Here is a 57,671-nt window from a genome sequence, read left to right as displayed (position 1 = left end):
AAAAGTTGAAATTGTAGAATTCAGAAATCTTAAGAAAGGTGACAAAGTTGTTGTTGGAAGAACCGAAGATGCAAGCGAAGGAATCTATATGTACACACACGGATTTGCTCAAGCGGGTGCATCCGGAGACACATTCGCTTTCAGAACCGGTCGTTCACGTGAAACAGCTTTCTCAAAAGACTACGACGAACTCTATGAAATAATGAAATATGTTAAGAGTGTCGGCGAAAAAATCACATGGGTAATCGGACCGAGTCTCGTTACAGACCCTGAAGCAAAAAGAGCTTTTGCAAGTCTCGTAAGAAAAGGATATGTCGACGCTATTTTGGTAGGTGATTCATTTGCATCAATTGATATGGCAATGGACGCATTTGACGAAACAAGCGAAAGATCGTTTGACATGCAAAAATACGATTTGATTTCAAAAATCAGAGAAGCCGGCTCAATAAAAGAAGCTGTTGAACAAGGCATTGTTAAAGAAGGCGGCATAATGCACGCACTCGTAAAAGAAAACAAAGACTATGTTCTCGCAGGTTCAATTAGAGACCCATACACACTTCCTGACACAGTCGACAATGTCTATGAAGCACAAGACAGAATGCGTAAACACACGAGAAAAACGGGAATGCTTATTTGCCTTTCAACCGTTCTCCACACAATCGCATCCGGAAATATGACTCCTTCATACAACGAATTTGACGGAGAAATCAGACCTGTATTTATCTACTCAATCGACCTTCAAGAGTTCAGCGTAAACAAACTCTCGGACAGAGGAACTCTCGAAGTAAAAACGATGGTCACAAATATACAGGACTTCGTAAACCACTTAAATAACAATCTATAAATTTCTCGATTAGTCGAGAGCGATTATAGAACAACAAAGTCGTAGCTTTTTGCTACGACTCTAATTTTAAAAGAGGAATAAAATGAAAAAGTTTTTAAAATATTTCCTAATAACAATATGTATTTTTGTCGTCGGTTGCTCAAACAACACAGATCAAAAATCGACAGACAAAAGCCTTTTGAAAAATCTGAACCTCAAAGTGCTGAATATGGCGGGGAAAAAAGATGCCTTTAAAGAACTCGAGCCGGACACAATACAACCGAACGACTTCTACAACGGCAAATTCGACTCCAGCAAATACAATGTCATATCTCTCGACCAAACCACGATTGACAGATTTAAAAAGGACAACAAAACAAAGCTTCTGTTCGACAAAAACTTCGTGTACATCGTAAAAAATAACACTTCAAACATCAAGGAAATGTACAACGAACTTCAAGGCATCGAAGCCAACAAACAAACGAGTGCCGCTCTCACGCTCTACAGAGTTTACGAAAACGAAATCAAAATCATCGAGCTTAAAGAAAACGAAAGCTCCGACACCGACTCAATTTTGTTTATCTTAAACCAACTGTATCATACAAAATCAAGAGCTGAATTTGACGAGTGGTATCTCTCATTTTTGAAATAAAAAATTTTAAATAAAAAGTCTAACACTGTGTTAGACTTTTTTGTTTTCTTGGGTTATCATATTGGGTATAGAATATATAGATGAAAGTAAAAACCATACTTATAAAAACAAAGGAGAAAACCATGGAACAAAATTACAAAATCGAAGAACCCGAACTCATAAAAAAAGAAACCGTTAAAAAAGTCATCTTTTATATATACATCTTTTTTTCATGCATTTCGATCTACAAGCGCTATACATACGACGTTCCGTCGAGAAATGTTGTAAACACAATCGGAAGAACCGAATACATCGTAAATCGTGAGACGAACGAAAGATATGACAAGCCGTTCTCATCTCTTTCCTGTTATAAAACATCATATGAAGATCTTGAAATCGGTGACAAAATCGGCGACTTCGAATTTTTTGATAAAGACGGAAAAAGTTTAAAAATCTACAAAATCTATAAATCAAAATATGGCGTGGGCATAAAAAAAGCACGAAGTTTCACCGTGTTTAATAAGGAGCTCAAATAAATATGCATTCAAAAAAAGTCTAACATTATACGTTAGACTTTTTGTTTTGGATAAATTTTATTTTTAAAATTTTCTCTTAATTTTACATCCCACCGTCAAAAAAATCCCTACAATAAATTCCCTATCATTATCTATAAGGAATCCATTTGCAGATTTTTTCAAATATATGTTTCCATTCGGTACTCCTATATGTTCACATTTGGGAAGATTTGTCAAGGTCATAATCTAAATTTCTTCAAAATTTTTCTCTTGCTCATTCTCAATATCTTGTTCCATTAACCGAAACACCTTGTCTTTATAGGTTTCCTTACCACTTTCTTTTAATATTAAATTTACTGTATAACAAGTCCTGCCAATTTCCAATACCATTTGTTTTTTTCTTTCTCCATAAATGCTCCTTTTTGGGTGTTCTGTTTCGTTACTCCCACATAGATATTATAGAGCCTCAAAATTTTAGTTTAAGTAAAAATGAAGGAAAAGAATCTTACTTTTTATATTCAAATCGTTCTCTGTCATATTTTACTTCTTGCTTGTACATTTCTACATATTTGCCTAAGGTCTCCTCTTTTACTTCTTTTGAAGATAATTTAGACTCATCAATTATTTCGGATAAATTCGGTCCCGAAATCAACAAAGAACCATCCGGCTGTACACATGCCGCAAAAATATATGTCGAGTTTTCAACCAAGAGTTGATCATTCTCGTAAAGAATCATTTGCCCATCTTTTGACCTTCCTCCACACTTAATTAAAAGTATATTCTCCTCAGTTGGCAACTCTCCTTTTATATTTTTGATAACACGAATAGTGTAATGAGTATACGGCGTACTAACTTCCTTCGTTCCGTTTTTAGTTTCCACAACTACTGGATCTCTATACTCAACCTTTTCTTCTTTAACCACCTGAGCTATAAAATAATGATCTGAAAAACCGATGACCTCATTTGGATTATTCATATCTATAGCAAAGTCGGCATGTAAATAACTTATTGAATCTTGATTTTTGGCGTTCTCATTAGACTTTCCACATCCAGCAAAAATGATAACACAGCCCAACATGCACAGAATTGCACAAATCGTGGATTTCTTTAATATTCTATTCATCCCTACATCTCCTTTCTAATAGTTGTTATAAGCTTCGTCATACGAGGATTTATCAGTTGATGATAAGCTTGTTATGCTTAACTTTCCTTGTTTCATAATATCATTTGTACCATTAGTATGGTCTAATCCGAGTGCATGACCCAATTCGTGAGTAGCAGTTTTTATTCGCTGAGCAGATGTCATGTCTTCAAAATGATAATCATTGAGTTTTATTGTACCATTAGAACTTGTGTAACCCATAGTAGTTGATACTTCATAATAATCACTAATAAAAACATCCTCTACAACGAAAATTGAGTCAGGTCTAATTACTCCTGAACGATGACCTTCCCAGAGATTAACTCCTGATTGAACACTACTTAGGTATTTGGTGTCACTATCCCAATCCAAATGTTTCCCATCATCGACTAAATCCCAATCTCTCTTTACAATAATCCCCACAAAAAATTCCCTATCATTATCGATAAGGAATCAATTTGCAGATTTTTCAAATATATGTTCACATTCGATACTGCACTATTCAACTAAAATCAACCGGAGTCTACTTGTTACAAGTTTTTATACATATATATGTCTGTTTTAAATTCAATGTGCGAGATATATGTAACCCGGAAAATCCGGGCGTTTTTTATAGTCTTTCCAAATCACTCATAAGTTTATCGAGATTTATTCCGTGCACCATGCAAGCTTCTTCAATTGTTTCCATTTGGCTTGCCGGGCATCCGATGCATCCCATTCCATAGCTCATTAATAGATATGCTGCTTCCGGTTTTAACTCCATGAGTTCACCTAGATACATATCCTTGTTGATTTTAATATCTTCCATTAGAGTCCCAATGCCTTTTCTAATTTTTCTTGATCAAAGCCGTAGATTGTTTCATCTCCGACGATGATGAGTGGTACGCCTGTGAAACCTTTTTGTCTGAGTTCCATCATAGCTTCTTTGTCTTTACTGATGTTCTTTTCTGTGAACTTAATATTGTGTTTTTCAAAAAATTCTTTTGCCAAATGACAGAAATGGCAAGTCTCGCTTGTGTAAATTGTTACGTCTTTCATTATATTTCCTCCATGAATTAATTATTATATATATAAAAAGTTACTTATCTTTTTTGCAACTTTTTTTATCTTTGTCGTCTACTTCTTCACCGTAAACGCCTTTACCAAGACACATGTCATCTTCACCTGTTTTAACTTTTGCTTGTTTTTCTACAGAAAGAGCATCCTTTTTATTGTCTCTTTCATCAACGGTGTCTTCGTATTTCTTTTGTGTCTCACAATAGCCTTTTGAGCCTTCGCACTTCTTATCTTTTTTATCAGTCATATCTTAACCTCCCTATAAAATATCAACAAATTTTCATGTTTTTACTCACACTTCTAATATACCCATAAATTTGTGATTTTAACCAATAAATTTTATTTTTCATTAAAAATAGAATATAAATTAAGAAATTCGTTAAGATTTAAATTTTCTGCACGAACATTTGTATCAATTCCCGCTTTTTCAATTTTTTCCTGCACTTCTGACTTTTCCATATCAAGACCCATCGAGAGCGAGTTTAAAAGTGTTTTTCTTCTCATTCCGAAAGCTGTGTGAACAAAATCCATAAACTTGTCAGGTCTTCCCTCCCGTTCGATGGTTTCTAAAAGAACCACCGAACTTTTAACCTTCGGTCTAGGAATAAACGAACCTTCGCTCACGTCAAACAAAATTTTTGCATTTGAAAAAAATGAAACAAATACCGACAGGCTGCCGTATGTTTTACTACCCGGTTTCGCAGTCATTCTCTCCGCGACTTCTTTTTGCACCATAACCACAATTTTGTCGAATTTGTTCTCATTTTTAAAAATCTTTTCCAAAATCGGAGTCGTGATTACATAAGGAAGATTTCCTATAAACACATTCGGCGTCGGATTTTCATTTGCACTTTTCCAAATCTCATCATCGAGTGCATCGCCGTGCACGAGTTTGAAATTGTCCATCCCTTCAAAGTTCTCGTGAAGTATGTCAATAAATCTGTCGTCAATCTCAATCGACGTGAGTTTGTTTCCACGAAGAAGAATTTCTTCGGAGAGCGAGCCTATGCCCGGCCCCACTTCAAGCACAACGTCATTTTCTTTTAAATCCGCACTGTCGACAATTTTTCGAAGTATGTTTCCGTCAATCAAAAAGTTTTGCCCGAGACTTTTTTTCATTGTAATATCGTGCATCTCCATGATTTTTCGGGTGTTTTTTATATTATATATTCTGCCCTTCACTATACTCCTCCAGAATTTTTAGAACTTCATTTTTGTCTATATCAAAGTTGTTGAGTCTTTTTAAAAGTGTCTTTGCGTTCGGGTTTCCAAGATTTAATTTGTCGCTCAAATATTCCCGTCTTTTCTTTGAATCATCGAAACCGGTGAGTCTGTGTTCGAACAAAAACTCCGCCGAAAAATTTTCCGTCTTTGAAACATAAGTCGGTCTCGCTTTATTTATCGCTTCGATGATATCTTCTTTGTTTGCATTTTCAATCCCGATGTCCCCGTCTTTTATAGCGAGGCTTTGTTTGAAATATGCAATTTTTACCGGACATTTTAAATTTGCAAGAAGTTTTTTTCTAATAACATTGCCCGCATGGTCCGGGTCTGTCAAAATAATCGCTCCGCGGTCTTTTGTGATTTCCACAATTTCATCGAGTTTTTTTCGATTTATATGAATGCCGCCCGTTGCGATTATAGTTGCATCGAGGGCTTCCGAAACTCTCGTGATGTCGTCCTTGCCCTCGACAACTATAACTTCTTTAATTCTCTTAGATTCCATAGAAAAACCTTGCATTCTTTGTGGTTATTTCAGCGACTTCTTCGGGCGTCACATTTTTTATTTCAGCAATTTTATTTATGACATTTTCAATATAAACAGAGAGATTTCTCTTGCCTCTATAAGGAACCGGCGTCATATATGGTGCATCGGTTTCCAGAAGAAGTCTGTCGAGCGGTGCATATTCAACCGATTCGACAACATGTCTCGCATTTTTAAAAGTGACGGCGCCGCCGATTGATAGAAAATATCCGAGATTCAAATATTCTCTCGCAACTTCTTTCGCACCCGTGAAACAATGAATCAACGTTTTCTCGCCGTGTCTTAGCGAACGGAGCATTGTGAGCGTGTCTTCGACCGCATCTCTCGAGTGAATGACAAGTGGCTCATTATTTTCATCTGCAAATTCAATCATTCTATGAAAAACTCGTTTTTGCACATCTCTTTCCGACAAATCGTAGTGGTAGTCGAGTCCGCACTCGCCCACTCCGACAACTTTATCATTTTTAAGCATTTCCTTATAGACTTCGATGTCATCTTCTGAAAAACCGTCAGCTTCGTGTGGATGACAACCCACAACCGCATAAATTTTGTCGTATTTTTGTGCAAGTTCAAACGATGCTTTCGAGCTTGCAAGATCACTTGAAGCATTTACAATTGCAAGCACGCCGTTTTGAAACTGCGAATTTATAATCTCATCCCTGTCCTCATCATATTTTTCGTCATCATAGTGTGCATGTGCGTCAATAAATGAATACATTATCTGAGCCCCGCTCCTGTAAATCCTTCGCTCCACGGTTTCATAAGTGTGAGCTTGCCGTCTTTTTCAGCTGCAAGAATCATGCCTTCGCTCTTTACACCACGTAAATTTACAGGTTTGATGTTTAGAATGAACACAGCTTCCTTGCCCAAAAGTTCTTCCGGTTTAAAATGGTCCTTTATTCCCGAAACGACAGTTCTTTCTTCGCCTCCGACATCGACTGTCAGAACATAGAGTCTGTCTGCGTTTTTGTGCGGCTTAACGTCGATAATTTTTCCGACTCTTAAATCGCATTTTTCAAAATCTTCAAATTCAATTTCCGATTTATTTTCCACAAGTTTTTCGGAAAGTTCTTTTTTATTTCCGATTTTTTTCTGTCTTTCATCAAAAAGTTCTGTATTTTTCTTTGTGATTTTTTCGGCGGTATCGTCGTCGGCACGATCAAACAAGTTTTCGCCCTTTGTAACTTTAAGACCTGCTTTGATTTCTCCATCGATTCCTTCAATGCCGAATTTTTCAAAAATCTTTTCGGTTGTAGATGGCATAATCGGCGTGAGCATCTTTGCAGATTCGACAATTGAAATTGAAAGATTGTAAAGAACCGTTTTTAATCTTTCGACATCTTCTTTTGCAAGTTTCCATGGCTCGGTTTCGTCGATATATCTGTTTGCACGACGAATGAGTTTGAAAACATCTTCGAGAGCAAAGTTGAACTTAAGATCGTTCATTTCTTTATAGAATGCGTCCTTTGCTCTTTCGATTTCTTCGAAAATTTCTCCGTCGATTTCTTCTTTTGTTCCCGGCTCCGGAATTACTCCGTCAAAATATTTTTCAATCATCGCAAGCGTTCTTGAAACGAGATTTCCAAGGTCATTTACGAGATCCGAATTGTATCTTTGAACAATTTTATCAATTGTAAAGTTTCCGTCGCTGCCGAAACTGAATTCTCTCAAAATGAAATATCTCAATGTGTCCGCACCGAGCGTTTCGACAATCGGTTCCGGATAATAGACATTGCCCTTTGATTTACTCATCTTGTCGTTGTCAAACAAAATCCATCCGTGTGCGAAAACTTTTTTCGGAAGCGGAAGCCCAAGTGCCATCAAAATTGCCGGCCAAATTACAATGTGGAATCTTACAATTTCACGTCCAACAAGGTGTAAGTCGCATGGCCAGAACTTATTAAAGAGCTCGTCGTTTTCCATATAACCGATGCCCGAAAGATAGCAAAGAAGTGCGTCAACCCAAACATAGACGACGTGTTTTTCGTCAAACGGAACTTTTACGCCCCAATCGATTGCAGTTCTAGAAGCGGACAAATCTTCGAGTCCGTCTTTCATAAAACCGTTTAAAATTTCATCTTTTATATATTCCGGCTCAATGTCCGCATTTTTTATATATTCGGCAACTTGGTCCTTATACTTTGAAAGTCTGAAGAAATAGCTTTCTTCGTCTCTCTTTGTGAGTTCTCTTCCGCAGTCCGGACAAATGTGTCCGTCGGTTGCCTGTGCTTCAGTGAAATATGCTTCACAAGGCACACAGTAAAGTCCGCTGTAGTTTGCCTTGTAGATGTCGCCTTGGTCGTATAACTTTTTAAATACCTTTTGTACGAGCGCTTCGTGCTTTTCAGACGTGGTTCTTTCAAAAACGTCGTAGTCGATGTTGAGCGATTTCCAAAGTTTTTTTGTAGTATCGACAATCGCGTCTGTAAATTCAAGCGGCGTTATTCCTGCCTTCTTTGCAGCTTCCGCAATTTTTTGTCCGTGCTCGTCGGTGCCCGTTACAAAGAAAACGTCATTACCCTCTAACTTTTTAAATCTCTTTATAACATCGGCGACGATGGTCGTATATGTGTGGCCGATGTGAAGATTTCCGTTCGGATAATATATAGGCGTTGTTACATAATAATTTTCAGACATAATTTCTCCTTTCTGAATTTTATCTCTTTTCTAAAATAGCGACACTCTCAATATTCAAAGTGCCGGCAAAATTGTTAAATCCTTTTACACTCAAAACTTTATAATTTTTCATTTCCATCAAATCATTTTTTAGTGTCACCGGATTGCAGCTTACATAAATAACTTGATTAACTCTGCTTTCATCAATTGCCTGAAGCACATCTTTGTGGATGCCGGCTCTTGGCGGATCTATAATAATTGTATCAGCTTTTGTCTCTGTAGTTTTTACGAATTCTTTGCAGTCGGCAAGAACCATCTTAACGTTTTTAATGCCGTTTTTCTCGATTGTATCCTCGCCGTCCTTCACATTTTCCGGATTGATTTCAACGCTTATGACCTCGCTTGCCATATCGCTCAATACTTGTCCGATGACCGCACTTCCCGCATACAAATCCCAAAGCACGCCGGTCTTTTTTAAGTGATCCTTTACATATGAATAAAGCTCTTCAGCTGCAGTTGAATTTGTTTGAAAAAACGAAAAAGGACCCACATTAAAGTCCAAATCAAAAAGTCTTTCCCTTAAAAATCCCGCTCCATATAAAAGTATGAGTTTTTCCGGCACAACCGCATCGCTCAGCGAATCGTTTATGGTGTGATAAATCGTCGTGATTTTGCCCTCGAGTTTATCGTTTAGTAAAAGCAAAAACTCCTTGAACTCTTCGTCAAGCGGATGAACGCTTGTCGTGACAAGATTTACCATATATTCATCATAAAAAACAGAGTGTCTCACAATTAAGTGTCTCAAAAAACCGTCTTTCGTCATCTTGTGGTAAAAAGTTTCGCCGCATTTAAGGAAAAAATCTTTCACCTCGCTCCTTATCGTGTCCATATCCTTTGGCACAATCAAGCAATCCGCACCTTCGACAATATTGTAGAACATGCTCTTTTCATGAAGTCCGAGTTTTAACGGTCCGTCCTTTTCTTCGTTGCCGAAGCTGTATTCCATTTTGTTTCTATATCTCAAAACTTTTTCCGGCGAATGAATTTCCAAAATCTCCGTGCCGTCTCTTTTTTCGAGTGGCGAGAAAAGTCTTTTCATTTCGTTGTTTTTTATTTTCAGTTCATCTTCATAAGGGATTTCTCGAAATCTGCAACCACCGCATCTGTCAACAACATCACAACTCGTATTTTTGACATACGGCGATTTCACAATTTCTAAAATATTCGCTTTTTTTCTTCGCTTATTTTTAAATAGGACAGTTTCCCCCGGGAAACCGCCCTTTGATTCATAAACTTTTCCTTCGGACTCAATCAGAACTTTTTTGTTGAATTGAAGTTCTTTAATTATGCCTTCCAAAAAATCACCTACTTATTTATCTTTGGAGCGAGCAAACTTTTGAAGAATTCTCCCCCCGTCAAATCGAGATATTTCTCAATTTCTTCTCTCGGAATGTCAACAAAATATTCCTTGTCACTTCTTAAAACCATTTTTAACTCATTTTCAAAAGAGAAGCACACAAGTTCCACATCGCCTTGCATATTTTCTTCAGTTTTCTTTTGATCTACAATAGATTTCATTGCCGCTTCGTCGATGAAAATATCCTTTGCATCAACGACTTCACTGGTGTATATGTCGACCATGAATGGGTAGTTCTTGTCGTGTGCCTTTAATGTCGCATACAAAATATCCCCTTCAAGTCTGTAGTCATAAGTCACATTTTTTTCGGTTGTAATTCTGTCGGCGATTGATTTTAAAGATGCGTTCAACTTTTCGTTCGTATCTTTCGAAACGATAAACAAATAATTTTTACCGTCTTTTTCATCAATCAACATTTTTACAGTTCCTACCGGATTAATCTTCGGACTTTTCTCGATAACATTTCCGTCTTGGTCAAAATATGTTATCTTACCGTAGTCGGATGTGATGATAAGATTTTCATCTTTCATAATCGAATCGATGTTTTCTCCAACAGTCTTCTTGAGATTTCCGTTTTTATCGAGAATTTCTCCGACTCCGTTCGAAACACCCGTAACAAATCCGCCGTTAACATCAAAAGATTCTGCACTCAAAAAGTCGTATTTAAAATCCGTAACTCTGCCGTCCTTTTCGCTGTATAGTGCAAAAAGTTCGCCGTTGTTTGCAGCAAAGAAACCGTTTCCAAGAAGTCTGACATCGGTAAACACTTCGTCTGAAACAGGTTCACCCTTCAAAGTATATACTTTTTTCACGAGTTCGCCGTTCTTTCTGTCGAAAACAGTGTACATGCCGCCGTAAACTTCGGTCAAATCGCCCTTCACTTCCGGATTCACAACTTCTCCGTTCAAATCGAGAAGAAGTTGTCTGTTGCCTTCTCTCGCAAGAATTGTTTCGTCGTTAATCTTGTAGCTTTCAGTATAATTTGTTTCCTTGACATTCATATCACCATCAATAATCACAGCCTTGCCGTCTTTAACAGCAACTCCCGCATTCTTTCCGAAAGGATATGCCTCTTCAAATTGCGGTGCAAGAGTTTTTTCGCCGTCAAGATTTCTGTATCCCCACTTATCGCCGTCAAGATATGAGAAAATCTTGTTTTCGCCGATCAAAATATAGTCGTATGTCATGAGCACATCTTTGGTTTTTAAATCAATAAGATCAGTCTTGTCCTTATTTTTTACTGTGACTAACCCGTCTTTTATTTGATAAACATTTTCAATGCCCGAAAGCACATCTTCTCCTTCACGGTTGATAATTGAAACTTTGCCATTTTCAATTACAACCGCATAATCGCCTTCAAATGCTTTCAAAACATCGTCATAGTGTTTGTCAATTTTTACTTCATTATCTTTGTTAATAAAAACATAGCTTGCATCGTTGTCCGTATATTTTAGAACAGGATAAAGCTTCTCGCTCTTTTTTTTCGTACATGAAGTGAAAATAAGAGCGAGAATGCAAATAATTAAAGGCAAAACCTTTTTCATTATTTATTGACCCTCTCTAAAATTTTATCCTTGCCCAAAAGGTAAAGCACGTGAACGAAATCAGGTCCCTTTGCCTTTCCGGAGAGAAGACATCTGACCGGCATAAACAAGTTTTTACCCTTAACTCCGGTTTCAGCCTTTAAAAGTTTCATAAACTCATCCGCATATTCCAAAGTCATTTCCTTGCCTTCGAGAAGTTTTCTGATGCCGTCTTTTAAAACAGGCATATCTTCGCTTTCGAGCCATTCTTTTGTGTCTTCGTCATAATGCACTTCACTTTCGGTGAACATCTTACATTTTTCAGCAACCACTTTGAGTGTGTCGCAGTCTTCCTTTACAGCTTCCATCATGATTTCGTAGTATTCACGATTGTTCATGATTTCTTCTTGGGAAATTTCTAAGATTTCTTCCATAAACGGTGCTGCAAGGTCAAGAAGTTCAGCATTTTCCTTGTTTCTGATATAGTGTGCATTCATCCAATTGAGTTTGTCGACGTCAAAAATTCCGCCCGTCTTTGAAACTCTTTCAAATGAAAATTCTTTAATCATTTCGTCCATCGACATAATTTCGTCTTCAGTGTCAGGACTCCATCCGATAAGAGCGAGGAAGTTTATTAGAGCATCCGGAAGATATCCCGCTTTTCTGAAGTCGCCTACCGCAACATCTCCTTCTCTTTTCGAAAGTTTCTTTCGCGATTTGTTCAAAACTGTCGGAAGGTGAACATAAGTCGGTTCTTCCCAACCGAGTGCACGATAAAGAAGAACGTGTTTCGGAGTTGAAGGAAGCCATTCTTCACCACGAACGATGTGTGTAACGCCCATCAAATGGTCGTCAACAACAACTGCCATGTGGTAGGTCGGGAAACCGTCGCTCTTTAAAAGAACTTGGTCGTCCATATCGTCGGTATTTATTGTAATTTTCCCACGAACCAAATCGTTAAAAGTTACGTCTTCATTTTTGTTTAATTTAAGTCTTACAACATAAGGTTCACCGTTTGCAACACGCTTCTTTGCTTCTTCAATAGGAATTGAACGACAGAAACCGTCATATCTCGGAATCAAACCCTTTGCTTCCCTTTCAGCTCTTATAGCATCAAGTCTTTCCTTGTCGCAGAAACAGTAATATGCGTAGCCCTTGTCGATTAGTTCATCTACATATTTTCTGTAGAGCGGAAGTCTGTTTGATTGAACATAAGGTCCATATTCTCCGACTTCTTTGAGTTCGCCGTCCACATATTTCGGACCTTCGTCATTTTCGATGCCGCTCCAATTGAGTGCATCCAAAAGATTTTCGACAGCCCCTTCGACATATCTTGTTCTGTCCGTATCCTCAATTCTCAAAATAAATTGTCCGCCCATTTTCTTTGCGTATAAATAGTTGAAAAGTGCGGTTCTTAGTCCCCCTATGTGAAGCCAACCTGTTGGTGATGGCGCAAAACGTAATCTTACCGACATAATTTTCCCCTTTCTTCTTCAATAACATTTTCTATATCTTCAATTTTTACATCAACTCTGTCTTTCGGAGTAATTCTCTTTGAAAATTCAACCATTCCGTCTGCGACACCCTTGCCGACTGTGATTCTTAAAGGAATTCCGATAAGGTCACGGTCGTTGAATTTAACTCCTGCTCTTTCGCTTCTGTCGTCGATCAAAACTGTATATTTTTTACTTAGATTTTTGTAAAGTTCTTCAGAAACTTTTACTTGTTCTTCGTCATTTACATTCATGACGCTTATAATAACTTCATATGGTGCAATATTTATCGGCCAAATGATTCCGAAATCGTCGTGATTTTGCTCGATGATTGCGGTGATTGTTCTTGATATTCCAACGCCGTAGCTTCCCATCCAGAAAGGCTTTTTAACGCCGTCTTCATCCAAAAATCCTGCACCTAAAGATTCAGAATATTTTGTTCCAAGTCCGAAAATTTGTCCGACTTCGATTCCACGTCGAACTTTGAGCTCTCCGCTTCCGTCAGGAGCCATATCCCCTTCTCTTGCCATCAAAAGATCTCCGCCGTCTTCTCCGTCGAAATCGCGTCCGAAGTTTACATTGACAAAATGCATGCCTTCTTCATTTGCACCGACGACCACATTCTTCATTTCCTTTATACGCTTATCCAAAATCACACGTCCGTCAAGATTAAACGGTCCCATATATCCCGGCACACTTCCGGCAGAAACGATGTCTTCATCGGACATCATTTCGATGTCGTAATCATTTACACCTGCAAAATTTTGGAACTTCGTCATATTGAGTTCCCTATCGCCCGGAATGAAAACAAAAAACTTCTCATCTTTAACTTTTATTGCGATTGCTTTGACACAATCTTCCGGAGTTTTATTTAAATATTTTGCGACGTCCTCAATTGTTTTACAGCCCGGTGTCTCCTTCTTTTCTTTCGGAAGTTCCGCATCATTTTTAGACTTTACTTCGTAATTTACTTCGCACTTTTCATCCGTTGCTGCGAATTTATAATTTTCGGTGTAGAAAAGTTCGCCTTCTCCCGTTTCCGAAAGAGCTTGGAACTCAATAGTCATATTTCCGCCCATTTGTCCCGAGTCGGAGTCAACTTTTACATATTCAAGACCGAGCTCAGTGAAAATGCTGTCATAGCAATTTTCCATATTGTGATAACTTTTTGCCATTCCTTCCGGATCTCTGTCAAATGTATAAGCGTCCTTCATCAAAAATTCACGTGAACGATTCAAACCGAATCTCGGTCTCTTTTCGTCTCTGTATTTGAGTTGAATTTGATAAATATTTAAAGGCAGCGACTTGTAGCTCGTGAGTTCGTCTTTTACAAGAGTTGTAAAATATTCTTCAGCTGTAGGTCCAAGACAAAAATCACGTCCGTTTCTGTCCTTAACTTTAAACATTTCCGGTCCATATTTTTCCCAACGACCTGACTCTTGCCAAATTTCAGCAGGTTGAACAACACTCATTATGATTTCTTGTCCACCGAACTCGTCCATGTTTCGTCTTACAATTTCTTCAATATTTCTAAGCACTCTAAAGCCAAGCGGCAAATAAGAATAAACCCCCGAACATGACTTTCTGATCATGCCCGAACGGAGCATTAGCTTGTGACTTATAATTTCCGCATCTGCCGGAGCTTCTCTTAGAGTCGGCATATAAAGCTGTGATAATCTCATAGTTTCCTCCCAAAAAATAATATAAAAAAACACCCCAACGAATTGAGGCGAATAAATCGCGGTACCACTCAAAATTAATACTCGAAAAACTATAACGCGTCAAACCGTGTATAAATACAAAATAAAAAGACCGGTTCAACATCTTCCGCCATATCCTTTCACCGACCGGATACTCTCTGCAGGCTAAAAAAATGTCTACTATTCTTTCACAAACATTATAACACGAAAATAACACATTTGTCAAAGTAGAATACACATTTTTTGTGAATTTATATATTTTATTTTTTTGTTCGGTATTAAGTTTTAATATCTTTTTTATAATAAGATAAACATGCCTTTATGTAAAATAAAAGCGGCAATTCGCTTTTATTTCTAAATACTATTTTTGTTTTACTCTTATTTTCTTTGAAATCCAAAAAGCCAGCATTCCCAAAAGTGCAGCAACAATAATTGCCCCGCCCGGTTTTATGTCAAAATAATAAGATGCGGCAATCCCCGACATCATATATATAATTCCGAGAACCGTCGTTATTATAAGTGTACTTTTGTAAGATCTCGATGAAATAAGTGTGGTTGCAACCGGAAGAACAATAAGCGAAGTCACCATAAGTGCTCCTACAAGTTTTACAGCCATTGCAATTGTAACCGCACTCAAAAGTGTGAACACTGCGTTTACACGTTTTACTTTTACACCCGACAATCTTGCAGTGTTCGGGTCAATCGCTATTGCAAGTAAACCGGCATACTCTTTTATGCTTGCAAACACTACAAGCACAAAAACAATGAACGCATTTATAACGTCGTTCATCGTAACGGATGCAATGCTTCCGAATAGATAAGACTGAAGCGACGTTCCGCCCGGTGCGAAGTCCGAAAGTATCGATGCTGCACCAAGCCCCACACTCATAATTATTGCTGTTGCCATATCTCCGTATTGCGGAAAGCGATGTCTTATAAATTCAATCAAATATGCTGCAACTATGCAAATAATAATCATTCCTATAAGCGGATCAAATCCAAGTATGAGTCCCATTCCTACGCCGGCAAGTGCCCCGTGGGAAAGTGCGTCTCCGATCATTGAGGTTTTTCTATTTACCATTACAACACCGATGGCTGGAACCATTACAGAAAGAAATAATCCAACCAGAAGTGCTTTTCTCATAAATGCATATTCTAACATATTTTATCCCCCTCTTTGTTCAAACATACCTCCATCAGTTTTCCGTCTTTGATTTCATATGTTCGATTGATTTTTGTAAACTCCATAACCTCATCGAGTTCGTGGGTAACCAATATAATCGTTATGTTTTTATCGTCATTCAACTTTTGAATGGATTTCAAAAATGTTCGCCTGCTTGTTTCATCAACTCCTGCCGTCGGTTCATCAAGAATCAAAATTTTCGGATCATTAATCATCGCCCTTGCAATCATTGTCCTTTGTTGAAGTCCACCCGAAAGCTCATTTACCGGTCTATTTTTGTATGAATCAATATCGAGATAATTCAAAATTTCATCTGCTTTTTTATAATGCTTTTTCTTCGGAAATTTAAAAAATCCGAAATCTTCATACAAATTCAAAACAACCATTTCCCTCACAGTTATAGGAAATGCTATTTTTCCGACAACGCTCATTTGAGGCACATAACCAATTTCTTTATAAGATTTAATGTTTTGAATTTTTTCACCTGAAATTTCAACTGAGCCTACATTAGGCTTCAATTCGCCGAGCAGATTTTTTATAAAAGTGGACTTCCCGCTACCGTTGTTTCCAATAATTACTATAAATTCTCCCGCTTCGACCTCAAGATTTATATCCTTCAAAACTTGATGACTGCCATAGCTGAAATTCAAATTTTTTATACTTATGCTATTCATTTTGCCGTTTCATCTCCTCATATAAATTTTCAAGATTCATTCTCATAAGCTCTAAATAATCCATCGAGTCTACAGTTTGTCCGGGAATAATATATTCCATACTTGCAAGCGGCTTAATGTCCCCGCCGTCAATTTCTTCGGCAATAACATTTGCCACCGACTTCGGTGCCCCGTATTCGTAAAATATAGTCTTTATATTGGATTTTTTCGCATAGTCAATCGCTCTAACCATCGACCTTATACTTGGATCGTCCATAGATGTGAGCCCTTGAAGCGGATATTGAATCAACTTGAAATCCCTTGCAAGATATTGAAATGCATAGTGCATTACTATAAATTCCTTATTAGTTAGCTCTTTAAACTTATTTCTATACTCTCTTTGTAAAAGTGTGAGATTGTCCACTGCATTAAATCTTCTCGATTCAATCTCTGCGGACTTTTTCGGAACAAGATTTTCAATCTCTCTTGCAATTGTGTTTACATACGTCTTTGCATTGTTTATAGATAGCCACGAGTGCGGATCGTATGTTACTTTATCCACCTCTTGACTGCTTCCTCGCAAAATTTCTTCGCCCTTGATTTCATTTTCCCCTTCGTAAAATTCGAACGGAAGAACATCTTCAGGCAAACGGTCCGTATAAACTATCCATTTTCCTTCTTCCGGAAGAACATATTCCAGTTCACCCGACTCGTGACGCATCTTTATGCTGTAAACTTTTCCGTCTTCAACATGCAAAACGTGATCTTGACGAACTTCATCTCCCATCTCCTCCATAATCTTTCGTCCAATCTTTATAAGTTCATCATTTGTATGCTTTCCGTCATCTTTCTTAAATGCAACTCTTAAATATTCTTCGTGCGTATGCCCAAATACTATACTTTGTCTTTTTTCCTTGTAATCATATCTTGTCATGAGTTGAAAATCACCAAGCGATGCTGCCCCGGTGTAACTTATAAGGTCAACGTTATCTGATAATCTCAGAATTTTTAAATCCGGAAGACTTTCCTTTATATTGTCGGCCCATCTTTCTACGTTCGCACCGTTTATGATGAGAAGGTCTGCGTTTTTAAGTTTTTTCAAATCGCGTGCCGTCGGCTCCCACTCATGAACGGTTGCACTTGTCGGCATAAAACTTCTAAGTTCAACATCGTCTTTTGCAACCATTTTTGTCAGATTGTAAATCGGAAAAAAAGAAGCATAAACAAGAGGTTTTTCCTTGTCTACGCTTCTTTTATCGTCTTTTATACATGCGACCAACGTCAACATTACAAGGAAAAAAATTAAAAATTTTCCTTTTTTCAGCATATTATTCGGTCAACTCTTCAGCGATATCTTCAATGTCTGAAGATGTTCTTACAAATGTTGGGAACCAACCATTTTCTTCATCACTTACTTCCTTGAGATCATCTGTAAATCTTGCGTGGAAGTGAGCCAAATGTTCTTCTCCGTGAATTTGCATAAGTGCAATATATTTTGGAACATCTTTTGAATCCGTTTCGAAAACAAACCAGTTCAAAGTTTTATTTCCGTGTGGAACTTCAATCTTTTCTTTAAATGTGCAATTTATTTTTGCCATTTCTTTTCCTTCGCCGATTTTGCCGTCATAAAGAGTAATTCCATCTTTGTCAACGTGCATAGACTTATAAATTGTTCCTACAGTTTTGTCCAAATCTTTGATATATTCTTCAGATGTTTGGTTCTTTTCTTTTGCAGCTTTTTCGATTGCTTCTTTTACTTCAGGTTCATCATAATAACCGTCAATAGAATTCCAATCGCCTTCCCACATTTGAACTGAAGCTTCGTCGTTCTTTTCAGCTTCGCTGTTTTCGTTTGACTTGTCTTCTGTAGTTTGTTGCTCCGTAGTTGTTGCGGCAGCATCCTCTTTTTTACCTTCATTTTCATTTGTTTTTTTGCAGCCTACTATGAATGACATAGAAACAACAAGAACTGCAATCAAAAACATTCTTAAATTCTTCATATAAACCTCCAAAAAATTAAATAAATTTGGTTCGCATTGAAATATCTGAACCATCATCATAAGTTTAACACAAAAAGCTAGTCGCAGATAACTGAATTCTGTTCAGTATATTGAATTTTTATATAATTAATTGTTAGTGCTTTCATACAAAGTTTTTAATATGATAATGATTATCGATATCATTTTGTTTTGGTTCTCAAGCCATTTTCATTTTGCAAAAGTATAACAAGTATTAAATGTATTTAAATTGATATTTGTTTGAAACTATTATATAATAAAAATAATAAAATAACTCTACGAAAGGAGATATATGCCAAGTTTTTACACGCACTATCACTTCGGTCGCGACTTTATAAAAATTGCACCGGAGCGGATAAAGAGAATTATAAATCTCGACAAAGAACTTTTTTTATTCGGCAATCAAGGCCCGGATTTGTTCTTCTTCAATATAAATAATGCAATCAAGGGTAAAAATCCCGGAACTGATATTCACAACACAAAATTTTCAGACGTGCTTACAACAATAAAAAAGAATTTCAAACCCGAAGATCTCGAAACAAAAACAGGAAGCTATTTTTTGGGACTTGTGCTTCACTTCCTTTTGGACTGTTCACTTCACCCGACAGTTGAGTCGCTCAAACGAGAAGACTACGGTCACTTAAATATTGAAAGCGAACTCGACAGATACTATTTGAATCTTGACGGCGAAAGCGAGTTTAAATTTAAACAATCGGTTCTTATTCCCGATAAAAGTGCAGCAAAATATATTTTTCCAATCTACAAAGACTTTGACAAGGTGGATTATAAAAATGTTGAGACCTCAATTTCCAATATGGCATTTGTGAAAAACTTTTTTCATAACGATTCGCTCCTAAAGGAAAAATTTATACTGGGGGTTCTCACTTTGATAAATCAAAAATATAATTTCGGCGGACAACTCATTACTCGAAAACCATTTTCTTATGCTGAAAATTCAAACAAAATCTTATCCGAAATGTACGGCGACAATTTGAAAATCGCCCCTGAATTTTTGGATAAAACTTTGGAATATATGTTTGAAAACGGCAAAGAACTTGAAATTTACAGAAAGGATTTTAACGGTGTCTAAATTAAAATTAACAAAACTCGAAAAAAACTGGATAAAGTATGACGTTGGAAACAGTGCATATATCCTTCTTGCAACCACAATTATCCCGATACTTTTTAAATCAATCGGAGAAAATTCACTCTCAAGCTCGGACTATCTTGCAAGCTGGGGCTATGCTATGACAATCTCAACACTCGTGATTGCAATTTTAAGCCCGATACTCGGAGCAATAAGTGACGGCCGCGGAAAAAGAAAACCGATGTTTCAAATATTTCTCTTTATAGGAATAATTGGACTTCTCATACAACCACTCACAACAAATTGGATTGTATTTTTAGCAATTTTTATCATAACGAAAATAGGATTTAACGGCTCTCTCGTCTTTTACGACAGCATGCTCCCCGACATAACGACAAACGACAGAATGGACGAGGTGAGTTCATTCGGCTACGCTTGGGGTTACATCGGAAGCTGTGTTCCGTTTATTCTAAGCATCGTACTTGCGACAAAAGGCGGCGACCTTTTCGGTCTATCCCTTTCGACCTCGATGATAATAATATGTGCACTGAATGCAGCTTGGTGGCTGTTCTTCTCTATGCCTTTGATAAAAACATACGAACAAAAATACTACATTGAAAACCAAAACACAACACCGAAAGTTGTATTTAAGAGACTTTTAAAAACCGTAAAAGAAATTGGAGAAAATAAAAAAATAAGATACTTCCTCCTCTCATTCTTTTTCTACATCGACGGAGTCTACACAATAATCGGAATGGCAACCGCATACGGCGAAAGTTTGGGGCTAGATTCGGCAGGTCTTATCCTTGCCCTTCTTGCAACACAAATCGTTGCGTTCCCATGTGCAATTTACTTCGGGCGCATTTCAAAAAAATATAAAACCGAAACACTTTTAAAGATCACAATTGTCGCATATGGACTTATCACTCTCTATGCAACATTTTTAAACAACCTCACGCAATTTTGGATACTTGCGATTCTCGTCGGAATGTTCCAAGGAGCAATTCAAGCACTTTCTAGAAGCTACTTCGCAAAAATTATTCCGCCTGAAAAAAGTGGAGAATATTTCGGAGTATTCGACATATTCGGAAAAGGTGCAAGCATATTCGGCACACTCCTTATTGCAGTCGTAACCGACATAACCGAAAAACAACAATACGGCATAATGGCACTCGTAGCCCTGTTTATAATCGGATACTTCGTCTTCGACAGAGATGTAAAAGTTAAAGCATAATAACAAGAAGCTATGTTTTCTTAGCTTCTTTTTTTGTATGAATACTAATATCAACTTACATATTTTTTACATAAAAAATAAAGGACCGTGGCCAGTCCTTTATTTCAAAGGAGTTTAAGATTTCTTGAATATAAGAATATCTTGCTTTGAGCTTTCAAACATCAATCTCAAGCTCTATTATCAATCGCTCTTTTGAGCGTGATAAACAAATATACAAATCCCACCATGATAATAACGTGGCCTACACCGGCGATGCCCGAAATTGAAGCATCAAGTGCTTTATTTTTTGACCAATCCATTATTTCTGTGAGTCCGCGAAGTATAATCATCGAAGCTGTAATAACAAATCCGACATTATAACTTACAAAAAATGTTCTAAAAGTTTTCTCGTTTTCCAGTTTAAGATTCATTGAAAAGAGTCCTAGAATTAAAAATATAAGAGAACCGAGCACCAATATGTGCGTGTGAGCAACAGACAAAGTTGTTTTGCCCATAAATCCCAGGTATTTTGTGAATTCACGATAAAATGCCCCCGCAATGAGTCCAATTATCGCATAGATAAATGAGAGGTTAACCAATTTTTTTGTCATATGTTTTCTCCTTTCGTTTTATTTTAAAACATTTGTCTGTCTTTTCGGCAAATGGTTCTAAATGGTTTCATCCGTTTGAACAATGTTCAATAGCTGTTCAAATAAAATCTCACTCAATGTGAGATTCTAGTATAATATTTTCTTTATCATATTTATCAGCGTCATCGTGTCGTAATTCTTTTGAATTACAAGCGACACAAGCCCTGATATAATAAATTGCACAAGTTTGTCTTTTGTAAAGTCCGCATCAAATGCATCTTGATTTACATTTGCATCCCTATCGATTGAAATCTTGAGATTGGCTTTAAATTTTTCGAGATATTTTCGCATCGAGCCCTTTGCTTTGTTCATATTTTGTGCTTTGAAGCTGAGCGAATGAATCGTAAAAAAGTTCGGATATTTTTTTATGCCTTCTGCGGTATGATTGAAAATTCTTTCTATATATTCAACAAACGAATTCTCTTCGCAACCCGCATAATCCAACTTAAAAATATCTTCCCATACGCCTTCAATAACATCGATCAGTAGATCGTCTTTAGACGGAAAGTAGTAGTAAACCGAACCAATGGCAATGCCGCTTTCTCTTGCAACTTTTCTTATGTTTAAAGCGTTCAGTCCCTCTGTTGAAACAATTTCTTTTGCGACTTTTAAAATCGATTCTTTTGAAATGATCGGGCTTGCCATTTTTTCTCCTCTCAAAACTTTACAATTATATTATAACATGTTTTTTTTAATTTGTCACCTTTTATTTAAAAAAATAAAAAGCCGCCACATGTGTGACGGCATAGTCTCTAATAATCTTCGAGTAAAACTTTGAAGAATCCTTGTGGGTGATCACATGCCGGACATTTCTTAGGAGCTTTTTTGCCCTTGTGTACATATCCGCAGTTTAGACAAATCCAATAAACTTCTTCATCTCTTTCAAAGAGTTTATCTTTTTCGAGTCTATCTGCAAGTGCTGTGTATCTCTTGTCGTGATGTTCTTCAACTTCACCGATTTCTTTCAATGTTGCAGCAATTGCTGTGAATCCTTCTTCTTTTGCAATTTTTGCAAATGTAGGATACATGTCTTCGTGTTCATATTCTTCACCTTCAGCAGCTGCTCTCAAATTTGTGAGAGTGTCTCCCAAGTGAACAGGATATTCAGCGTTGATTGTGATACCTTCATCATTTAATTCTTCTTTCAAGTATTTGTAGAGTCTGTTTGCGTGAGCTCTTTCATTTTCTGCTGTTTCTTCAAATACTGCTTGAATTACTTCCAATCCTTCTTTTTTTGCTTGACTAGCGTACATCTTGTATCTCATAACTGCTTGGCATTCGCCTGCAAATGCAGTCATAAGGTTTGTAGCTGTCTTTGAACCTTTTAATTCCATATTAATACCTCCCCAAGTATATTTTTATCACGTACTATATATACCCATTAAATCTGTTTTAAACACATATTTACTTATTTCTTTCCCAAGAATTTTGTTTTTCATTTGCTTATCAATTTCTTGACAACGAAATCGAAAAACTCTATAATGAAAATGATAATAGATTTCATATTAAGGAGGTGATTCTATGAACAAAAAATTTATTGTGGCATTCACGCTTATTTTTCTCGTGCTAACGATTGTTTTTACATGTGCGGCACTTTTCTGTACAAATCATATTTGCACACACCACAAATGTTCGGTTTGCAGCTACATAGAAGCTGTGAATGTAAATGAAAGAAATAGAATCGCCGTTTCGATTATATTCTTCGCTCTGTTTTTCAAAATTTTTATATTAATAGAAAGAAAATATAATTTTGAAAAAGTTTTAAAGGAAACCCCTATCGATCTGAAGGTTAGAATAAATGATTAGATTATAAATCGCATCAACAAAAAAATTTATTCTAATATTTGGAGGTTATATAATATGAAAGGTAAAATTAAATTAATTATTATTGCACTTTTAACAGTGCTATTGGTTAGCGGCTGCGCAAAGAAAGACGGTGCAGTTAAAGAAGAAAAAGAAGACACAAAAACTGTTGCAGAAAACACAGAAACTTCAGAAAAAGACGAAAATAAAGCTGATGATGAAATAAGCGTCGTAACAAATATTTATCCATCATACGATTGGGTTAACGAAATTTCAAAGGATACAAATGTAACTGTGAAGAATTTGACCGACAAAGGTGTAAATCTTCACAACTACGAACCTACAGCAGAAGATATTACTAGCATAAAAAATGCAAATCTCTTTGTTTATGTCGGTGGAGAATCCGACGAATGGGCACCGGACGCAATCAAAGAAAGTCCAAATGTCACTGCAATAAATATGATGGAAGTTTTAAAGGACAACATCAAACCGGAAGAAGTTATTGAAGGCATGGAAGACGAAGACGAAGATCACGACCATGACCATGATGAAAAAGACGACCATGACGAGGATGATCACGATGAAAAGGACGACCATGACGAAAAGGACGATCACGATGAAGATGAAGACGAACATCATCATCACCACCACGATGACGAAGTCGAAATGGATGAACATGTTTGGCTTTCTTTAAAGAATGCAAAACTCGTTTGCAACACTATCTGTGAAAATCTAAAGAAACTCAGTCCAAAATACGCCGATAAGTTCGATGAAAATTTAAAAGCTTATGTTGAAAAATTGGATGCTTTGGATAAAAAATATTCAGAAGAACTCACAAATCAAAAATTCGGCACCGTTCTTTTCGGTGACAGATTCCCGTTCAGATATTTGGTTGATGATTACAATTTGAAGTACTATGCCGCATTTGTAGGCTGTTCACAAGAATCTGAAGCAAGCTTTGAAACTATTGTTTTCTTGGCAAATAAAGTTGATGAACTCGGCTTAAAATCAATTTTCACTCTTTCCGACTCAGACCACAAAATTGCTGAAACGGTTAAAGAAAATACAAAAGATAAAACTCAAGAAATTCGCGTTTTAAATTCTCTTGAATCCGTCACTTCAAACGACAACACAAGCTATCTCGAAGTTATGGAAGAAAATCTCGAATCACTCAAGGCGGGTTTAAATTAATGTACTCGATTAATGTTAAGGATTTGGCGTTCGGTTATAAACGTCAAATCCTTTCCAATTCTTTAAACATACAAATTAATTCAGGCGATTATCTTGTTGTTTTGGGGGAAAACGGAACCGGTAAATCCACTCTCATAAAAACAATTTTGGGACTTTTAAAGCCGATCGGCGGTGAAATTGTGTTTGACGGTCTTAGTAAGGAGGACATAGGCTATCTTCCACAACTTTTCTCGATGGCTCCCGACTTTCCGGCAACCGTTTATGAGGTTGTAATCTCCGGAAATCGACCTAATTTTTTGTGTTTCTACACAAAATCTGAAAAGAAAAAATGTTATGAGGCTCTGAATAATTTCGGCATTCTCGACTTAAAGAACAGACCTTTTTCAAAACTTTCCGGAGGACAACAGGAAAAAGTTTTACTTGCTCGTGCTTTCGTTAGCAATAAAAAAGTTCTGATTTTAGACGAACCGGTCACCGGGCTCGACGTCGGTGCACGTGAAAATATGTATCGACTTATAAATGATTTAAATAAATCCGGCACAACAATAATAATGATCAGTCATGACACGACTGATGCACTGAAATATGCAAGTCACGTTTTGAAACTCGGAACTAACTTCTTCTTCGGCAAAAAGGATGACTACAAAAATGGAACTCTTTAATAAATTTTTGATGTATATGGATTACCCGTTTGTGAGATATGCTCTTGTAACCGGTGTTTTAATCGCACTCGCTTCTTCAATTTTAGGAGTTGTGCTTGTGCTTAAAAGATACAGCTATATTGGAAACAGCCTCTCAAATGTTGCTTTCGGCTCAATGAGCGTTGCGACAGTTGTCGGGCTCACCAACAAAATGTACTTGATTCTTCCCGTAACAATTTTAACGGCAATACTTCTATTAAACTCGGGAAAGAAAATGAGCCTTACATCCGACGCGGCAATTGCAATGATTGCAGTATCCGCTCTTGCACTCGGCTATCTTGTCATGAACGTGTTTAAAACAGGACCTAACGTCGCAGTTGATGTCTGCACCACACTTTTCGGCTCAACCTCGATTTTAACACTTAAACTCTCAGACGTTTACAGCTGTGTACTGCTCTCAATTTTGGTTTTAATATTTTTTATAACCAACTACAAAAACATCTTCTCCGTAACATTTGACGGCGAATATGCAAAAGCAACCGGTGTAAACACAGAACTTACAAATCTCTTGTTGTCAATAATAATCGCAATTGTAATCTCTCTTGCAATGACACTTGTGGGCTCGCTTCTCGTTTCAGCTCTAATTGTTTTTCCGACAATTTCATCAATGAAAGTTTCCCACTCATTTAAAGGCGTTTGCATATTATCCGTTGTGTTCTCGGTATTTTGTGCAGTCTTTGGAATCGTATTTGCAATTCTTGTCGGCACTCCTGTCGGCTCCACAATCGTTGGTGCAAATGTTGTGCTCTTTGTATTATGTAAAATTTATAACATCGTGCGAGGTGAATAAATGAAAAATAGATTTATAAAATTCTTTATTATATTTATAATTTTTATCGCAATTGCAGGCTGTGGAAAAAAACGCGAAACCGGAAATCAACTTTTTTCCACATCGAAAAGCGTCAAAGATACAATTGAAGCTGAAATGAAAAAAGAAGAACAAAAAAAGGAAAAAAGTGAGAGCGATAAAGCACTTAAAGATGATTTTCAAGCAACCGAAGATGACGTAAAAAAAGTTGACGAAGAAAATAAAGAAAGCAATGATAAAAAAGAGCCTGAAAAAGTCGACGATAAAAATAAAAAAGATATCGACTATGACTTGACTCAAATGAACTCAGATATGATTTATGCGACTGTCTTTATGGTTGTACAGGACCCTGAAAGCTACTCCGGAAAAACCTTTAAAATTTACGGAAACTCATACACTTTCCCGACCACAGAAGGTAAAAGTATGACTCATTACTGCCTTATAAAAGACGCTCTCGCCTGCTGTGCTCAAGGGCTTGAATTCATTTCAAGTAACAGCGACGAAAAGTACCCTGACGACGGCGACGACATAATTGTGACCGGGACACTCGAAAGCTACACTGTCGAAGACATCCCGATGCCCCTTTGTCGACTTGTAAACGCAAAAATTGAAAAGAAAAAACCTGAGGGAAAATAAGCACAACTCTGTAATACCTATGTATTATGGAGTTTTTTTGTGGGTTCTTTTTTATTTGCGGGCTATTTTGCGATAAACGACTGATCTCGTGTTTTAGTCGTTGCGACATATTTATCAATATGCCTCACTCCTAAAACTCTCAATCTAGCCGTTTCTCATCAAAATATCCTCGCAAATAACAGCGTGTATAAATTGTGAGAAATTGAAAACGCTGTGCCCATAAAATATCGAACCAAAAATATCACCAGCAAATATTTCCCACGCCGAAATGTTTTCCAATTGCATGCATTCGCAAACACAGCCGTAGCGTGACGGTTCTGTGAATCCTCACGCCATATATCACGTTCGTGCAATTTACAACCCCACCAACAACGCTATGCCAAAATAATGTTGAACCCCCCATACAATTTCCACAACTATATTCGCAAAACAATCTTCCCAAAATATTCCCCGGCAATTTTCCATCTTAGCGGCGATACACCTTTTTATCTCATCTCGCGACGAAATTAAAATTTCTGCTCGATGGATAAAAAAACTGGTCGCCGCTACGGACAGCGTGTACATATTTCTACATAAATTATTACATTCATATTTATAACATTATTTTGTTTGAACAATTGTATATGCGTGTGTACGCATCTGTAGCGGGACGGCATACGTTGTGACGTAAGGAACAACGATAAGTCCTTCCTGTGCCCAACCGAGCGAAAAAGAAATCTCCGATTTCGTGTTTGAGCACGGGAAGGGTACCGCCATATTTGTCGTTTAAATGTTGTAGGTCCGTAACAACAACGCTGCGTCTATAAAATATCGAATCAAGTGTTTATCGCGAAAATCATCGCAAATTAGCGTGCAAACAAAAAAAGAGAACCGGTGATTACCGATTCCCATATAAACATTGTAATTTGCGAGGAATTTTCGATGAGAAACGCTTAGATGAAATATTTTAGGAGTGAGGCGTACTGGCAAGTACGTCGCAACGACTAAAATATTGAATCAAGCGTTTATCGCGAAAATAACCGCAAATAAACCCACCCCTATTTAAAAAGGCCTCCTATCGCATCCTTCACATTATCCACAACATCATCCACAATATTTGAATTTTCTGCTTTTTTCCTAATGTCTTCAAGATATGTCGTATCAATTTTATCGATTTCGCTTTTCACTCCCGGTTCCAATTTGTCGATGATGTTCTTTGCCATGTCGTCAGGCAAGAGTGCATAAAGTACTTTCGAAATTGTCGGTTCGAGTTTATTTAAGATGCCTGTCAATGTGCTTGCATCCAAGTTGTCAGCGAGCGATTTTACAGCTCCCAAATCTTCCTTGTCGATAAATTCCTTGATTTTTTCAGTAATTTGTCCTGCATCGTTTCCGATTCCCAATTTTTCTAAAATATTCATAATTTCCTCCTTGAATATTATTTTCGTTTAAAAACTACATATTTGTAGTTCAAACCTGTCTTTTCGTCAAACATTATTTTGCTCTCATTTTCTAGAGCAAATCCATTTTTTATCGGGTTCAAAATCGTTGAATCCGCCTTATACTTTTTAAGAACTATTGTAAGATACATATAGTCAATGTCCTCAATCATCGAATTCACTGTGTTTGCTCCGCCGATAAGCATTCCGTTTTTGTCGTTTTTAAGTCTTTCTCTGAATTCATCGAAGTCGTGAATAACTTCGTCTGCACCTTCAGGATTTTTCGAAGAAAGCACAATCATTTTTCTCCCTTCAAGCGGTCCTGTGGATTCAAAAGTTGTTCGGCCCATGTAAAGATTTTTTCCCATGGTGATTTCCTTAAATCTTTTCAAATCGTCATCGATCCAAAATAGCATGTCGCCGTCAATGCCAATGCCATAATTTAAATCGCATGCCAAAATTATGGAAACCCCGCCGTCTTCTATTCTTTTGTTTATGGTCTCAAGGTCTACCTGAAGTCTACCACTGTCTCTATTATCCATCTGTTATCGTCCTTTTCTTTCAGTCTATTCAAAACATTTACCTTTATATTTTCAACTTTCTCAAGTTTATTCTCATCAACTGCAATTGTTATTATATTGCTTTCACCCAAAATTACGTCGTGAACGCCTTTAACTCCCGCAATTTCTTCAATGGCTTTCTTTATTTCAAGACGTCTTCCGCCTACAATTTTCGGCTCTATATGAACAACCAAATCAATATTTGTCTTTTCTCTGAGTTCAACCGTAAGCCTTTCAATAACATCGTGTGCCTCACGAACCGTTAAATCCGGATCCACCTCAACGTCTGCCGTTGCAAAAACATGATCCATTGATTTTCTGTCTACATATATATTGTGAATTGAATTAATCATCGGAGAGCTGCTTAGTGCATCTTCAATCGCCTTCAAGTCTTCTTCGCTCGGCTTTTCACCAATCAAAGGGGAGATTGTGTCCTTCAAAGTTTCATATGCCGAGTATAGAAGTATAAGTGAAATTATTAGTGCAACAATCGAGTCCAAAACGGGATAGTTTGCAAAGAAAAAACTCGTTAAAAGAACCGTTGTGGAAATTACAACGTCAAAAAGTGCATCCTGTCTGTTTGCCTTAAAAATTGTACTTTTAAAATTCAGATAGTATTCGTGATTTAAAAGTGAAAATCCGGATTTCAGAACTATCGACAATATCATAAATGCCCTTGTAATTGTGTCAATGTCAGTCTTTTCCGGATCAACTATGCCGCCGACGCTCTTTACGAGAAATTGAATACCGATAATCGCAGTCACAACCGAAATGATAAACCCGGTTATATACTCGATTCTGTCGTATCCATACGGATGGTCCTTGTCCATCGGCTTTCTGCTCATTCGCATGCCGACCATGGTTAAAATCGAAACGAAGCTGTCCATGAGGTTGTTTACCCCATCTGCAAGAACGGATATAGAGCCTGTTGCAAATCCCAAAATCATTTTCGGTACCGCAAGCACCAATGCGACAGCAAGTCCGATTTCACCTATTCTTTCGGAACCTTTTTTACTTTTAATAAGTTTTTGAAACATTATTTTTCCCCGTCGTTCTCTTCATCTTTTCCTTTATAAAAGTTCTTTTCGTATTCATCAAAGAAATTGCTTTTGTTTTCAGCTTCATGCTCATTTTCGCCGTACTTATTAAAAACGTCTGCATTATATCCTTCTAAATTATCCGGATATTGCTCCAAATCGTCGCTCCCTTCGGTATAAATCAGATAAACCGCTGCGACAGCTGAGTTTAGATAAAAACTGATAGCGTTTATTACAAACGATATAACGAAAATTAAAATATGTCCGCCAATTCCGGATTCAAAAATCTTTGTAAGTGCTCTAAAGGATTTCCAAAATTCGAAGTTTTTAAAAACAGCAAAATTTATGATTAAAATTGCTCCAAACGTAATGAAAAATGTTATTAAAACAATAATCAAAATGTTTTTAACGTAACCTTTTTTCTTGAATGTAGAAAGTGCAACTTTTAGTGAACTCATAATCTTTCTGTCCGGATCTTCCACGACTGCAATTTGCGCCGTCGAAGTAAAATATGCCAAAGCTATTGCAACAAATGCAACAAATACCATAAATATAGGCAAATAAGCAGTTATGACCATAAGAAGTATCAGCGGAAATAATGAAACCAAACTCACAAACAGCGACATCAAAATCGACTTTGCAATTGCTTTTCCATAAACTCCTCTGTCTCTAAATTCGTAACCCTTTGCTTTTCTAAAGAAATATACCAAAAATAGAATATTTACTATAGCCTGCACCGCTTTTTGAAGAGATTCCATCGGGCTGTCCGTTTCAACCTCCGTTTTCATAATGCCCGTTCTGCTTTCAAGTGTCGTAGTTTTGTTAAGCAAAAATCCATCTCCTGAAATTGCAGGAATAATCGAAACGATAATCGACAAAAGAATCACTACAACCAAAAGATTTTTGCTTACAAATTCAAAAGTGTCTTTAAAAATACCCCTTATTCCGTAGCCCCCGGCTGCGTTTTTATCTCTAATTTTTTTATCAAAAGTCATTTAATCACCTAAATCACAAAATCTCCGTTTTCAAAGATTTTATATTCTTTTCCTTCCTTGTCGTAGCCGACAATTTCAAGCGTTTCATCACCAACCATAAAGTCCACGTGTATTTGCGAATCATTGATGCCGTGCTTATCGAGCTCTTCTTCGGTCATCTTGTCTCCGCCCTTTAAGCAGGTTGGATATGCAGCCCCGAATGCCAAGTGGCAACTTGCATTTTCGTCGAAAAGTGTGTTCATAAAAATGAGTCCCGAACGATTTATAGGACTTTCAACCGAAACAAGTGCAACTTCACCGAGACTTGATGCATTTTCATCGGTTTTAATCAAATCCTTCAAATTTTGCTCGCCATGCTTTGCACTCACTTCAACAGCCTTGCCCTTTTCAAAAACAACTTTAAATTCATCGACAATAGTGCCGCTCAAATTTAGAGGCTTTGTCGAATAAACTACTCCGTCAATTCTATTTTTGTCAGGAGCTGTGAAAATTTCTTCTGTCGGAAGGTTCGGAAGGAAAATATTTTTTCTGTCATCTTCTGAAACAGCACCCATCCAAACGTGGTTTTCCGGAAGACCTATTGTGAGGTCCGTCCCCTTCTTTGTCGTGTAGTGAAGTCTGTCCAATTGCAATTCATTTAATTTTTTACCGCGACTTTCCAGCTTTTCAAGATGTTCATCCCAAGCGGCAAACGGATCTTCTCTGTCCAAACGAACAGTTTTAAAAATTGCTTCTTTAAGTTTTTTTACAGCTTCGTCATCGCTCAAATCCGGGAAAACCTTTTTTGCCCACTTGACTGTCGGATAACCCACAACGCACCAACTGTTCATATCGTTCATCGTGTATTTCATTGAAGGTTTCATAACCTTGCCGGCAGCCTTTGATCTCATCGCAATTCTCTTCGGGTCAATGCCTTTAAAAAGATCCGGATCTCCACCTGTTATCGAAAGATAAAAACATCCGTCTTCAGCATAATCAACAGCTTCATCGAGATTGTATTTGCCGAAATGTTCGAGCCTTTCTTCGCTCATGTGTTCCATGTTGAGCCTTTCGATTGCTTCATCTTTGATGTCGACCTTGACTTCAGCTGCACCTTTTTCATAAGCCATTCTTGCAACTTCTCTTGCAAATGGTAAATTTTCAGTGTTTGCTCTAATTCTTAAAATTGAACCGTCTTTAATATTGAGTGCCTTGTTTACTATTAACTCTGCATATAATCTATCGTTCATATATCCTCCAAATTTATTTATCCGTTTTCTTTTTCTTCGATGTGGTTTTTGTCTCAGACTTCTTTGTTGCTACTTTCTTTGTTGCTACTTTCTTTGTTGCTACTTTCTTTGTCGGAGCCTTTGTGCTCTTTGAATCAGACTTAGATTTGTTCTTTATTTTGATATCCGACTTTTTCACACTTACAGTTTCGCTCTCTTTTGAATCCGACTTTGCTGTAGACTTCTTCTTTACAGTTGTGACTTTCGTTTCAGGTGCAACTTTTTTAGGTGCCGACTTTGTCTTTTTATTTGAATCGTTTACAACCTTTTTTACATCTTTTATCTCAACTTTTAAAATCTTTCTCGCCTTTGAAATATCTGAATCGTCAAATTCATATTCATCGCTCGCTTCAAACCAATCAATTTTTTGCGGCAACGCTATTTCATAGACACTTGCCAAAAATACGAGTGCTTCTCTATCGTAAATTTCATGTTCAAATAAAAATCTATAAATATCATAGACATCCGTCTTTTTAAACCTTATATCGCCTCTCTCCATCAAATCGAACAAGTCCTCTGCTCGAATCTCGACCATATAAAGTGAATCAATCATCGACAAATCTGAGTACTCCCATCTTCTCTTAGGATTCAAATATGCCAAAAACTTATCCAACTCTTCCAAGTTTCTTCCCAGTTGATGCTTTGATTTCTTAATATTTCTAAGCCCGTCTTTAAAATCTATCAGCCGTTCTCTGTCGGCCTTTCTCTCCTCAGGATAGTCAACAGGATAAAACTCTTCGGCCAGATTATTGGCAATCTTCCAAACTTCAAAATCACAAGTAAGTTTAATTAAATCCACAAACACCCCTCCTTATACTAAATCTACTTAATTATATACCCGATAAAGCCTTAAAAATAACTACAACTTACAGCTTTTCAATCAAAAAAGCAGGTCGACACCTGCCAAAAATTAAAGTTTTAAATAATCATTATTCTCTTCTTTGTAAATTCCGTCGGACTCAATACCCTCTTCAGCCAATATTCTTTTAACATCTTCGACGCTCATTGACGTTCTCGCAGCAAGACCGCACGAACTCGAAATCTTTCTCGGCACAGGAATCAATCTGAACTCCGGCTCGTTCTTCTTTGCACTTTCTTCAAACATAAGTGCATCAGTCAATTGGTGAAATGTAACAACTATCATTCTTATATCTCCTTTTTTATATTATACTAAGAATCGCTTCGCAATTGCAAGCCCGAATGTGTATAATATAATATTTTCATATATGTAAATTCGCCCCTAAGGGCGAAATTAAAAAACTATTTCATTGCTGAAATTGTGAATTCATCATCATTTTCACTAACCGTAACTTTGTATCCGTTTGAAATTAAAAATCTCGAAACATTTTCCTTTGCAACGGTTGTGTCAACTAAAACCTCGATTTTCTTTTCGCCCTTGTCAACTAAGCCTTTTGTCATAATGACAGGTTCAGGGCATGCATATCCTCTTGTATCAAGCATTATGCTCTCTCCCTTCTACAAAATAAACCGATTAGTACAACAACTACAAGACCGATGATGCCTGCAATCATACCGTTCGGTGTAACGCCTTTGCCGCTGGAAGCAAGACCGAAATTGTGTGCAAATGCAGCACCCACAATAAGACCTAAAACAACAACAGCTGCGTCTTGGTCGCCTTCACCGGAAAGAATTGTTTGTCTTATAGGACATCCGCCCAATAGACATGAACAAATACCTACAAGTGTCATGCCGAGGAAATTCCACAAATGATTTGTGTGTGCAACAGGTTGACCTTCAAATCCAAAATGGAATTGTCCAAGAACCAAATTTAAAACAAGTGCACCGACAACAACGCCGCAAAGACCTAGAAGCGGTGAATAATCCTTGATTAAAACTGCATCTCTGAAACCTGCAGCTGTACATAATCTTGTTCTTTGTAAAATTGCTCCGACAATAAGACCTGCTGCGAGTGAAATAATAACAGATGCGTGCTTTGAGCCAGGTCCTTCTTCGCTGAATGCAATGAAATCAGGACGTACTAATAATAAAATTAAAAGTGCAATTGAAATTGCCGGCATAACATATCCGCCGAGCTTTGATTGTTTGTGAGCACGTCCCAAACTGAATCCCTTTTTGAGGAAAACAATACCGACCAAGATACCTGCAACATAACCGAGTAGACCAACTACTGCGTTCATGTCGCCTCCGCCGATTCTAAGTAACATTCTTAGTGGGCATCCGAGGAAAATTAAAGCACCGATCATTAAAAAGAATCCTAAAATAAATCTTAATGCAGGGCTTGAGCCGCCACGGGATTTAAAATCCTTGCCAAGTGTGGAAGCAATTAATGCTCCGATTACGAAACCTAAAATTTCAGGTCTCAAATATTGAACGACCGGTGCCTTGTGAAGTCCTACTGCGCCGGCAACGTCTCTCCAGAAACATGCGACGCAAATACCCATGTTTCCAGGATTTCCGAAGTATACCAAAAGTGCACCGATTGCACCAATGATAAGTCCGCCTATTAAAAGCGAAAGATTTCTCTTCTTCATAGTATAAAACCTCCTTATAACTTCTATTATAATACAATATAACAATAAATACCAATAGATAATCATAATAACTTTATAAAAACCTATAACATAAATCTATACTAAAGATTACAAATAATTAAATGTGACTTGCCACACTTGATTTTTATATGAATATAATGTAATATTTAGCAGTGGCGATAGATATCGCCCATGCGAAGGAGGAAATATGAAAACAATAAAAAATACATTGGTGATATTTGTAATATTCGCAAGTTTACTATATCTATTTACGGGTTGCGAAGACGAAAATGCACGCCCGCTCAAAAAAATAAAAGTTTCAAATATATATTCCGAAGAAGACCAAAAGCTCTGTCGTGAAAAACTCATCGAAAGCGGTCTCTCTGAAGAAAAAGTTGACAAATTTATGGACATGGTAAAAACTTACAACAAAGACGTAAATGGTGAGCTTCCATATAAAAACGGATTTGTTGAAACCGAAAGCATAAACACCGACTACACAAAAACTGTTGACGAATTCTACAAAAACCCGAATAAAATCGGCTCTAACTGTAGAATAAACACATTTGAGCTAATGCTTGGAAACATCGAAGTTGAAAGAAGTGCAAACGACAACACAAGCACACTCGACTTCGATAAAAATTCAATCGAAAATGAATTTCCGAATCTTTTTACAAAAGATGAACTAAACAAATTCGAAACATTCTACGCTCCGGTCCAAGCAAAGTTCAGCACCGACAAAAAAGACCAAATATCGGAAATTGATAAAGCTGTGAGCTCGCGTGGAATAAAATGGAACGGCAACATTAACGCAAAAATAATATCGGTTTGGTTCCATAACGACGACGAAATCGATGGAAACATACTATTCATCGGTCACACCGGAGTCCTTGTTCCTTGCGAAGACAAACTGATGTTCATTGAAAAACTTTCCTTTAATGAACCATACCAAGCACTCATACTGAACAATCGCACCGAACTTTCGGACTACCTCATGGAAAAATACGACATCGAATACAACCAAGAAACCACACGACCATTTATATTTGAAAACGGAACACTTATGAAAAACTTCCGACAAAACCCGGAATATGATAAAATCCAAAAATAAAAAATCGCCGAATAAAACCGGCGATTTTTTGTTGGAAAAATATTATTGATGTGGGGTTGAAATAAAGGTAATTGTTTTTATGTAAAAATTGGATAAAGACATATTTGCGGTGATACAAATATATATTCTTGCAATTGTTTATACATTTTACGGATGCGTATTTATACATAAATCTTCGCCGTAAACGCTTGTGTTATCTGTAACGGCGGGTCACATCCCGCCGCCCAATTTTGTGTACATAGAATATGTATCTTCACCAACAACGTTATTGCAATGAAATATAGAAATCAAAATGCCAAATGATTTTTAATTCCACCCATCATTGTGTGTTTTACAATTTTATCTATGCATTCTCCTATTCGGCGGCGATACACCTTTTTACGCGTTCGGTTACGAAATCGAAGATTTCTGTTCGATGGATAAAAAAATGGTCGGTAATACAAACGGCGTTCAAAAATTAAAAGCCATAAATGGTTATACATGTGTATTTATCTATACTCCAGGCGGCGGGATGTTATAGACCTAACCCGTGCTTTTTGATTTTACAAAATCAAAAACACGATGGTAGGCCTTATGCAAAGACGTCCGACGATATTTCGACGAATAGGAGAAATGAGTCATTGACGTCGATTGTGCACCACGCCGCTACAAAGTCTGCACATTCATACATAAAAATAACATGTTTATATATTCGCATTCACATTGTAATATTTACTTCGTGTAAAATTGTTACAATATATAATTTCATCCGTCAATGTGTGTTCCACAGAACGTAACGGCGGGTCACATCCCGCCGCCCATTTTTGTGTACATGAAATATGTGTCTTCACCAACAACGTTATTGCAATAAAATATAGAATCAAAAATATCGCCGATAAGCATTTTCCGCAAAGATGATTTGTTCGATTGTATATGCGTTTGCACGCGTCCGTAGCGGGACGGCATACGTTACGACGTAAGGAGTAACGATGTCCTCCCGCCATTTTTGTCGTTTAAAAGTTGTTTGTACGTAACAACAACGTTGTTTTATAAAATATAAAGTTAAAATAGTTATTTAGAGAAAATATCTCTAAATAGTTGTTTTCATATTGACACAAAAACATTCTTCATGATATAATTATCTAAAGAGGAGGACCCATTATGCTAATAAAAATTTCAGTTGAAAATTTCAAATCCTTTGATGATAGAGAAGAATTATCCATGCTATCTTCAAGCAAAATTCGTGCTATGGCAACTCACAGGATGCAAATAAAGCAGACTAAGATTTTGAAAAATGCTGCAATCTATGGTGCAAATGCTTCCGGAAAATCCAATTTGGTTCACGCCTTTGCATTTATAAAGTCGACTTTGAAAAACGGTGTTCCGCTCGAATGTGTAAATGATTTTTGTAGAAACAAGGGAGCAAATAAAAATAGAGAAAGTGTTTTCGAATTGCAATTTACTGTTGGAAACACTTTTTATGCATACGGTTTTTCTGTTGTTTTAAGCGAAAGAAGAATTACAAATGAATGGCTTTTTGAACTTCTGCAAGATGGAAATGCAAAGGAACTCTTCAGCAGAGTAGACAACGAGCTAAAAATCGGAGAAAACGTCAAATTATCAGAAGAAGAAAATGCTAGATTTAATGTATATAGTGCAGATTTTGTCGGACAAAATGACCGATTGTTTTTGTCAGAGATGAATCGCGTCAAAAAATATGACGAAAATTCCAAACTTAAATTTTTCAGCGAGTCATTTTCATGGATTATGAATAATATAATTTTAATAAATCCAAATATTAGCCTTGCCAACACAGAAAGCTATTATCACGACGAATCCCTTGAAAATATAACCAAACTGATTAGAAATTTTGACACAGGGATTACCGATATAAAAACCAAAAAGATTTCAATTGATGAAATGGGTAAAATTGTGCCACTTCCTATAATGCAAGACATCTTTGGAAAAATTAAATCAGAGCTTCAAAATTTAGAGAATAAAGGAATACAACTCACATGTAGAATTGCTGACGGATTTTTTAATATCCGTGTTGATAAAAACAGTGAACCTGAAATTACCACACTTGTATTAAAACACGGAAAATCCGCTTTTGACTTTGATTTTTCCGAAGAATCTGACGGTACAAAAAGATTGTTTGATCTAATCGATATGATTTTAACCGATAGACCGGACTCGTTGTTTGTAGTTGATGAATTGGAGCGAAGTTTACACCCTAAACTCACTGAACATTTTTTAAAAACATTTATGAAAGCTCATGAAAATGCAAAAATGCAACTTGTGTTTACCACCCATGAAGATACAATAATGGATCAAACATTGTTTAGAAGAGATGAAATTTGGTTTATTGAAAGAGACGATCATAATTCAAGTCACATTTATTCTTTGGACAGATTTAAAGAAAGATATGATAAAAAATTAAAAGAAGCATATCTTGAAGGCCGATATGGTGCAATTCCTATATTCAAGCAATTTTCATTCAGTGAGGAATAGCAATGAAACCAATAATGTCTTACTCCGGATGGAACAAAAGAACATCCGACTTGAAAGAACAAATAGAACCTTTTAGAAAATATATCTTCATTTGCGAAGGCGCAAATACCGAAGTCTATTACTTTAAAAAACTGATTGATATGAGAAAAGAACTAGCGATTCACAGCTTAATAGATATATGCTTATGGGAAAAAACCGGAAAAGATCGTGATATATCATACGCAAAAAATCTTGTAAAATTTGCAAAAAATCAAAAAGAAAAACCGGAAAACAACTTCGATATTGAGCACGATAAGATGATAATTGTATTTGACGGCGATATTTTTGAAGAAAAGGTGAAAGGCTATGATGAGCTTATTTCAACAATTGAAGAAGATGACATCGCCGCTGTTACAAATCCAGGCTTTGAACTATTTTTGCTGCTTCACATTGAAAATAGTTATGAAAAATTTATACAAAACAATGAAAATAAATTTTTAACAAAAGACGATAAAGACAGATATAGTTACGCTTTTAAACTACTATCAGAAATCACCGGTATAAATGCAAAGAAGAATAAAGAAATAGGAACTTTTGCAAAAAACATTAAAATTGCAATTAAACAAGAAAAGAAAATAAATCAAGACATCCATAATATAAAAGGAAATGTAAGTAGTAATATTGGAAAAATTATAGAAGACATAATTCAAGATAAAGCCAAATAAAAAACCGACAATTGTAATGCCCCCTTAAATCCAAACACGGAAATAAGGGGGCATTATATTACGTATGATGGTTTGCAATCTTCTACAAATAAAAACGCTTTTATTTGCCCGAAATTTTTTATGAGAAGATCATACAATGTTTGTTTATTCCTAAATATCATCACTCACAATCGTGTATTGATTCATATCCCATGCGTCGGGATGTTATAGACCTAACCCGTGCTTTTTGATTTGACAAAATCAAAAACACGATGGTAGGCCTTATGCAAAGACGTCCGACGATATTTCGACGGAAGGAGAAATGAGTCGTTGACGTCGATTGTGAACCCGACGCTACGTCCTGCGTTTGCAAAATCATACATTCTAAAAGCCTTATCGCAAAAATCAACAATCCACCCATTTGCCCGGAATTTTCGATGAGAAACGCTTAGATGAAATATTTTAGGAGTGAGGCATATTGAAAAATATGCCGCAGTTTGGGCGGGAGGACACACAGTGCCATCCCGCTACGGCCATGTTTGCATTTTTATACATAATAATTCACGACATCGCCCGCAAATCCTCTCCATCAATTTGCGAGGATATTTTGATGAGAAACGACTGCATGGAGTGTTTTCGGAGTGAGGCGTATTGATAAATGCGTCGCAACGACAAAAACACGGAATCAGCCGTTTATCGCAAAATAGACCGCAAATACCCTAGATGAATTTGTCTTTTAGGTTCTTCCAATAAATATCCTTATCCAAATGCAATCTATTCACAAATGTGTTGCTGATTGTGGTTTCAATTTTTCTTATGTTTCTCACAAAGTTTTCAACGCCGTCTTCGACGATCAGAACGGATTTTTCATATTTGGTTTCAGGGTAGATGTCGATTGTATAATTGCCCGGCATGACGATCGGATTTAAAAGCGAACGGTACGCTGCACTTGAAATCGGTGCAAGCGGGCTCATTTGCATGGTCTCGATGCTCGGGTGCACAATCGCACCGCCGACCGAAAAGTTGTATGCGGTCGAGCCGACTGAAGTCGAAATTATAATGCCGTCGCCCGAAAATTTTTGCAAGAAGTTTCTCTCGACATACACATCCATGTGGATGACTTTTGAATTTATTCCCTTTATGAGAATTTCATTTATCGCATAGAACGACAATTCGCTGCCGTCATTTGTGGTTGCGACAGATTTTATAAGTTTCATCTCGTCGGTTATAAATTCCTCTTTTTTAAGCATGTGCACAAGCGTCGGAATTTCATCAACTCCAATTTCCTGAAAAAATCCAAGCCCTCCGGTGTTTATCCCGATAAACGGTGCTGAATGAAATTCGCTAAGTCGAACGGACTGCAAAAAAGTACCGTCACCGCCCACAACAATGTTTACGTCAAAATCGCCGCCCTTGTTGTCGAGCGACTTAATATAAACCTGCTCCGCTTCCATTCCAAGCGAGCGAAAACGTTCCGACAATTCATTCGCAACCTCAATTGACGCCGGATATTCATTCAAAAAAATTCGAACTCTTTTCATACTATTTGTCCAACATTTGTGCGTGATAGCTGCTTCGAACAAACGGTCCGCTCGCAACACTTCTAAAACCAAGTTCCAAACCGAGTTTCTTGTATCTTTCAAATTGCTCCGGCGTTACATACTCAACTACTTCGGCATGCTTTCTCGAAGGTTGAAGATACTGTCCGATTGTGAGCATGTCACAATCGACTTCTCTAAGCATTTTCATAAGATTTACAACCATTTCCTCAGTTTCCCCAAAACCGACCATCATGCCCGACTTCGTGATAAAACCCTTCTCCTTTGCATATCTCAAAACCTCGAGACTCCAATCCATATTTGACTGCGGACAAATCTCTTTAAAAAACTCCGGCACAACTTCAACATTGTGATTTATAATGTCCGGCTTCGCACTGAAAATCGTATCCAAATGCTCATGCATCGCATGCATATCAGGAATCAAAAGTTCCACAGTCGTGCCCGGATTCACCTTTTTAATCTCCTCGCACACACGTCTGAAATGCTCTGCGCCGTAGTCCTCCAAATCGTCCCTGTCGACACTCGTCACAACCGCATGCTTAAGTCCCAGCTTCTGCACCGCAAAAGCGACCTCTTGCGGCTCAAACTTGTTCACAGGCTCCGGCTTCTTTGTAGTAACATTGCAAAATCTGCAATTTCTCGTACAATTCTTTCCAAGAATCATAAAAGTCGCAGTTCTCGCAGCGTAACACTCCATCTTGTTCGGACAATTCGCCTCCGAGCAAACGGTGTTCAAATTATAATTTAAAAGTGTATGTTCAACCGTGTTGGAATTTTGGTTGCCTTGAAGCTTAACCTTGATCCACTCCGGCTTCTTTAAATGTTTAGATTTTTTCTCACTCATAACTATTCTCCTCTGTGTAAATCCTTTAAATCGGAAATCAGCTCTTCATTTTTCATGCCAATTATATAATCTCCGATATTTAACTTGAGCTCGTCCTCCATTGACTCTATATTTATACCCCGAATCGAACTCAAAAAAGGCTCCAACTCATTATTCAAAAAGAAATCGCCCATAATCTTGAGCTTCTTAATCTTGCCGTCCTCATCATCAAGACCGTACTCAACAAGCCCGAAAGGATACTTCTTCGCCATATATTTCCTCGAATGCTCCCTGTCGTAACCCGTCTTGTTAAAATCAGGAAAGTCCGGCAAATACTTCTTCAAACCCTCGAGCTCCTCGCTTGACGGCTCACGAATCTCAGAAATATCATGATACTCCACAATATTCTTCGCAATATAATCTATAAACTCATGCACATCCATGTCCACGTAATTTTTAATAAGACCCACATGCGCACGATGTGAATGAACATTTTTATCTATAAACTTAATCTCACGTGCCTTCATTGAACCCGCCAAAAGCTCCATATCCGCATCAAAAAGAAGCGTCCCGTGGTGAATAATCCTGTCCTTATAACGGTACTGTGCATTCCCCGAAACCTTCTTGTCGCCGATCATAATATCATTTCTGCCGGTAAAATCTGCATCGAGCCCCAACTTCTTCAGTGCAAGCACAACCGGGTGCGCAAAACTCTTAAAAAGATTTTCATCATTGTCGTCGCGATTAGTAATAAAAGTGTACTGACAATTGTTCAAATCACAATAAACAGTGCCGCCACCCGACAACCTCCTCACAATATGCATATCGTGCTCTCTTGTAAAATCTGTATTTATCTCAAGCTCTAAATTTTGATTTCTGCCAATCAAAACCGTCGGCTCATTTTGCCAAATCATAAAAACCGACTCGCGAGTATCCTTTAAAAAATATTCCTCAAGTGCGTGATTAAAAGAAGGATCAACGCTCTTGTTAATAACATAAATCATATCTATCCCTCCAACCTATATTTTATATTAAAATCCGGTTTTTTTCAAACAACAAATTGATGATGGGATGGTGTATAAAATTTTTATTTTGCGGCGATACAAATGTATATACATAAATTATTGAATTTCAATGCATAAATATATTTTCATATTGGCGGCGATACACCTTTTTATCTCATCTCACGACGAAATCAAAGATTTCTGTTCGATGGATAAAAAAACTGGTCTATAATACAGTGTTTATTGATTATTAAATTGCATAAATCACAATCGTGTATTTACCCATATCCCAGGCGTCGGGATGTTATAGACCTAACCCGTACTGTTTGATTTGAAAAATCAAACAGACGATGGTAGGTCTTATGCAAAGACGTCCGACGACATTTCGACGAATAGGAGAAGTGAGTCGTTGACGTCAATTGTGAATGCGACGCTACTGACGGCGTGTGCGTATTTATACATAAAAAATTACATTCACATTTATAAAATTGTTATGTATTTACAATTGTATATGCGTGTGTACGCATCCGTAGCCGGACGGCATACGTTGTGACGTAAGGAACAACGATGTCCTTCCTGTGCCCAACCGTGCGAAATACCCTCTCAGTGCTCAAATACGAAATCACAGATTTCTTTTTCGCACTGCCGGGCACAGGCATACATCTATGATTTCGTTTTTGAGCACGGGAAGGGTACCGCCATATATGTCGTTTATACAATTTACAACCACACAAACAACGCTGTGCCAATAAAATATTCCCAAAAACATTTATACAAAAAAAGACGCCTTCATATTTCGGCGTCTTTCTTATATCCTCTTATTATTTTCTAATGTTTTTCAACCCAGATAATGATCTTTTCGAGCATTACTGCAAGTTCTTCTCTTGTGAATTGGCTTGCCGGGTTGTACATTTCTTCTGTTTGTCCTTCTACAAGTCCAATCTTTGCCATTGCGATGATTGCATCTCTGCTCCATGCCGGCAATATATTGAGATCCTTGTATGAAAGTTCTTTTATTTCGTCCATTGTGATTCCGTGTGCTTTCAAGAATCTTTCGATTATGATTGCAAGTTCTTGACGTGTTACGAGATTGTTTGCCTTAAATGTGCCATCTTCGTATCCCTTGATGAGACCTTGTGATTGTGCCCATTTAACTGCATCTGCAAACCAGTCTTTGTCTTTTACGTCTGTGAAGCTCTTTACGTTGTTGATTGTTTGGTCTTTTGAGAGTCTCTTCAATACTGTTGCAACCATTGCTCTTGTTATCGGGAGTTCTCCTTCAAATTTTCCGTTGTCCATTCCCTTAAGAATTCCACGTGCAACCATATTCATGATTGAACCTGCTGCTGCATTTTCAGGTAAATCTGAGAATGTTGCTGCAATTGTCGGCATTGTTTCAACAATTCCGTAGTCTTTCTTTTCTTCAACAGGTTTTACTGTTTCAGTCGATTTTTTTGTTTCTTTTACAATGTCTTTTGTAGGTTTTGCAGGTCTGTGCGGTCTGTGAGGAATTACCGGGTAGTCAGGGATAATCGGATAGTCAGGAACACTCGGTTCGTCCGGTGTTGGAGGAACAACAACTCCTACATATTCATATTGTGCCAGCAACTCTTCAGACTTAGCAAATCTCTTTGATGGTAAAGATTTATCCCAATTTGTAAATTTATAATCTTTATCTGCTGTAACTTCTGGAATATAGAATTCAAAGTCGCTTACTTGATAAGCTTCTTTAACTAAATATGAAATCTTTTTAACATTATTAAATCCAGGAGCGTTTAGAACACCATTGTCAACCGCATCAAAAGTAATATTTACATATCCTTCTTTTGTGTCATCTTCATTTGCCGGTATAACTTTTGTATTTACATATTCAAAACTAAATTCTTTATCTGCATCAAATGTAATGTATTCATCACTAGCATCTTTTCTTACGAAGCCATCCGGCAAACCAACTTCTACAAGTCTAACTTCTGTATTTGTCGGAATCTTATCAATACTATATTGTGCTCCATCTTTTGCTAATGCTACATATTCTAATTTCAAATCACGCAATTTTTGACTGTCTTTATTTACTTCATCCGCTGTTACTATGGCTTTATGAGTTGTAACATTATTATCAAGCTTCGTATTAAAGTTTATATAAACTTTACTTAATTTGCCTTCTTCTACATTAACTTCTATTTCATTTGACTCAACTTCATATCCTTCAGGTGTTTCAAATGTTAAAATATATTTACCCGGTTCAATATCTTTGAATATTCCATCGTCTGATTGAAGTGCTACACCTTCCCTACTTAGCTTGTAGCTAACCACTTCTTCTTTTAATCCAGTAGCAACAACATTTACTTCCCCGAAATCTCTCTTTTGTTTTTTCAAATTAATTTCAATTCCATTATATGCTCCAGTAAATGTTACTTCGAACTTAGTTCCAAGAACAGTTAGTTTGTTTTTTGAATCTTCGCCACTTAAAAATATATCGCTTATAACTATGTTATCCGGTAATGTTACGGTAACTTCATAAGTTCCCAGTGGAACAACTTGCTCACTGACTTTAGTGCCTGCTTCTGCATTAATGACAATTTCTTCTTGAGTATTTTTATTCTTCAGTAGCACTTGAATATTTCTGTTTGAAGTATCATATTCACCATATATACCTATAGCTAGAGAAGTATATCTCTTAACAGGATCTTCGCTTAAATTCTTCCATCTAACGATTTGTTCAACATTTAACTTATTAAAAGCATCTATCTTGTAAGTTTTTCTTTCAGGAACAAATTTGTCACTTAAACTTTCAACTTCCAAAGTATAGAATTTAGCTTGAAGATTTTCCCATACTTTATCTCCTGTAGGTTTGATTTCTTTACCATAGTCATCATATAAATGATATCTAGCTTTTATAGGTTCAGTTGATGTTTCTCCGGAGACCAATTCTTCTACAATAGTTAAGTTAGCAGTTTTATTTTTTGGATAGTATACGTCCATACCAATCCATTTCTCTTTTTCATCTTTTTGATATGTGAAAAGCTCTGCATCAACTCTTGCAGGGTCAACTAAATATTCTCTATTATCATTTATTAATTCTACTGTATAGTTTCCATCAGCTGGTATCAAGAACTTAAACCCTTGTCCATTAGGCCAAGGCATGAAGCATGCTTCATAATAGCCTGTTCCTTCAAATAAATCTTTTCCAGTCTCTGGGTCATAAGCTCTAAAGATTTCTTTTGCATTAAATTTAAATACATCTGGATCATCTGCTTTTTCTTTTGGAAGTAACTCTCCTAAATTTTTGATTTTCTTAATTAATTCAGTCACTTCAGACCATAAATAAACTTGTAAGTCACCTGATCTTAAGAATCTAATTCTATTCCATGTTACATTTTGTTTAGTAACTGTGGCTTTCTTTTCGCCAGCAAAATTAACCTCTTCACCTTTAGAGTTTAAAACAACTATTGCGTATTCTCCAGCTGGAACTTTTGTTCCATAAGTGTCTGCGCCCCAGTCAAATTTTGAATATAGTTCGTATTTTTTGTTGTCTTTGTCTACAGCGTATATAGTGTAACCATCCCATAAGACATCGCTGTCAACTACAGTAACATTTAATGTTCCATACTTGTCTAAGTCTTCTTGTGAAACTTTTGTAAATTTTACAGTTACAGTTTCTATAGTAGTCTTGTCTTCTTTAGGGAATACAACCTTATTTGGTGTTATTTCTACATTGATTCCTTCAGGAACATTTAAAGCTTCTAGAGTATATTCTCCATCTTCAAGTGCACTAAGATTTGTCATCTTCTTGTGATCTTTATTGTAAACAGCAATTTCACTACCTGGATCTGTTAATCCGTCTTCTGTTGTTCTATCAATCACAATTTGATTCTTACCTTTTTCACTTAAATCAAGTTTTGTAATATTTCCTGCCCAATCTTCAACAAATACAATACCTTTGTCATTGCAGTCATCTAAAACATAATATCCGTCACTATCAGCAGTATCATTATATATTAAATTTGTTGGTTTTTTAGTATCTCCTGTTTCATACAAGTAATAAACAGCTTTGATTCCCGATAATCCATCTGTTGCTTTTACTTTCAATGTTCTTTCTTTATCATCAAATGCAGGTCTTTCGCTTATTACTGGTTTAGTATTATCCACTTTTACTGTTACTGTTTTTTCATCAGCTGGTGCCGCTTCATTGTTTTGCATCTTTGCGTGAACTTTCACAGTATATGCTCCCTCAGGAACTTGCTTACCGTCAGCATCGGTTCCATCCCACATCCAAGGTGCTTCTGATATAGCGTATATTTCTGTACCGTTTACAGTAAAACCTGATTTTCTTCCACTCTTTCTGTATGGATTTTCAATTTTCTTTACTAGTCCTTGAGCATTTGAAATTTCCATATAGAAGTCATCCCAGTTTCTTAGGAAAACTCCTTTAAATTGGAATGAATCTTGAGACTTATCTTTTACTCCTGGACTTATCGCTAAGTTATCTGTAAATTTTCCATCTTCAGTTCTTCCTAGTGCTTCATTGTAAGTTTCACTGTTATCCAAATAAAGCATCTTTGATACAAGCATTGTTGCATGTACATCATCAACTGGCGCTTTATATATATCTTCAGCTGCAATATTTTCTGGTAACCAAAGTGGTCTCTTGCTTTCTGTATCCTCTAAGTCGTAGGTATGAATAAAGTTCTCTATAACTGGTAGAGTGTCCCAAGGACCTTTAAATGCAAGCATTGGAATTGATATTGTCGGTATTCCTTCTGTTTGAGGCTTAAAGAAAATGTATCCATCTACATAGTATCCTTTTGGATATTTTTGTTTTAAAGAGTCATCTTCAGTCCACGTTATTTCTTTAGTTAAATTTGCTTCGCCGTTAGCATTAACAGTAATACTTTCGAGACTATCTTGTCCTAAAGTAATCGGTTCATATTTATCAGGATCCAATACTACAGAGCCTTTATCATCCACAGCATCTGTTTGTAAAACATAACTTACGTCATATGTTACATCTTTTTGTAAATAACTTTGAAGCTTCAAATCTACTCCAAGTTTTGCATCATTTATTTGTCTAAATTCAACTTTTGCATCTCCATGTGATGTAGTATTAGCTCTGTTGTCTTCAACTGTTACATAGCTTCCACTTGTAGCATCATCTAAATCCATGATACCGGCACCTTGGCTTCTAACTGAAAAATATCCTTTCCCACTCTTAGTCATTGCCGGTTTTGCAGTGTTCATAAGAATCTTTTTAACAAGCATTGCAATATCTGAAGCTGGTAAACCTAAATTATTCATTTCAGTTAATTTACCACGAACTGCTGCAATTCCTGCTGCAACGTGCGGTGTTGCCATAGAAGTACCACTCATTGATTGGTAACCGCCATTGTTTGCAGTTGACCAGATATCTCCACCAGGAGCTGTGATTTCAGGCTTTATTCCAAGTCCTGGAGTTGGACCCCAGCTATTGAAGTCACTCATAGTACCCTTTACAGGAGATTCGTAATTGCTTATATCATTTTTAACAAATGATATCTTTACTTCACCGGCATCTAACTTTGCTTTAATTTCATCATAAGTCTTGTTAGAAATGTTATAAGTTGGAACTACAGGAGCCTCATTTTCTACAGTAATAAAATATAATTGATCTTTATTTTGATTTGGATTAATTGTATAGCCAATAATACAAGCTGCTGCTCCTTTTTTGAAAGCCATAGCAGATTTATCGCCAAATGATGCTTCGCCTCTTTCAGCTACAACAATTTTACCCTTTACATCTTTTCCTTCATAGTCTGAGTCGCTGTTACCTTTACCAACAAAAACTAAATCGTATTCCTTATTTTCTTCTAAATCCCATTGTGGTTGTGATTTAGTATAATCTCCACGTGAAGTAATTATTTCTTCTTCACCAATCTTAAACACTGCTCTTTTAAAAGAAATATTACTATTGTTGTAAGAAGCTACCGACAATGATTCCTTCATTGTAGCCGGTGCACCAACTGTTGCAAAGTCTAGAACATCTGAAGGTTGATAGTGATTTTGACTAAATTGATATCCATCGTTACCGCCTGCTATACAAACAAGAGTACCATGTTCATTAGCATTCTTTACAACCTTTGTCATAATCTTATCTGCATCTTCAGAACCGGCAAAGCTGCCTAAACTCATATTGATAGAATCGGCGCCAAGTAGTACGGAGTCATCTATTGCTTCTGCGTATATTGCTGTATTAGTAGTAGGTGCCCCAATAGGGAAAACTCTCATAACCATAAGTTGTGCTTCCGGAACAACGCCCACAACACCTCTACTTGGGTCTATAGCATTACCTGCAATTGTACCTGCTATATGTTGACCGTGATCTGCTTTGTCTAAAAGATCAAAACTTCTGTCAGCATAATTGTATGCATATGGAATCTTATCTGTCTCAAATCTTCCCCACAAGTGTAATTCTGCAATCTTTTCATTTATAGATGTTTCATTATACTTTGCTGCTTTAAGTCCTTTTTCAGAAAGTCTGAAGTCAGGGTGTCTAACATCTGCACCGGTATCCAGAATAGCAACAACTCTTCCCTTACCATTGTAGCCTCTTTCAGTTGATACATTTGCATTAATGATGTTTTTGCTTGTTCCCATACTTGGCTTTTCAGGCATTTTGTATTCAACTGCTTTTGTAACAGCCTTAACATTAGGAAGCATTGCAACTTGTTTAGCTTCTGCATAAGTCATCTTCAATGCAAAACCGTTCAACAATGCTTTATAACGTGGCATCGTTTTTAATTGTTCTGTATCTCTGATAATCGGGCGAGAATTGTTTCTTGCTCTAAATGATGAAGCTCTACTCATTGTTGAGTACGAAATTTCATCAGAGTGTCTTCTTATTTGTCTTTCACCGAAAATATCTGCCAAAACTTCGTTTTGATCATTTATTCTCTTTTCGACCAAACTTAACTCTCTACCTCTTCTAGCAGCAGAACTGTAAGTTTGTGCTGTTAGATCTCTTCTTTGTCTCGAAACCGGACGATTATTTTCAAAGATTTCAACGATAAATTCGTACTCTTTACCATCCTCCAGTTTGTTGTCCATTTCTTTGGTAAGCGTTTCATAAGCATCAGTGTAACTCCTACTGTCACTTGCTTGTGACGTGAATGGAATAATACCAAACACCATGAAAACCGCTAAAATTATTGAAAGTAATTTTCTTTTCATATGAACCTCCCGAAATATAATTGTGACCATAGTCACTATATATTAATTGTACCATATTGTGTAATATATTTCAATTGTATTACAAAAAAATTTTTGCTTTATTAATACTTTATAAAAAAATTAAGTATCATAAAATATTCAAATTAAAAAAATCGCTTTAATTTATTTTTTTAGTGATATATATTTGATATGATAATAATCAATGTTGTTTTTTATAGTATTTGAGGTGATTGTATGCTGTTACGAGTGGTTTTGGGTGCTGTTTGCAAATGCTATATGTAGTATGTGCAAACAATTTGAGGCAAAATATTATATATTTGCGGCGATACACCTTTTTATCTCACCTCACGACGAAATCGAAGATTTCTGTTCGATGGATAAAAAAACTGGTCGCCGTTACGTGCAGTGTGTGCGTATTTATACATAAAATATTACATTCACATTTATAAAATTGTTATGTTTTTACAATTGTACACGTTTATGTACGTCTCATATCGCCAAATTTGACTTTCGTTGTTATAACAACATACAACCAACGGTGTGTTCATAAAATATCTCTCCAAAAATATCATAAACAAATATTTTTCACAAAAATAATTTGTTCAATCGTATAAACCTATACACGCCGCTGTAACGGCGGGTCACAAATACCGCCTGTGCCCAACCGAGCTAAGAAGAAATCTCCGATTTCGTTTTTGAGCACGGGAAGGGTACCGCCATATATGTCGTTTATGTAATATACAACCTCACCAACAACGCTGTGTGTTTTAAATATCGAGACAAAAATATCGATGGTAAATATTTTCCATGCCGATAAATTTTCGTTTGTATAAGTATGTGTACGCATTGTAGCGGCTGGCATACGTTGTGACGTAAGGAACAACGATGTCCTGACGCCATATATGGCGTCAATTAAATTTACATCCCCACAAACAACAGTGTTTTCATAAAACATCGAACCCAAAACCATCATCCATATTCCATCCCCCCATCATTATGCTTTCCAAAATCTTCCCTTCCATTTTCCCTATTATGGCGATACATACATCGTGCAATATTTATATTGTGATGTTAGTCATACTCGCCCATTGCCCACTCCCGGGCTATTCACGATTTTTTCTTTCTTTCATCAAAAAAACACCACAAGAATTTCTTGTGGTGTCGTTGTTCCGTCTCCCGCAAATTTCATTGTCATCACGATGGATCTTGCACGAGCGTTATAGTTTCAGCTATTCCTTATAAGAAAATTGAATACTTTCTCTTTGAAATTTTTCCCGCATTTAGATACAAAGAAAATATAAATAATTGTAAAAATAACAAATCTGATAAGTCCAATAAAAAACGAATCGCAAACCGCCAACTTTTCTAATATCCGTTTGTAAACACATTTATCTCTAAAACTTTCGGTCAAGAAAATTACAATTTGATGAGCAAGGAGCTGTATATTTGCCATGGCTATTCTGTACTACAAACTGTCGAGTGTCGCTCCTTCCGACATCGTGCACTTTTTCTTATGCTCCTCAATTTCATTTGCAAATATATTTTTCAGTACAATTCTACCGAAGACTGCTGTAATAAGAGTTGTTGCAATGGTTATGATTTCTTGATTATCTTTGCTGAATGAACTAAGTGCAATAAATATTGCAATAAAAAAGAAAAACTTTTCTCTATCTTGATGAACTATCGTTTTTATAAATTGTATAAATTTTATGAGAAAAAGAGCTATCCAAAAAATACAAGCATATATAACAAGATTATTACTATCATTAAATTTATTTATTTTTATAAAGATGAGTATATTAACTAGCAGAAGAAGATCGCCAACAATTTCAATTGCAAAAGTTTGCATTGGGTCTTTTATTATTAAATCCCATTTGATTCTAAGGATAGCCTTAATAATATATGTCACACAAACGACACAACTAATTAAACTAACGACTGTATTACTCACCATACATTGGCACTGAACAAGAACATATTCAAATAATGTTATTAAAGTTTAAAATAAAACAAATATAAAATGAATTGCTTGTTCGCGTTGTATATCCATATTTCCAGCTTGTATATGTAAAAGAAAAGACCCCGAAGGGGGTCTTTGTCTTAATTATAGTCGTAAAACTATTTTGCACCATCAACTATAACTTTAAATACAGCTAATTTCGTTTTTAATTCTTTTACAGCTTTTTCAAGTGCTGCATCATCTTCCGGAGAGTCTATTGTTACGTTTGCGATTTCATCATATGCAGTCTTAACATCTCCAGCTACAGTGTAGTCTACGTTGTTATTTTGAGCATAGAATTGAGCTTGTTTTAAGATTTCCGTCTTCTTGTCAGCGAACTTAACAACATTTTGTTTGTTGTGATAAGTGTCAACTTTTCCTTGTAAACTTGCGATTTTAGCAGCGGTATTTGGATCTTTTGTTATTCCAGGAACTTTTTCCAAATCTTGAACTTTTTTAATTACAGCTTTTGCTTGTGCTTCAAGAGCATCGCTATCGATATTTCCTGCTTCTAATTTAATTAATTTTGCAACAGCTTCATCATAGTCTTTTTGAGTTGCTGGATTTTGTCCAGGGAATAAAGCGATTAAAGCATTGTATTTTGCTAATTCTGCAGGTGTTACAAGTTGTTCTTGTGCTGCAATACTCATATCATTGAATGCAGTTCTTAAAGCTTTGATATTTGCTTCTGTCTTATTTGCGTCAGCAACTGTTAATGCTGCTTTGAAAGTTGCATATTTAGTTGCATCATCATCTTGAATTGCGAATCCACCTTCATAAACGATAACATCAGCATCGAATGAATTGTTTTCAGCATATACAGTTGCATATCCTGTGTTATTTCCAAATTCTTTAGTATATTTTGTAATATAGAATTTTGTTGTAGTTCCATCATTTTCAGTAATAAAGATTTCACCGTTAATTCCAAGGCTACCCTTTGTGATTCTTCCGGATGCTTTCTTCTTTAAAACTCTGTTGAATCTTGCTGTTTTGTTTTCAGCATCTACAACTTCTCTGAATTCAACGATGTCGCCATATCCTGCGTCGCCCTTGAATTTGAGTGCTGATCTGCCTTCTCTGATATATAATTGTTTTTCAAATCTGTCTAATTCGATAAGAACACTGTTTGAATAGTTATCAATTCTAGCAACTCTACCATATTGTACAGGACCTAAGTTTGCATCAGGACCTTTGTAGTTTGTGAAGATAACAACTTTAGCAAGGTCATCTCTGTCGCCATAGAATCCGAATCTTTCGAATTCAAGTTTGTCTTCGATGAAACTCTTAACATCTTTTTCACTCATTACATATGCTTCAAGTTTGTAGTTGTCTCTGTTGTGTTTGATAACATCAGCCATTGTTGCTTTAACAAATGTTGGATCATTTTTATTAATTCCATTAACAACAAATACTCTTGTGTCTTCGTCATATCTGTAGTCTTTTCCACCGATTCTTACATATCTGTCAAGTCTGTCAGGGAAAGAAGCAGCTTTCATTTGTTTGCTCCAACCTTCATCATTGGAATGGCCATATTTTTCAACTTTTGCAATTGTTTCAGCTTCGTCCTTTTCTCCGCCTACTGTGTAAACAAGGTCAAACAATCTAAAGCTGTTTGCTGCATATCCTGCACCTGTGTTATTCCATCCGTTTACATAGAAGTTTGTTCCTCTAACAACGTCGAGGTTGAATTCTTTTTCTGCGTTTGGAGCATAGAATACAGGGTAATTTGAGTTATATTTTGCAACGAGTGCAAATGTGTCTTTGAATTCTTTTGCTGTAGAAATTAATTGAACACCGTCATAAACGCTGAGTAAAACTTTTACATTTTCACCAACCATTGCATTGACGTCTTTTCTGCTCATTGTTCTTCTGAAGTGATTGTTATCATATGCATATACTGAGCAATATGGAACTTCTTCACAAGCATTTGATGCTAAGAAGTAAACATCATTTTGTTCTTTACCTTCGAGTTCTGCCCATTCGCCATCTTTGTCAATGAATGTCTTAACTAATTTTGATTCAACCTTAGCATCTTGACGAACAAGTGTAACGCCTTCCATCATATGGATTACGTCATCAGCCTTGATATCTGCAGCATCCATGTTGTAGAATTCTTTTTCTGCTGTGTATCCGATAACTGTATCAGCAGGAGTCATTCTGTCAACAGAACCGTTTCTTGCATCGTTGTAGAAGTAAACGTCTTTTCCGTCTCTCTTAACTTCTTTAACCGGTGCAACGTCTTTCATTGCAAATGTATCTACGAACATTACCATACCATCTTTTATAGTTGCACGAACGAAATCAGGAGCATTCTTTTTTGGCTTTCCGTTTCTTTCAAAGTATTTGTCTGCAAATGCTCTGTAGTTGTAGTTTTCTACACCTTTGATTCCTGTTACATATGTTCTGTACATTCTGTCGTCGTTGTCATATCTTCTGTCGTTACGGTTGTAGTATCTTTCATCTACACGTACGTCATATGCTGTTCCGTTAACAACGAGTCTCTTATCTGTTGCTCCATCTAATGTTCCCCAAACATAGTTGTATGAGTCGATAATTTCAGCTTTGATAAGTTCGCCGTTTTCGTTAACTGTAGCTTTGATAACTTTTCCGAGTAGGTTTTCTGTATCTCCTACCATTAAAGTTTTGTCATCAGCAAGTTTTCTTTCAACGTTGAATTTCATTTGTGTGCCGATTTTTGCAACTCCTCTTTCGTCAACATTGTTAGCTTGTTGAACTACTGAAAGAACTTCAGCTTTGATTTCGTTTCTTTTTAATGTTGCTGTTCTGCTGTTAGCGAGAACTACCATTTCATAAACATTGAATCTACCGAAATCTCTTTGGCTGATTGTGTTGTAGAGCATTTGGAACATGTCTTTTCTGATAGCAGCTTGTTTGTGGTTTTCAATAGTTGGAAGACCCTTTAAAAGTCCGAGTTCATATGCTTTTGCAACATAGTCAACAGGATAGCTGAATCCCATTGTGTCAACGCCAAGGTATCTTACGAGTACTGTAGCGATTTCAGCATAAGTTACTTCTCTTTCAGGACCAAATGTTCCGTCAGGATATCCTTTAACCCAGTCTTTTCCAGCAGCAAAGCTGATGTAACCTTTTGCCCAGTGAGCTTCTGTTACGTCTGTGAACTTTGTTCCGAGTGTCTTCATAGCTTTTGCTACGTCATCTTTGCCATCTAGTCTAGCTAGAAGTGCTGTGAATTCTGCTCTTGTTAAGTTTTTGTCGAGCATTAAATTGTTGTTTTTGTCACCTTGTACGTAGCCGTTGTCTTGTAAGAATTTTACAAAATCAGGTGTTGCTTCAGCTTTTTCAGTTTCTTTAACTTCTTCAGCTTTTTCTTCTGCTTTTTCTTCAGGTTTAGCTGTTTCTTCAGCTTTTTTGTCTGCAGCAGCAGGAGCTTCTTCAGCAGCGAATGCTGGAATGAAGCTGAACACCATGACAAGAGCTAACAATAGTGATAATAGTTTCTTGTTCATAAGTCTTATGACCTCCTAAATTTTTTTGATCACTGCCATTGTCAATGACAAAGGCAAATGTGACTAGTATTATTATAACAACAATGAATGGTGATTTGCAACCTTTTGGGGTCATTTGTAATACAAGTGTAATATTGAATACCCCTCCCGGCGAAATCACTTTTGTTGTTATTCGTTTGTAGACTTTTCATCTACTGTATCTACAGTATACCCGATGGATGTTACAGGGGTGTTACGGTGGCATTAATTGTATATTACATTTGGCTGCATTTTATTTGCCGCCTATTTTGCGATAAACGACTGATCTCGTGTTTTAGTCGTTGCGACGTACTTGCCAGTACGTCTCACTCCTAAAACCCTTAATCTAGCCGTTTCTCATCAAAATATCCGGGCAAATGGGGGAGATGGTGGTAGAATTTTGGGGAGATATTTTATAAAGACATCGTTGTTTGTAATAATACATATTATATGTACACAAAAATGGGCGACGGGATGTTAAAGACCTAACCCGTGCTTTTTGATTTGACAAAATCAAAAACACGATGGTAGGTCTTATACAAAGACGTCCGACGACATTTCGACGAATAGGAGAAATGAGTCGTTGACGTAGATTGCGAACCTGCCGTTACGTTTTGGAAGACACACCGTTGGTTGTATGTTGTTATAACAACGAAAGTCAAATATGGCGGTACAATGCATACACGCCGCCAAGAGGGGAAATGTTGGAAAAAGGTTTTGGGTATCATTTTGAGTATCATTTTGACCGTCATTTTGACCGATATTTTAACCGATATTTTGACCGATATTTTAATAAAAAAAAGAGATCGTATAAATAGATCTCTTTAAAAGGTGTTTTATATTAAACGACTTCCCTTGTATTATTTATTGTCTGTATTTATTATTTTCCAATAACCATCTTTTGCACTGCCTACATATTCTATAAGGTTTGAATCGGTAAGGTATTTTAGGTCACGTTCTATAGTACTTACGGAAACGCCAAATTTTTCCGACAAACTTTTTGCAGTATTTTTAGGATTTAATCTGATGTTTTTTACTAACTGCTTGCGTCTATCATCAGGTTTTAGTTTTTTGCCGTCATTTTTACCGTCATTTTGACCATCATTTTGACCGTCATTTTGACCGTCACTTTTTGTATTATAATTTAGGTTTTTTAAGATTGTAATAAATGAGGATTCAGTGGATTTAAATTCAGGTTCTAAATCATTCTTGTAATTCTCTTCCCTTTTATATGCTTCAATAATTTTTCTAAGACCGGAGCCACGCCTTTCCATTAAATCCATTCTAGCAAATATATCTGCAATTATTGGATTTCTTCTAGTAGAAGATACATTTAGCGGATCAAGATTTTGAACAAAAGTCCCGTCATACATTCCACCCGGAGAGTATATTTCCATTCTGTCATCATATATATCCACATGGACTTCACTTCCAACAACAGAATAGTCTCGATGAATAAGAGCATTAACCAAGGCTTCTTGAACAGCTCTTTCCGGGTATTCGGGATATTCCGTCCTATATACCGGTCCCTTCTTCCACATTTTTTTAGAGTTTCTTTTGACAAAATCTAACGACGCTTTCAGGAGGTAAATAATATTTCCCTCAAATTCTGCGTCATCCAATGCATCCATTCTCCCATTTGCTTTGGTCAATCCATTCCACCTTGTGCAAAATACCCTTGACTGATATACTTGATATCCATCTGCAAATAGTGCCCCCGCAATGGTAAGATTTCCTGCATCGTTTACAAGTCCAAATGATTTTAAATCTTTTTCCTCAAATTTTCCGGTTGCTCTTTGTTTATACTCGATAACTAGCTCTTTAAATGTCACATCTTCCAATTTCTTTTTTGATTCTAAGGAGTCATAGCTAATATGTTCTCCTTTTAACGATAAGTTAAACAAGTCTATTCTTCCGGCAGGGACGCTTTGATTTCCTACTCTTTTATATGCAGTTCTTGCCCCTCCGTCAACTACAAAGTACGGAGTGTTACGTCCGGAAAATATATTTAAAATCAAGATTATTTTATCATCGATTTCCTCTAATTCCATATCAAATTCCGGGATAGGATCCATTTTTGTCTTTATAATTTCACTTATATCTTCGGAATCTTTTTTAAAATCTTTCAGTCCTATAATGGTATTGTCTTCCTTGATTCCAAATATTAATTTACCACCTCTCCCATTAGCATACGCCGAAACAGATTTTAACCAAGATTTTGGTTTCTTAATTTCCAGTCGTTCCTTTTTATCATAAAAATTTGTTTCTCCAAGGTAGTCTTTTATATTCATATTCCCCCTCCCTTCTTATGTATTATATTTTAATTATACCATATTATTATACAATTTAATATTTTATTGGTATTGAGATGAAATGAGTTTAAAAAAATGATACTTATGAATTGATTATAATTTACTTATTGATGATATTTTTGGTTCGATATTTTATTGGTACAGCATTATTGGTGTTGATATATATTCTATATGCACAAAAATGGGCGGAGGGATGTTAAAGACCTAACCCGTGCTTTTTGATTTGACAAAATCAAAAACACGATGGTAGGTCTTATGCAAAGACGTCCGACGGCATTTCGACGAACAGGAGAAATGAGTCGTTGACGTCGATTGTGTACCCGCCGTTACAGATAACATATGCGTTTATGGCGAAAATAAATATATCGATTGTATTGGGATTTTGTTTATATATTTTATTGGCAAAACGTTGTTGGTGTTGATACATATTATATGTGCACAAAAATGGGCGGCGAGATGTTAAAGACCTAACCCGTGCTTTTTGATTTGACAAAATCAAAAACACGATGGTAGGTCTTATACAAAGACGTCCGACGACATTTCGACGAATAGGAGAAATGAGTCGTA

Annotated in this window: 51 protein-coding genes (1 of these 51 cut by a window edge); 13 read left to right on the top strand and 38 right to left on the bottom strand. The window is 36.6% G+C overall.

Features of this window, described 5'->3' with window-relative positions; translation table 11 throughout:
- The 3 genes from C7381_RS00585 to C7381_RS00575 all read left to right on the top strand — a co-directional run.
- Positions 1-844, top strand: the 3' portion of a protein-coding gene (locus C7381_RS00585; protein ID WP_034547428.1) for a putative NPN-dependent ornithine cyclodeaminase. The gene continues 218 nt to the left of window position 1, outside the view; the window shows 844 of its 1,062 coding nt (coding positions 219-1,062); its start codon lies off the left edge, out of view; the stop codon is at positions 842-844.
- Positions 845-926: 82 nt separating this feature from the next.
- Complete coding sequence (locus C7381_RS00580) at positions 927-1,475, top strand: hypothetical protein (RefSeq protein WP_116479516.1); 549 nt, start codon at positions 927-929, stop codon at positions 1,473-1,475.
- A 122-nt stretch (positions 1,476-1,597) separates the two neighbouring features.
- Positions 1,598-1,990 carry a hypothetical protein gene (locus tag C7381_RS00575; protein ID WP_116479515.1) on the top strand — a complete coding sequence of 131 codons (393 nt, stop codon included), beginning with the start codon at positions 1,598-1,600 and terminating at the stop codon, positions 1,988-1,990.
- Between the two features lie 225 nt (positions 1,991-2,215).
- Here C7381_RS00575 and C7381_RS00570 read toward each other — a convergent pair whose 3' ends face one another.
- The 18 genes from C7381_RS00570 to C7381_RS00485 all read right to left on the bottom strand — a co-directional run bounded on the left by C7381_RS00570 (position 2,216) and on the right by C7381_RS00485 (position 18,516).
- Positions 2,216-2,359: a hypothetical protein gene (locus C7381_RS00570; protein ID WP_116479514.1), complete on the bottom strand. Its 144-nt coding sequence runs from the start codon at positions 2,357-2,359 to the stop codon at positions 2,216-2,218.
- Positions 2,360-2,474: 115 nt separating this feature from the next.
- Positions 2,475-3,092, bottom strand: a complete 618-nt coding sequence (locus tag C7381_RS00565; protein WP_116479513.1) for a hypothetical protein — start codon at positions 3,090-3,092, stop codon at positions 2,475-2,477.
- Between the two features lie 15 nt (positions 3,093-3,107).
- Positions 3,108-3,533 carry a matrixin family metalloprotease gene (locus tag C7381_RS00560; RefSeq protein WP_245893675.1) on the bottom strand — a complete coding sequence of 142 codons (426 nt, stop codon included), beginning with the start codon at positions 3,531-3,533 and terminating at the stop codon, positions 3,108-3,110.
- Between the two features lie 187 nt (positions 3,534-3,720).
- The gene (locus tag C7381_RS00555) at positions 3,721-3,909 is read right to left on the bottom strand and encodes a DUF1858 domain-containing protein (RefSeq protein ID WP_034548064.1); all 189 of its coding nucleotides are present in this window, start codon (positions 3,907-3,909) and stop codon (positions 3,721-3,723) included.
- Positions 3,910-3,917: 8 nt separating this feature from the next.
- A complete protein-coding gene (locus tag C7381_RS00550) occupies positions 3,918-4,148 on the bottom strand; it encodes a glutaredoxin family protein (protein ID WP_116479512.1) in 231 nt (76 codons plus the stop codon).
- A 40-nt stretch (positions 4,149-4,188) separates the two neighbouring features.
- Positions 4,189-4,413: a hypothetical protein gene (locus C7381_RS00545; RefSeq protein ID WP_116479511.1), complete on the bottom strand. Its 225-nt coding sequence runs from the start codon at positions 4,411-4,413 to the stop codon at positions 4,189-4,191.
- Positions 4,414-4,505: 92 nt separating this feature from the next.
- Positions 4,506-5,348, bottom strand: coding sequence for a 16S rRNA (adenine(1518)-N(6)/adenine(1519)-N(6))-dimethyltransferase RsmA (gene rsmA, locus C7381_RS00540; RefSeq protein WP_245893658.1), 843 nt, complete (start codon positions 5,346-5,348; stop codon positions 4,506-4,508).
- Positions 5,329-5,892 carry a ribonuclease M5 gene (rnmV, locus tag C7381_RS00535; protein ID WP_116479510.1) on the bottom strand — a complete coding sequence of 188 codons (564 nt, stop codon included), beginning with the start codon at positions 5,890-5,892 and terminating at the stop codon, positions 5,329-5,331. Before rnmV ends, rsmA begins: the two co-directional genes overlap by 20 nt.
- Complete coding sequence (locus C7381_RS00530) at positions 5,882-6,649, bottom strand: TatD family hydrolase (RefSeq protein ID WP_116479509.1); 768 nt, start codon at positions 6,647-6,649, stop codon at positions 5,882-5,884. The genes rnmV and C7381_RS00530 overlap by 11 nt, the downstream gene beginning before the upstream one ends.
- Positions 6,649-8,568, bottom strand: a complete 1,920-nt coding sequence (metG, locus tag C7381_RS00525; protein ID WP_116479508.1) for a methionine--tRNA ligase — start codon at positions 8,566-8,568, stop codon at positions 6,649-6,651. The genes C7381_RS00530 and metG overlap by 1 nt, the downstream gene beginning before the upstream one ends.
- 19 nt (positions 8,569-8,587) lie before the next feature.
- On the bottom strand, positions 8,588-9,904 hold the full coding sequence (gene rlmD / locus C7381_RS00520) for a 23S rRNA (uracil(1939)-C(5))-methyltransferase RlmD (RefSeq protein WP_116479507.1): 1,317 nt from the start codon (positions 9,902-9,904) through the stop codon (positions 8,588-8,590).
- Between the two features lie 8 nt (positions 9,905-9,912).
- Complete coding sequence (locus tag C7381_RS00515; protein ID WP_116479506.1) at positions 9,913-11,508, bottom strand: WG repeat-containing protein; 1,596 nt, start codon at positions 11,506-11,508, stop codon at positions 9,913-9,915.
- Positions 11,508-12,965, bottom strand: coding sequence for a glutamate--tRNA ligase (gltX, locus tag C7381_RS00510; RefSeq protein WP_116479505.1), 1,458 nt, complete (start codon positions 12,963-12,965; stop codon positions 11,508-11,510). Before gltX ends, C7381_RS00515 begins: the two co-directional genes overlap by 1 nt.
- The gene (locus tag C7381_RS00505; RefSeq protein WP_116479504.1) at positions 12,953-14,662 is read right to left on the bottom strand and encodes a proline--tRNA ligase; all 1,710 of its coding nucleotides are present in this window, start codon (positions 14,660-14,662) and stop codon (positions 12,953-12,955) included. Before C7381_RS00505 ends, gltX begins: the two co-directional genes overlap by 13 nt.
- A 379-nt stretch (positions 14,663-15,041) precedes the next feature.
- Positions 15,042-15,842 carry a metal ABC transporter permease gene (locus C7381_RS00500; RefSeq protein ID WP_116479503.1) on the bottom strand — a complete coding sequence of 267 codons (801 nt, stop codon included), beginning with the start codon at positions 15,840-15,842 and terminating at the stop codon, positions 15,042-15,044.
- Positions 15,836-16,537, bottom strand: coding sequence for a metal ABC transporter ATP-binding protein (locus tag C7381_RS00495; RefSeq protein ID WP_034548041.1), 702 nt, complete (start codon positions 16,535-16,537; stop codon positions 15,836-15,838). Before C7381_RS00495 ends, C7381_RS00500 begins: the two co-directional genes overlap by 7 nt.
- Complete coding sequence (locus tag C7381_RS00490) at positions 16,530-17,804, bottom strand: metal ABC transporter solute-binding protein, Zn/Mn family (RefSeq protein ID WP_116479653.1); 1,275 nt, start codon at positions 17,802-17,804, stop codon at positions 16,530-16,532. Before C7381_RS00490 ends, C7381_RS00495 begins: the two co-directional genes overlap by 8 nt.
- A gap of 40 nt (positions 17,805-17,844) precedes the next feature.
- Complete coding sequence (locus C7381_RS00485; protein ID WP_034548045.1) at positions 17,845-18,516, bottom strand: ZinT/AdcA family metal-binding protein; 672 nt, start codon at positions 18,514-18,516, stop codon at positions 17,845-17,847.
- 310 nt (positions 18,517-18,826) lie between these two features.
- On the opposite strand from C7381_RS00485, the gene C7381_RS00480 reads away from it, so the two are divergent.
- Both C7381_RS00480 and C7381_RS00475 read left to right on the top strand, forming a co-directional pair.
- A complete protein-coding gene (locus C7381_RS00480) occupies positions 18,827-19,624 on the top strand; it encodes a zinc dependent phospholipase C family protein (RefSeq protein ID WP_116479502.1) in 798 nt (265 codons plus the stop codon).
- The gene (locus C7381_RS00475) at positions 19,617-20,855 is read left to right on the top strand and encodes an MFS transporter (protein ID WP_116479652.1); all 1,239 of its coding nucleotides are present in this window, start codon (positions 19,617-19,619) and stop codon (positions 20,853-20,855) included. The genes C7381_RS00480 and C7381_RS00475 overlap by 8 nt, the downstream gene beginning before the upstream one ends.
- A gap of 167 nt (positions 20,856-21,022) precedes the next feature.
- On the opposite strand, the gene C7381_RS00470 is transcribed toward C7381_RS00475, so the two are convergent.
- The 3 genes from C7381_RS00470 to rbr all read right to left on the bottom strand — a co-directional run bounded on the left by C7381_RS00470 (position 21,023) and on the right by rbr (position 22,818).
- The gene (locus C7381_RS00470; protein ID WP_116479501.1) at positions 21,023-21,445 is read right to left on the bottom strand and encodes a DUF2871 domain-containing protein; all 423 of its coding nucleotides are present in this window, start codon (positions 21,443-21,445) and stop codon (positions 21,023-21,025) included.
- 126 nt (positions 21,446-21,571) lie between these two features.
- Positions 21,572-22,129, bottom strand: a complete 558-nt coding sequence (locus tag C7381_RS00465; RefSeq protein WP_116479500.1) for a TetR/AcrR family transcriptional regulator — start codon at positions 22,127-22,129, stop codon at positions 21,572-21,574.
- Between the two features lie 107 nt (positions 22,130-22,236).
- Entirely contained in the window at positions 22,237-22,818 is a 582-nt protein-coding gene (gene rbr, locus C7381_RS00460) for a rubrerythrin (RefSeq protein WP_116479499.1), read from the bottom strand.
- Between the two features lie 187 nt (positions 22,819-23,005).
- On the opposite strand from rbr, the gene C7381_RS00455 reads away from it, so the two are divergent.
- The 5 genes from C7381_RS00455 to C7381_RS00435 are packed head-to-tail and all read left to right on the top strand — an operon-like array spanning position 23,006 to position 26,623.
- Positions 23,006-23,290, top strand: coding sequence for a hypothetical protein (locus tag C7381_RS00455; RefSeq protein WP_116479498.1), 285 nt, complete (start codon positions 23,006-23,008; stop codon positions 23,288-23,290).
- A gap of 54 nt (positions 23,291-23,344) precedes the next feature.
- The gene (locus C7381_RS00450) at positions 23,345-24,478 is read left to right on the top strand and encodes a metal ABC transporter substrate-binding protein (RefSeq protein ID WP_116479497.1); all 1,134 of its coding nucleotides are present in this window, start codon (positions 23,345-23,347) and stop codon (positions 24,476-24,478) included.
- Positions 24,478-25,140 (top strand): metal ABC transporter ATP-binding protein, encoded by a 663-nt coding sequence (locus tag C7381_RS00445; RefSeq protein ID WP_116479496.1) that lies wholly within the window; start codon positions 24,478-24,480, stop codon positions 25,138-25,140. The genes C7381_RS00450 and C7381_RS00445 overlap by 1 nt, the downstream gene beginning before the upstream one ends.
- On the top strand, positions 25,115-25,969 hold the full coding sequence (locus C7381_RS00440; RefSeq protein WP_245893655.1) for a metal ABC transporter permease: 855 nt from the start codon (positions 25,115-25,117) through the stop codon (positions 25,967-25,969). The genes C7381_RS00445 and C7381_RS00440 overlap by 26 nt, the downstream gene beginning before the upstream one ends.
- Positions 25,970-26,623, top strand: a complete 654-nt coding sequence (locus C7381_RS00435) for a hypothetical protein (RefSeq protein ID WP_116479494.1) — start codon at positions 25,970-25,972, stop codon at positions 26,621-26,623.
- Between the two features lie 1,037 nt (positions 26,624-27,660).
- On the opposite strand, the gene C7381_RS00430 is transcribed toward C7381_RS00435, so the two are convergent.
- The 9 genes from C7381_RS00430 to yedE form a co-directional block, all read right to left on the bottom strand.
- Positions 27,661-28,023 (bottom strand): hypothetical protein, encoded by a 363-nt coding sequence (locus tag C7381_RS00430; protein WP_116479493.1) that lies wholly within the window; start codon positions 28,021-28,023, stop codon positions 27,661-27,663.
- Between the two features lie 17 nt (positions 28,024-28,040).
- The gene (locus C7381_RS00425; protein ID WP_116479492.1) at positions 28,041-28,583 is read right to left on the bottom strand and encodes a dihydrofolate reductase; all 543 of its coding nucleotides are present in this window, start codon (positions 28,581-28,583) and stop codon (positions 28,041-28,043) included.
- Positions 28,550-29,638: a cation diffusion facilitator family transporter gene (locus C7381_RS00420; RefSeq protein ID WP_116479491.1), complete on the bottom strand. Its 1,089-nt coding sequence runs from the start codon at positions 29,636-29,638 to the stop codon at positions 28,550-28,552. The genes C7381_RS00425 and C7381_RS00420 overlap by 34 nt, the downstream gene beginning before the upstream one ends.
- Positions 29,638-30,633 (bottom strand): hypothetical protein, encoded by a 996-nt coding sequence (locus C7381_RS00415; RefSeq protein WP_116479490.1) that lies wholly within the window; start codon positions 30,631-30,633, stop codon positions 29,638-29,640. Before C7381_RS00415 ends, C7381_RS00420 begins: the two co-directional genes overlap by 1 nt.
- 8 nt (positions 30,634-30,641) lie before the next feature.
- Entirely contained in the window at positions 30,642-31,862 is a 1,221-nt protein-coding gene (locus C7381_RS00410) for an aminopeptidase (protein ID WP_116479489.1), read from the bottom strand.
- Positions 31,863-31,875: 13 nt separating this feature from the next.
- Positions 31,876-32,700: a hypothetical protein gene (locus tag C7381_RS00405; protein ID WP_116479488.1), complete on the bottom strand. Its 825-nt coding sequence runs from the start codon at positions 32,698-32,700 to the stop codon at positions 31,876-31,878.
- 111 nt (positions 32,701-32,811) lie between these two features.
- Positions 32,812-33,045, bottom strand: a complete 234-nt coding sequence (locus tag C7381_RS00400; protein ID WP_116479487.1) for a putative Se/S carrier protein — start codon at positions 33,043-33,045, stop codon at positions 32,812-32,814.
- A 116-nt stretch (positions 33,046-33,161) separates the two neighbouring features.
- Positions 33,162-33,362 carry a sulfurtransferase TusA family protein gene (locus C7381_RS00395; protein WP_116479486.1) on the bottom strand — a complete coding sequence of 67 codons (201 nt, stop codon included), beginning with the start codon at positions 33,360-33,362 and terminating at the stop codon, positions 33,162-33,164.
- Positions 33,362-34,414 carry a YedE family putative selenium transporter gene (yedE, locus tag C7381_RS00390; RefSeq protein WP_116479485.1) on the bottom strand — a complete coding sequence of 351 codons (1,053 nt, stop codon included), beginning with the start codon at positions 34,412-34,414 and terminating at the stop codon, positions 33,362-33,364. Before yedE ends, C7381_RS00395 begins: the two co-directional genes overlap by 1 nt.
- Positions 34,415-34,622: 208 nt before the next feature.
- Between yedE and C7381_RS00385 the strand changes: the two genes are divergently transcribed.
- From C7381_RS00385 to C7381_RS00375, 3 genes are all read left to right on the top strand, one after another.
- Positions 34,623-35,525, top strand: coding sequence for a DUF4300 family protein (locus C7381_RS00385; RefSeq protein ID WP_116479484.1), 903 nt, complete (start codon positions 34,623-34,625; stop codon positions 35,523-35,525).
- Between the two features lie 1,140 nt (positions 35,526-36,665).
- Entirely contained in the window at positions 36,666-38,015 is a 1,350-nt protein-coding gene (locus tag C7381_RS00380) for an AAA family ATPase (protein ID WP_116479483.1), read from the top strand.
- Positions 38,016-38,017: 2 nt separating this feature from the next.
- Positions 38,018-38,719: an RloB family protein gene (locus tag C7381_RS00375; RefSeq protein ID WP_116479482.1), complete on the top strand. Its 702-nt coding sequence runs from the start codon at positions 38,018-38,020 to the stop codon at positions 38,717-38,719.
- Between the two features lie 698 nt (positions 38,720-39,417).
- On the opposite strand, the gene C7381_RS00370 is transcribed toward C7381_RS00375, so the two are convergent.
- The 8 genes from C7381_RS00370 to C7381_RS00330 all read right to left on the bottom strand — a co-directional run bounded on the left by C7381_RS00370 (position 39,418) and on the right by C7381_RS00330 (position 57,083).
- The gene (locus C7381_RS00370; RefSeq protein ID WP_052085530.1) at positions 39,418-40,239 is read right to left on the bottom strand and encodes an NAD(+)/NADH kinase; all 822 of its coding nucleotides are present in this window, start codon (positions 40,237-40,239) and stop codon (positions 39,418-39,420) included.
- Position 40,240: 1 nt separating this feature from the next.
- Positions 40,241-41,101: a lipoyl synthase gene (gene lipA / locus C7381_RS00365; RefSeq protein ID WP_116479481.1), complete on the bottom strand. Its 861-nt coding sequence runs from the start codon at positions 41,099-41,101 to the stop codon at positions 40,241-40,243.
- Between the two features lie 2 nt (positions 41,102-41,103).
- Positions 41,104-42,084 (bottom strand): lipoate--protein ligase, encoded by a 981-nt coding sequence (gene lplA, locus C7381_RS00360; RefSeq protein ID WP_116479480.1) that lies wholly within the window; start codon positions 42,082-42,084, stop codon positions 41,104-41,106.
- An 828-nt stretch (positions 42,085-42,912) separates the two neighbouring features.
- Complete coding sequence (locus C7381_RS00355; protein ID WP_165803536.1) at positions 42,913-49,287, bottom strand: S8 family serine peptidase; 6,375 nt, start codon at positions 49,285-49,287, stop codon at positions 42,913-42,915.
- Positions 49,288-49,903: 616 nt separating this feature from the next.
- Positions 49,904-50,260, bottom strand: a complete 357-nt coding sequence (locus C7381_RS00350; protein WP_116479478.1) for a hypothetical protein — start codon at positions 50,258-50,260, stop codon at positions 49,904-49,906.
- 492 nt (positions 50,261-50,752) lie between these two features.
- Positions 50,753-51,136 (bottom strand): hypothetical protein, encoded by a 384-nt coding sequence (locus C7381_RS00340; protein WP_116479476.1) that lies wholly within the window; start codon positions 51,134-51,136, stop codon positions 50,753-50,755.
- Between the two features lie 269 nt (positions 51,137-51,405).
- Positions 51,406-54,774: an S-layer homology domain-containing protein gene (locus C7381_RS00335; protein WP_116479475.1), complete on the bottom strand. Its 3,369-nt coding sequence runs from the start codon at positions 54,772-54,774 to the stop codon at positions 51,406-51,408.
- An 878-nt stretch (positions 54,775-55,652) separates the two neighbouring features.
- Positions 55,653-57,083 carry an AlbA family DNA-binding domain-containing protein gene (locus tag C7381_RS00330; RefSeq protein ID WP_116479474.1) on the bottom strand — a complete coding sequence of 477 codons (1,431 nt, stop codon included), beginning with the start codon at positions 57,081-57,083 and terminating at the stop codon, positions 55,653-55,655.
- Between the last annotated feature and the right edge of the window lie 588 nt (positions 57,084-57,671).

The organism is Ezakiella coagulans (genome assembly GCF_003096635.1).
GTDB lineage: Bacteria > Bacillota > Clostridia > Tissierellales > Peptoniphilaceae > Ezakiella > Ezakiella coagulans.
This window is presented reverse-complemented; position numbering and strand designations above follow the sequence as displayed.

Excerpts from the sequence above, each read along its gene's own strand:
- C7381_RS00580 (WP_116479516.1), top strand. The coding sequence starts at position 927 with ATGAAAAAGTTTTTAAAATATTTCCTAATAACAATATGTATTTTTGTC.
- C7381_RS00575 (WP_116479515.1), top strand. The coding sequence starts at position 1,598 with ATGGAACAAAATTACAAAATCGAAGAACCCGAACTCATAAAAAAAGAA.
- C7381_RS00570 (WP_116479514.1), bottom strand. The coding sequence starts at position 2,359 with ATGGTATTGGAAATTGGCAGGACTTGTTATACAGTAAATTTAATATTA.
- C7381_RS00565 (WP_116479513.1), bottom strand. The coding sequence starts at position 3,092 with ATGAATAGAATATTAAAGAAATCCACGATTTGTGCAATTCTGTGCATG.
- C7381_RS00550 (WP_116479512.1), bottom strand. The coding sequence starts at position 4,148 with ATGAAAGACGTAACAATTTACACAAGCGAGACTTGCCATTTCTGTCAT.
- C7381_RS00545 (WP_116479511.1), bottom strand. The coding sequence starts at position 4,413 with ATGACTGATAAAAAAGATAAGAAGTGCGAAGGCTCAAAAGGCTATTGT.
- rnmV (WP_116479510.1), bottom strand. The coding sequence starts at position 5,892 with ATGGAATCTAAGAGAATTAAAGAAGTTATAGTTGTCGAGGGCAAGGAC.
- C7381_RS00530 (WP_116479509.1), bottom strand. The coding sequence starts at position 6,649 with ATGTATTCATTTATTGACGCACATGCACACTATGATGACGAAAAATAT.
- metG (WP_116479508.1), bottom strand. The coding sequence starts at position 8,568 with ATGTCTGAAAATTATTATGTAACAACGCCTATATATTATCCGAACGGA.
- C7381_RS00515 (WP_116479506.1), bottom strand. The coding sequence starts at position 11,508 with ATGAAAAAGGTTTTGCCTTTAATTATTTGCATTCTCGCTCTTATTTTC.
- C7381_RS00505 (WP_116479504.1), bottom strand. The coding sequence starts at position 14,662 with ATGAGATTATCACAGCTTTATATGCCGACTCTAAGAGAAGCTCCGGCA.
- C7381_RS00500 (WP_116479503.1), bottom strand. The coding sequence starts at position 15,842 with ATGTTAGAATATGCATTTATGAGAAAAGCACTTCTGGTTGGATTATTT.
- C7381_RS00495 (WP_034548041.1), bottom strand. The coding sequence starts at position 16,537 with ATGAATAGCATAAGTATAAAAAATTTGAATTTCAGCTATGGCAGTCAT.
- C7381_RS00490 (WP_116479653.1), bottom strand. The coding sequence starts at position 17,804 with ATGTTGACGTTGGTCGCATGTATAAAAGACGATAAAAGAAGCGTAGAC.
- C7381_RS00485 (WP_034548045.1), bottom strand. The coding sequence starts at position 18,516 with ATGAAGAATTTAAGAATGTTTTTGATTGCAGTTCTTGTTGTTTCTATG.
- C7381_RS00480 (WP_116479502.1), top strand. The coding sequence starts at position 18,827 with ATGCCAAGTTTTTACACGCACTATCACTTCGGTCGCGACTTTATAAAA.
- C7381_RS00470 (WP_116479501.1), bottom strand. The coding sequence starts at position 21,445 with ATGACAAAAAAATTGGTTAACCTCTCATTTATCTATGCGATAATTGGA.
- C7381_RS00465 (WP_116479500.1), bottom strand. The coding sequence starts at position 22,129 with ATGGCAAGCCCGATCATTTCAAAAGAATCGATTTTAAAAGTCGCAAAA.
- rbr (WP_116479499.1), bottom strand. The coding sequence starts at position 22,818 with ATGGAATTAAAAGGTTCAAAGACAGCTACAAACCTTATGACTGCATTT.
- C7381_RS00455 (WP_116479498.1), top strand. The coding sequence starts at position 23,006 with ATGAACAAAAAATTTATTGTGGCATTCACGCTTATTTTTCTCGTGCTA.
- C7381_RS00450 (WP_116479497.1), top strand. The coding sequence starts at position 23,345 with ATGAAAGGTAAAATTAAATTAATTATTATTGCACTTTTAACAGTGCTA.
- C7381_RS00445 (WP_116479496.1), top strand. The coding sequence starts at position 24,478 with ATGTACTCGATTAATGTTAAGGATTTGGCGTTCGGTTATAAACGTCAA.
- C7381_RS00440 (WP_245893655.1), top strand. The coding sequence starts at position 25,115 with ATGACTACAAAAATGGAACTCTTTAATAAATTTTTGATGTATATGGAT.
- C7381_RS00435 (WP_116479494.1), top strand. The coding sequence starts at position 25,970 with ATGAAAAATAGATTTATAAAATTCTTTATTATATTTATAATTTTTATC.
- C7381_RS00430 (WP_116479493.1), bottom strand. The coding sequence starts at position 28,023 with ATGAATATTTTAGAAAAATTGGGAATCGGAAACGATGCAGGACAAATT.
- C7381_RS00425 (WP_116479492.1), bottom strand. The coding sequence starts at position 28,583 with ATGGATAATAGAGACAGTGGTAGACTTCAGGTAGACCTTGAGACCATA.
- C7381_RS00420 (WP_116479491.1), bottom strand. The coding sequence starts at position 29,638 with ATGTTTCAAAAACTTATTAAAAGTAAAAAAGGTTCCGAAAGAATAGGT.
- C7381_RS00415 (WP_116479490.1), bottom strand. The coding sequence starts at position 30,633 with ATGACTTTTGATAAAAAAATTAGAGATAAAAACGCAGCCGGGGGCTAC.
- C7381_RS00410 (WP_116479489.1), bottom strand. The coding sequence starts at position 31,862 with ATGAACGATAGATTATATGCAGAGTTAATAGTAAACAAGGCACTCAAT.
- C7381_RS00400 (WP_116479487.1), bottom strand. The coding sequence starts at position 33,045 with ATGATAGTTGTTACATTTCACCAATTGACTGATGCACTTATGTTTGAA.
- C7381_RS00395 (WP_116479486.1), bottom strand. The coding sequence starts at position 33,362 with ATGCTTGATACAAGAGGATATGCATGCCCTGAACCTGTCATTATGACA.
- yedE (WP_116479485.1), bottom strand. The coding sequence starts at position 34,414 with ATGAAGAAGAGAAATCTTTCGCTTTTAATAGGCGGACTTATCATTGGT.
- C7381_RS00385 (WP_116479484.1), top strand. The coding sequence starts at position 34,623 with ATGAAAACAATAAAAAATACATTGGTGATATTTGTAATATTCGCAAGT.
- C7381_RS00380 (WP_116479483.1), top strand. The coding sequence starts at position 36,666 with ATGCTAATAAAAATTTCAGTTGAAAATTTCAAATCCTTTGATGATAGA.
- C7381_RS00375 (WP_116479482.1), top strand. The coding sequence starts at position 38,018 with ATGAAACCAATAATGTCTTACTCCGGATGGAACAAAAGAACATCCGAC.
- C7381_RS00370 (WP_052085530.1), bottom strand. The coding sequence starts at position 40,239 with ATGAAAAGAGTTCGAATTTTTTTGAATGAATATCCGGCGTCAATTGAG.
- lipA (WP_116479481.1), bottom strand. The coding sequence starts at position 41,101 with ATGAGTGAGAAAAAATCTAAACATTTAAAGAAGCCGGAGTGGATCAAG.
- lplA (WP_116479480.1), bottom strand. The coding sequence starts at position 42,084 with ATGATTTATGTTATTAACAAGAGCGTTGATCCTTCTTTTAATCACGCA.
- C7381_RS00355 (WP_165803536.1), bottom strand. The coding sequence starts at position 49,287 with ATGAAAAGAAAATTACTTTCAATAATTTTAGCGGTTTTCATGGTGTTT.
- C7381_RS00350 (WP_116479478.1), bottom strand. The coding sequence starts at position 50,260 with ATGATGGTTTTGGGTTCGATGTTTTATGAAAACACTGTTGTTTGTGGG.
- C7381_RS00340 (WP_116479476.1), bottom strand. The coding sequence starts at position 51,136 with ATGCAAACTTTTGCAATTGAAATTGTTGGCGATCTTCTTCTGCTAGTT.
- C7381_RS00335 (WP_116479475.1), bottom strand. The coding sequence starts at position 54,774 with ATGAACAAGAAACTATTATCACTATTGTTAGCTCTTGTCATGGTGTTC.
- C7381_RS00330 (WP_116479474.1), bottom strand. The coding sequence starts at position 57,083 with ATGAATATAAAAGACTACCTTGGAGAAACAAATTTTTATGATAAAAAG.